Raw genomic sequence first — 55,976 nt, forward strand, 5'->3', positions numbered from 1 at the left:
AGGACACCGCCGAACTATTTTTGAGCCTCAGCCCTGAGAATGCGAATTCTCGGGGCTGAGGCATTTTTGCGTTCAGGGCCAGCTAGCGTGGGGTCATGCGCTACGACCTGGTCATATTCGACAACGACGGTGTCCTTGTGGACAGCGAGCCCATCTCGAACGCCATCCTGGCCGGCTACCTGACCGAGCTCGGGCACCCCACCACGTACGAGGAGTCCCTGCGGGACTATATGGGTGGGGCGATGCACCGGGTCCATGACACCGTGTTCGAGCGGACCGGGCAGCGGTTGCCGGGGGACTTCGACGAGACGTTTCATGCGCGCGTGTTCGCCGCCTTCGAGCGGGAGCTCACCGCTGTCGCCGGGGTGACCGAGGTACTGGGGAAGCTGGTGGCCGGCGGAGTGCCGTACTGTGTGGCGTCCTCCGGGAGCCATGAGCGGATTCGCGTCGGGCACCGGAAGACCGGGCTGGACCTGTGGTTCGCGCCGGACGCGGTGTTCAGCGCGCAGGACGTCGGCCGGGGGAAGCCGGCGCCGGATCTGTTCCTGCACGCCGCCGAGCGGATGGGCGTCGCGCCGGAGCGGTGTGCCGTGGTGGAGGACAGCCCCCTGGGCGTACAGGCCGCCCTGGCCGCCGGGATGGATGTGTACGGGTTCACCGGGATGGCCACCGCCGAACAACTGGCCGGTGCTCATGGGTATTTCGGAGATATGGGGCAGCTGCCGGGGCTCGTGCTGTGACAAGGCTGTCCTTGGACTGACCACGGACGTACTCTTTCCCGCCATGACCGATGCGCGACTGCGGCTCGGGCGGGGTGCGCTGGCCTTCTCCTTCCTCGCGCAAGGCATGGCGTTCGCGTTGCTCGTGACGCGCATTCCCGCCATCCAGAGCCGTTACGGCGTGTCCGACGCGCTGCTGCCCGCCTTCCTCGCCGGTGTGCCCGTGCTCGCCGGAGTCGGGAGTGTCGCCACCGGGGTGCTCGTCGCCCGCGTTCCGCCCGGGATCGTGCTGCGGTGGGTCCAGCCCGTGGTGCTGCTGGCGCTCGTGGGCGTCGGTGTCGGCGACCGGGCGTGGCACCTGGGCTTGGCCCTCGGGGTGTTCGGGCTGGCCGTCGGGGGGCTCGACGCGTCCATGAACATGCTCGGCGTGAGCCTCCAGCGCGCGTACGGGCGGAGCATCATGCTCGGGTTCCACGCGGCGTACAGCCTGGGCGGTATCGCCGGGGCGTCGCTCGCCTGGGGCGGGGCCCGGCTGGGCCTGCCGCTGGGGATCTTCTACGCGCCCGTGGTGCTGGTGCTGCTTCCCGCCGTGCTCGTTCTCGGTCGGTGGTGTACGGGTGGGGCGGCCGCACTCGAGGCGGGCGCCGCTCCGTGTGGTGAGCGGGGGCTCGCCTGGCGTGTACTTCTGCCGCTCTGTCTCGTCATGGCCTTCGCGTACATCGGCGACTCGACCGTCTCCAACTGGAGCGCGAAGTATCTCCAGGACGTCCTTGGCGGCTCCGAGGCGCTCGCGACCCTGCCGTACAACGCATACATGGTCACCACCCTCCTCGGACGTACCGTCGGCGACCTGGCCGTGCGGCGGTTCGGGGCCGTGGCCGTGGTGCGGGGTGGGGCCGTGCTCGCGGCGGCCGGGTTCGCGGTGGTGGCGGCGGCGCCGGGGCCGCGGACCGGGCTGGCCGGATTCACGGTGCTCGGGCTGGGGCTCAGCGTGCTCGTGCCGCAGACCTTCGCGGCCGCGGGAAGGCTGTTTCCTGGGGCCAGTGATGCTGCTGTGGCGCGGCTGAACGTCTTCAACTACGTGGGGTTTCTTGTCGGGTCGCCATTGGTCGGGGCCCTCGGGGAGGCGTGGAGCTATCGGGGTGCGATGGGCGTGCCGCTCGTGTTGGTGCTGGTGACGCTCGTGTACGCCAGATCGTTCGGGGGCGCCGCCGCCCGATACGGTGGCGGTCATGAGCGGCCGCGCACTGTTGATGTGGGATGACGCAGTAACCGGGTACGACTTCGGGCCGAGCCACCCGATGGACCCGGTGCGGCTCGGGCTGACCATGGGGTTGGTGCGGGCCTTCGAACTGGACCGGGCCCTCGATGTCGTCTCGGCCAAACCGGCCGGTGACTCGACGCTGCGACTCGTGCACCGCGAGGACTACGTGGCGGCCGTGCGGGCCGCGTCCGCGAACCCGGCCGCCGCCGACCAGACGTATGGGCTCGGCACGCTCGACGACCCGGCGTTCGCGGGCATGCACGAGGTGTCCGCGCTGATCGCCGGCCTGTCGGTGGGCGCCGCCGAAGCCGTGTGGCGGGGCGAGGCCACGCGTGCGGTGAACTTCTCGGGCGGGCTCCACCACGCCATGCCGGGCGGCGCCGCCGGATTCTGCATCTACAACGACGCGTCGCTCGCCGTCGCGCGGCTCCTGGAGCTCGGCGCCGAGCGCGTCGCGTACCTGGATGTGGACGTGCACCACGGGGACGGGGTGCAGACGGCGTTCTGGGACGACCCCAGGGTGCTGACCATCTCGCTGCACGAGCACCCGCGGACCCTGTTCCCGGGCACCGGGTGGCCGGAGGAGACCGGAGGCCCGGGCGAGGCCGAGGGCAGCGCGGTGAATCTGCCGCTGCCGGCCGGCCTCGGCGACGCGGGCTGGCTGCGCGCGTTCCACGCCGTCGTACCGGAGCTGCTCGCCGGCTTCCGGCCTCAGGTGCTGGTGACCCAGCACGGGGCCGACACGCACTTCGAGGACCCGCTGGCGCACCTGGCGGTCTCCCTGGACGCCCAGCGGGCCGTGCAGTTGGCCTGCCGGGGCCTGGTCGACGAGTACGTCGAGGGCGGCCGGTGGGTGGCGCTCGGCGGTGGCGGATACGCGGTCGTGGACGTCGTACCCCGGTCGTGGACGCACCTGGTGGCCATCGCGGCCGGGGCCGACGTAGCGCCCGAGACGGTCGTCCCGTCGTCCTGGCGGGATCAGGTGTACGCGCGGACGAGGCAGTCGGCGCCGCGGCGGATGACGGACGGGCGGTGGCCGGTGTCGTACCGCTCCTGGCAGGACGGGTACGACCCGGAGGACCGGCTCGACCAGGCCGTCCTGGCCACGCGTCGGGCCGTGTTCCCGCTGCGCGGACTGCTCGTGTAGCCGTCGGCCGCCGGCCTCCGGACGTCCGCCGTGGGGGCGCCGGTGTCGCCGGATACCGCAGCCATGTGGCGTTACGCCAACGGTGCGTTCCCCGGCGGGTTTTGGCGCGTGCGGCGGGCCGGTGCGGCAGCATCGGCGGGGTGCTGAGTACCGGGGCGCTGCGCGCGCATCTGCTTGCGGCCAGGCTGGCCGGACCCGTGGCCACCTCGCGGGAGAGGAGCCTGCGCAACTACCGGCTGTTCGCGGCCGGGGATCCGCGGGTCACGCTGGGGCTCGAACCGGACTGGCGGTGGAACGAACGGGACCTGCTGCGGCTGATGGCCGACAAGTGCGGGGTGTCCGAGGACCCCGAGCACCGGTCGGGGCCCGACGTCATCGACCCCGAGCGGACCCTGACCGCGCTGGACGCGTTCGCCGAACGGCTTGGGGAAGCTGCGGCGCGTGGGGCTCCTGTGCTGTTCGGGACCGGTCACCCACACCGGTTACTGGGGTTCTACGCCACGTTGGCAGACGCGATGTCGGCAGCAGGATGTCTCGTTCTCACCCCGGCGCAGGGGAGATGTATCGACATAACGACCCGGTTTGGCCTACGCACGTACAACCTCGACTACGTACGGGGAGTCGCGCTCGTGAGGGAACCGCAGGTCGAAGGCGCCGGTTGTGAGCCGGGCGCACATACCCACTCGCCACTGCCGGTCAGGGTGGCTCTCGACGCTGCGGCGGAGGGCGACGGGCCTCTTCCGGAGCTGGTGGTGGGAGACCACGGATGGGTCTGCGGGGCAGGTCAGCTGGGCATTGAGGCCATCGGTCTGGCCGACACGGACGACCCCGCACTGTTCGTGGGAGAGGCGGAGGGGCGTGTGGCCGTGGCCGTGCCCCTCGATGACGCCGTGCGGTCCGATTACTACCGGCCGCTTACTCGCTATGTACTCAATCGGGCGTGTCTGTCACAGTAGGCGGCGGATGGCTGCTCCTCTTCCCCACTCGTATCACCCGCCCCTAGTCTGGGCAGTGAGCGCACAGCGACGAAGAGTCACCGGAGGGGAAGCCGGTGGCGTCATGTGCGGAAGGTACAGGTGGGTCATGGTTGCTGCTGGCGAGACGCCTCTCAACGAGGTCAAGTTCCTGACCGTGGCGGAAGTTGCCTCGGTGATGCGCGTATCGAAGATGACCGTGTACCGGTTGGTGCACAGCGGTCATCTGCCGGCGATCCGGGTGGGGAGGTCCTTCCGGGTGCCGGAGAAGGCGGTTCACGAGTACCTCCGCGAGTCCTTCGTGGGGGTGGAGACCGCATAGTCCGGAGCCCTTCACCGCCCTCGGATTACAGGCTCCGCTCTCTGCCGGGTAGGCTAGGCCGACGTAGGTCGTGTGGGCCCAGACGCCCCGCACCGAGTGAGAAGAAGTGAGCGAGGGTAGTCGTGGGCTCTGTTATCAAGAAGCGGCGCAAGCGGATGGCCAAGAAGAAGCACCGCAAGCTTCTCAAGCGCACCCGTGTTCAGCGTCGCAACAAGAAGTAAGCGGCGGCTGTACGTGCGCCTGGCGGCCCTCCCACCGGTTCCGGTGGGAGGGCCGCTGCCTTTTCTCCACCGGTTCCGGTGATTCTGTTGGTTCCGGTGGCTCCGCTTCCGGTCGTTCTTCCCGCCGTGGTCGTCACAGCGCAACACCGAACCGCTACGGTGGCAGCCACACGCGCGGGACCGAACGGAAGGCGCTGATCTTGGGCAAGGTCGTGCTCGTCACCGGGGTGGCCCGGCAGCTCGCCGGCAGGTTCGTAAGGCGTGTCATGCGCGACCCCGGCGTCGACCGGGTCATCGGTGTGGACGCGGTCACCCCCGGGCATCCGCTGGGCGGCGCGGTGTTCGTACGGGCGGACATCCGGCAGCCCGCCATCGGGCGCGTACTGGCCGAGTACGGCGTCGACACCGTCGTCCATATGGACGTCTCGGCGACCCCGCTGGGCGGCGGCGGCCGGACCGCGGTCAAGGAGGCCAACGTCATCGGCACGATGCAGCTGCTCGGCGCGTGCCAGAAGTGCCCCACGGTCAGCCGGCTCGTCGTGCGGTCCAGTACCAGCGTGTACGGCTCCGCGCCGCGCGACCCGGCCGTCTTCACCGAGACGACACCGCCCAAGTCGCTGCCGAGCGGTGGCTTCGCGAAGGACGTCTCCGAGGTCGAGGGGTACGTACGGGGCTTCGCCCGGCGCCGTCCGGACGTCGCGGTGTGCGTGCTGCGATTCGCGAACATCCTCGGGCCGGACGCCGACTCGCCGCTCGCCGAGTACTTCTCGCTGCCGGTCCTGCCGACGGTCCTCGGATACGACCCGCGCCTGCAGTTCGTCCACGAGGACGACGTCCTCGACGTACTGCGGATCGCGTCGAACGAGCCACGGCGGGCCACGCTCAACAGCGGCACGTTCAATGTGGCCGGGGACGGGGTGCTGACGCTGTCGCAGTGTGCGCGGCGGCTCGGCAGGCCGACGGTCCCGGTGCTGCTGCCGGCGGTCACCTGGGTGGGTACGGCGCTGCGGACGGTCGGTGTGAGCGACTTCTCGCCGGAGCAGGTCCGGCTGCTGACACACGGCCGTGTGGTGAGCACGGCGGAGATGCGCCGGACCCTCGGGTTCGAGCCCAAGTACACGACGGCGGAGGCGTTCACCGACTTCGCCCGTCACCGGGGCCCCGGCCTGCTGCCACCGTCCACACTGACAGCGGCGGTCGACGGCCTGGCCGCCCGGCTGGGCGACGGGATCGCCGACCGGCTGGCCGAGCGGACGTCGGGTACGGCGGCGGGACGGCGCTCGTGAGGACGTCGCTCGTGAGGACGGCACCGTTCGGCGGTGGTGACGCCGGCCGTGACGCCGGCCGTGACGCCGGCCGTGACGGCGGCCGTGACGGCGGATGTGACGGCGGATGTGACGGCGGATGTGACGGCGGATGTGACGGCGGATGTGACGGCGGATGTGACGGTGGTTCGCGTCGCGATGCGCGGGCGACGGGTGTGGCAGACGCGGCGGGTGCGGCGGGCGCCGGCCGGGTGGGAATTCGGTGCGCGGGAGAGCGCGGGACAAGGAGCGCGGGCTAACGATGGCGGACGCCAAGGTCATCCCCTTCGACGAGGACCGGCCGCGCGGCAGCGCGCCGCGCGCGGGCCGCCGGCGGTCCGCACAGGGCGGCGGCAGCGGACGGGTGACCCCGCTGCCGGGTCAGCCCACGCCCGACGCGGAGGCCGACGCGCCGCGGCGACCCGCCCGGGAGGCCGGGGACGACAGCTGGGAGCGGCGCGTCGCGGGCGGCCTGGCGTTCCTGCGGCGCCGTATCACCGGTGAGTACGAGGTCGACGAGTTCGGGTACGACGAGGAGCTCACCGACCAGGTCCTGATGTCGCTGCTGCGGCCCCTGTACGACAAGTACTTTCGCGTGGAGGTGCGGGGCGTCGAGAACATCCCCGCCGAGGGCGGCGCCCTGGTCGTGGCGAACCACTCGGGCACGCTGCCGCTGGACGGCCTGATGATGCAGGTCGCCGTGCACGACCACCATCCGGCGGGCCGTCACCTGCGGCTGCTCGCCGCGGACCTGGTGTTCATGCTGCCGGTCGTCAGCGAGCTGGCCCGGAAGGCGGGACACACCCTGGCGTGCGCGGAGGACGCGGAGCGGCTGTTGCGGCGCGGCGAGGTGGTCGGGGTGATGCCGGAGGGCTTCAAGGGCATCGGGAAGCCGTTCAGCGAGCGGTACAAGCTGCAGCGGTTCGGGCGGGGTGGCTTTGTGTCGACGGCGCTGCGCGCGGGGGCGCCGATCGTGCCGTGCTCGATCGTGGGCGCGGAGGAGATCTACCCGATGGTCGGCAATGCCAGGACGCTGGCGCGGCTGCTGGGCTTCCCGTACTTCCCGCTCACGCCGACGTTCCCGTGGCTTGGCCCGCTCGGCGCGCTGCCGCTGCCGACGAAGTGGACGATCCAGTTCGGCGAGCCGATCCGGACGGACGGGTACGCGCCGGAGGCGGTGGAGGACCCGATGCTGATGTTCAATCTCACGGACCAGGTACGCGAGCAGATCCAGCACACGCTGTACAAGCTGCTGGTACGGAGGCGGTCGGTGTTCTTCTAGGGTTTCCGGCACCGGCGGGGCGGTCGGCCCGAAGATCCCCGGCGGGCACGGAGAGCACCGCGAGGGCCGTGGTGATCGCCACGGGCACAGGGCTGTCCGGCTCCGGGCCCGGCCACGCCGATGGGCGCCGCTCCGGGGAGGGCGCCCATCGTGGGGCTCTGCGTCGGGTCGCTAGGGTGCGTCCTCCTCCTGGATGCCGAGGCCCGGGAGGATGCCGGGCAGGACCGGCGGGAGGGTGATGTCGGTGTCTGGTGCGGGGCTTTCGGCGGTGCCCGTGGCCGTGGGTGACGTTGTCGGCCGGCTCGGGTCCAGGAGGCCGCCGGTGTTGCCGCCGAGCAGGCCCTCTTCGGTCCTCGCGCCGGAGCCGGACGGGTCGGGGCTGCCGGAGGTGCCTGACGGCTGGGACTCGGGGCTGGACGGGGTCTGCTGGGACGGGTCCGAGCGGGTCGGGTCGCTGGAGGTGCCGGGCTTGCTGGAGCCGGGTGCACCCTTGTCCATGGTGCTCGGCAGCTGCGACTGGAGCGGCGCGACCTGTTCGTCTATGGCGTCGAAGACCGAGGACACCTGGTCCCGGACGTCGGTCAGCTGGGGCGGGAGCTTCGCGCGCAGGCCGTTCCACGTGCCGCGGTGGTTGCGGGCGAACGAGTCGAGCGTGGCCATGGGGCCGATGCGCCCGTCCCGCTCGTATGCGAGGCGGAGCAGCCGGTGGCCTTCGGACACGTCGTGCCGCATACCGCTGAGGGCGCGGCGGATCTCGCTGAGCGATTCGTGGTCCAGCTCGCCGAGGCGTCCGCGTTCCATCAGCCTGCGGGCCTCGCTGAGCCGGGTGGAAGCGTGGTCGAGGTAGATCTCGCCGCGGTCGGCCTCGTCGTCGGCCAGACCGAGCTTGAAATCTTCCATGCCGCGTTTCAGCCCGTACAGCGAGTCACCGGGGAGGGCGTCGGAACTGGCAGCGGCGACTCCGCTGAACGCTCCCGCTGCCACGCCCACGGTGAGGCCGCCTGCGGCGAGCCCCTTCGACCAGCGTGTGCGGGGCCGCAATTTCCGGAGGGCGGTGGCGCGGTGGGCGCCCCTCGCGCCCGACCTCCGCTGCTCCGGCACCGTAGGGTCCGCGGACGCACCGCCCGCGGCCGTTCCCTCCTGAAGCATCGCTTCCATGGCGGCGACGAGCTGTGCTCGCTGTACCACCTTCACTTCGGGGTCCAACTCCGGCTTCGGCAGTTCGCCGATGCCGTTCGCCAGGGCCAACAGCCGACCCTGCTCGTTGGGTTCGGCCGACGCCTCGGGCTGCTGGGCCGCCTGATCTTCCAGGGCCTGGGCGAAGGCGTTCGCCCGCCGGTGCGCCGATACGTTCGCGATCACTGGCGGCACCTCCTCTCGTCATGACGGTCGACTCCCCAGGGGGTCCGGAAGGTTGCACACCTTGAGCACATCCACACGAAGGGGTGAGTGGCTGTGGACATGGCGTGACCACAGGGAGCCTGCATCTCGCACAACGAGCGTCGCGGCACTTGGGTTACGCACGAAGGATGATCGGACCAGTGCGTCATGAGGTCGTTGCCGAAGGTGAGTTGGGTGAGGGGCTGGGGGGTTCGGGGTTCTGGGCTCGGTCAGCGGGCGTCTTCGGGGAGCAGCCGTGCCAGCGTGCGCACGGCCCGGTACTGGAGTGTCTTGATGGCGCCCTCGTTCTTGCCCATCACGCGCGCGGTCTCGGCCACGGACAGGCCCTGCAGGAAGCGGAGCGTGACGCACTCCTGCTGCTGCGGGTTCAGCTTGCGCACGGCCTCGACGAGGGCGGCGTTGGAGAGGGACTCCAGGACGGAGTCCTCCGGGCTGCGCTCGACCTCGTTCGCGTCGAGCATTTCGCCGGTGGTCACTTCCAGCCTGAATCGGCTCGACTTGAAGTGGTCGGCGACCAGGTTCCGCGCGATCGTGACCAGCCAGGCGCCGAAGTCGCGCCCCTGCCAGGTGAAGGTGGAGATGCGGCGCAGGGCGCGCAGGAACGTCTCGCTGGTCAGGTCCTCGGCGGTGGCCTTGCCGCCGACGCGGTAGTAGATATAGCGGTAGACGGTGTCGCTGTACTGGTCGTACAGGCGGCCGAACGCCTCGGCCTCGCCGGCCTGGGCGCGCTCGACCAGCTCCATCATGCGGGCGCTGTCGCTGTCGGCGGTGGGTCGGCGAGCGGCGGTCGAGGTGCCCGCGCGGCCCCGCCCGCCCCGTCTTCCGACAGCGGCGGCACCGCCATCGGCCAAGGCGTAGCAGGGACCGGCGGGGGCCGGTGCGGCGAATGCGGGGACGGCGTACGCGGTGGGGACGAAGCCGCGCAAGTGGTCGAGGACCGTTGCGCGGAGCGTAGCCAGGCCCGAGGTGTCAACCCCGACGTGTGGGTACACGGGACTCCCAGAGGCAGAGCTTCCATCACGTGCAGTGCGGGACCTTTCACTCGTCGTGACGACGTGTGGGGGGTTCCGTATGCGTCTGAGGAGAATAACGCTTCGTGCAGGGAGCGCTACACCGAGTTGCTCAAATCATCGATTCAGTCGCTTCTGTTACAGCTAAGAGACGGATCAAGTCGCACTTGGTGACCGTCTATTGATCGGATTACTTCGGGATCTGTCTGCCCGCGCGATCTGTTGTGGTCGAGTGCGCCGGGGGTGACTGGCGGCGGCACCGGGCGGGTATGACGTGTGATTGGCCCCGTTCGCGCTCCGGTGCGCCCCTGGACGTCACCTGGACGGCCCTGGTCGGTGGCGTGGCGCGCCTTCTGTGACCCGTGGGGAGTGTGCGGGGGCGCGCGGGAGTACGAGGGCGTGCGGGGGAGTGTGCGGAAGCGTCTGATCGCCGCGAGAGCTCGAAAGAATTTACTGATCAGCGGCGGCGGCGGTGCAGGGCCACCGCGGCGGCCGTGCCGCCCGCCAGCGCGCCCACACCCGCGGCGGCCGGGATGCCGACCTTCGCCGCCTTGCGGCCCGTCCGGTAGTCGCGGAGCCGCCAGTCCCGCTCCTTGGCGTATCTGCGGAGCTTGGTGTCCGGGTTGATCGCGTACGGGTGGCCCACCAGCGACAGCATCGGGATGTCGTTGTGCGAGTCGCTGTAGGCGGCGCAGCGCTCCAGGTCCAGGCCCTCGGCGGCGGCCAGCGCCCGTACCGCCTCCGCCTTGGCCGGGCCGTGCAGCGGCTCGCCGACCAGCCTGCCCGTGTACACACCGCCCACCGACTCGGCGACCGTGCCGAGCGCGCCGGTCAGCCCGAGCCGCCGGGCGATGATCGTGGCGGTCTCCACGGGTGCGGCGGTGACGAGCCAGACCTTCTGGCCGGCGTCCAGGTGGGCCTCGGCCAGGGCGCGGGTGCCGGGCCAGATCCGGTCGGCCATGTACTCGTCGTAGATCTCCTCGCCGATGGTCATCAGCTCGGAGACGCGGTGGCCCTTCACGATCGACAGGGCGCTGTCGCGGGCGTCCTGCATGTGCTCCGGGTCCTCGACACCGGCCAGCCGGAACCACGTCTGCTGCCAGGCGAACCGGGCCAGCTCGCGCCGCTGGAAGAACTTCCGCTTGTACAGGCCACGGCCGAAGTGGAAGAGCGCCGCGCCCTGCATGACGGTGTTGTCCAGGTCGAAGAACGCGGCGGCGTGGACATCGCCGGCGACCGGGAACTCGGCCTCCGGCTCCACCTCCGCCGGTACCCGGGCCTTAGCCTCCGCCTCGGCGTCGGCGAGCAGCTCCAGCTGCCGGGACGTCTTGCGCGCCGCCTCCGCCGCGGCCTCGCCGGCCAGCACGCTGCGCGCCGTGGCGGAGCGCCTACGAGGGGTGAGCCATCCGAGAGCGGCCATGACGTGAGCATAGCCAGTGTGTTCGGTCCTGCCCGACTCATGGGGATGCCTTCGCGTGAACTCTCGGCGGCCGAGGTGTTAAAGCGCGGGCCGCGGGGGCCGACAATGGGCGCATGTTCGGACGTACGAAGAAGAAGGCGGCCGGTCCGCGGACGGTCACCCTCATCGGTAAGCCCGGGTGTCATCTGTGCGACGACGCGCGGGCGGTGATCGAGCGGGTCTGCGCCGAGACGGGCGCCGTCTGGGAGGAGAAGGACATCACCCGGGACGAGGCGCTCCACCGGGCCTACTGGGAGCAGATCCCCGTGGTGCTCGTCGACGGGGAGCAGCACACGTTCTGGAAGGTGGACGCGGCGCGCCTGCGCCGGGAGCTGCTCGACTGACGGTCCGCTGACCGGGAAAGGACGGTTACCATCGAGTGCGTTTTGTTCGGTTTCGGGGGCGTCATCGTAGGGAGTGTGTGCGGTTTTGCCCCATCCAAAGATCGAACGCGCCGAGGTCGTCGTTGGTTCCGCGATGGCGCGATGGACTCGCGTGACCCCGGTCACTTTGCTCGGACAAAGTGGACATCATCTTTGTGCACGCGTTCACAAAGACATAGCCTGCTGTCGACGGGGCGGTCTCGGGACAGGCCGCCCGCAGCCCCGCTCATCCCGCAGGAGCACCGTGGCAACTGGCCGAACTCACCGACCGGCGACCCGTAGCCGAGGCATCCCCGAGGCCACCGTCGCCCGGCTTCCGCTGTACCTGAGGGCGCTCACCGCACTGTCGGAGCGCTCCGTACCCACGGTCTCGTCCGAAGAGCTCGCCGCCGCGGCCGGGGTCAACTCCGCCAAGCTCCGCAAGGACTTCAGCTATCTCGGCTCGTACGGGACGCGGGGCGTCGGCTACGACGTCGAGTACCTCGTCTACCAGATCTCCCGCGAGCTCGGGCTCACCCAGGACTGGCCGATCGTCATGGTCGGTATCGGTAACCTCGGCGCCGCCCTCGCCAACTACGGAGGGTTCGCGTCCCGAGGCTTCCGGGTCGCCGCGCTGATCGACGCCGACCCCGCGATGGTCGGCAGGCCCGTCGCCGGCATCCCCGTCCAGCACATCGACGACCTCGAGAAGATCATCGAGGAGAACGGCGTCTCGATCGGCGTCATCGCCACGCCCGCCGGAGCCGCCCAGCAGGTCTGCGACCGGCTCGTCGCCGCCGGGATCAGCTCCATCCTCAACTTCGCGCCGACCGTGCTGTCCGTCCCCGAGGGCGTCGACGTGCGGAAGGTCGACCTCTCCATCGAGCTGCAGATCCTCGCCTTCCACGAGCAGCGCAAGGCCGGTGAGGAAGCGGGCGTCGCCGAGGCCGTCGTCCCGCCCGCCGCCGTACGCGGAGCCGGCACCGCCCCGGCCACGGGCCCGGGCCGGAAGGGACCCGACGGGGATCTCCCCGCCGTGATGCCGGCATGAGTCTCCTCGTCGTCGGCCTCAGCCACCGCAGCGCACCCGTCAGCGTGCTGGAGCGGGCCTCCCTCGCCCCCGACACGCAGGGCAAGCTGCTCCAGGACGCACTCGCCGCCGAACCGGCCGTCGAGGCCGCCGTTCTGGCCACCTGCAACCGCATCGAGCTCTACGCCGACGTGGACAAGTTCCACGCCGGTGTCGCCGAGCTGTCCACGCTGCTCGCCCAGCACAGCGGCGTCGGCCTGGAGGAGCTCACCCCCTACCTCTATGTCCACTACGAGGACCGGGCCGTCCACCACCTGTTCTCGGTGGCCTGCGGGCTCGACTCCATGGTGGTCGGCGAGGGCCAGATCCTCGGCCAGATCAAGGACTCCCTCGCCCGCGCCCAGGAGCTGCACACCGCGGGACGACTGCTGAACGACCTGTTCCAGCAGGCCCTGCGGGTCGGCAAGCGCGCTCACAGCGAGACCGGCATCGACCGCGCCGGACAGTCCCTCGTGACCTTCGGCCTGGAGCAGCTGGCGGTGGGCAGCGCGGACGTGGACAGCTGGGCCAAGGGCAAGCGCGCCCTCGTCATCGGCGCCGGCTCCATGTCGTCGCTCGCCGCGGCGACCCTCGCCCGCGTCGGCGTCGACGAGATCGTCATCGCCAACCGGACCGCGGAGCGCGCCGAGCGCCTCGTCCAGATCCTCACCGAGCCCGGCGGTACGGGCGTCGCCGCCCGCGCCGTGCGCATGTCCGCCGTCGGCGCCGAGCTCGCCCGCGCCGACGTCGCCGTGTCCTGCACCGGCGCCACCGGCATCGTCCTCACCGGGCAGGCCGTCGAGACCGCCATGACGGGCCGCACCGGGCCGCTCGCGCTGCTCGACCTGGCCATGCCGCGGGACATCGACGCCGTCGTGCACCGCATGCTGGACGTACGGCTCGTCGACATCGAGTCGCTCGCCGAGGCATCCGCCGACGCGCCCATGGCCGCCGACGTCGACCAGGTCCGGGGCATCGTCTCCGACGAGGTCGCCGCCTTCGGCGCCGCCCAGCGCGCCGCGCACATCACGCCGACCGTCGTCGCGCTGCGCACCATGGCCGCCGACGTCGTGACGAGCGAGATGGCCCGCCTCCAAGGGCGGCTCCCCGACCTCGACGACAAGCAGCGCGCCGAGATCACCCAGACCGTGCGCCGCGTGGTCGACAAGCTGCTGCACGCACCCACCGTGCGTGTGAAGCAGCTCGCCGGCGAGCCCGGCGGCGCCGGGTACGCCGACGCGCTGCGCACACTCTTCGACCTCGACCCGGAGACGGTCGCCGCCGTCTCACGGGCGGACCTGAATGACGCCGACGTGAAGAACCGAGGGCGAGTATGACCGAGAGGGCCCAGAGCACCCAGAGGGCACTGAGGCTGGGAACCAGGCGCAGCAAGCTCGCCATGGCCCAGTCCGGGCACGTCGCGGACGCCGTGAGGCAGCTGACGGGACGCCCTGTGGAGCTCGTCGAGATCACCACGTACGGGGACACCTCCCGCGAGCATCTCGCGCAGATCGGCGGCACCGGCGTCTTCGTCACCGCCCTGCGTGACGCACTGCTCGCCGGTGAGGTGGACTTCGCCGTGCACTCGCTCAAGGACCTGCCCACCGCGCAGCCCGACGAGCTCGTGCTCGCCGCGATCCCGTTCCGCGAGGACCCGCGCGACGTACTCGTCGCCCGCGACGGGCTGACGTTCGAGCAGCTCGCCGCGTCCTCCCCGAAGAGGGCTGTACGCGTCGGCACCGGCTCGCCGCGCCGTATGGCGCAGCTCAACGCGTTCGCGCGCAACCACGGCATGCGGATCGAGACCGTCCCCATCCGGGGAAACATCGACACCCGCATCGGATACGTCCGCGCCGGTGAGCTCGACGCGGTCGTCCTGGCCGCCGCCGGGCTGAACCGTATCGGCCGGATCGACGAGGTCACCGACTTCCTGGCGGTCGACACCGTCCTGCCCGCTCCGGGTCAGGGCGCCCTGGCGATCGAGTGCCCGGCCGGCGACGCCGACCTCGTCGCCGTACTCGCCCGGCTCGACCACGAGCACACGCGGGCCGCAGTGACCGCCGAGCGGTCCCTGCTCGCCGCCCTGGAGGCCGGCTGTTCCGCGCCCGTGGGCGCACTGGCCGACCTGCTGGCCGGCGACAAGCAGGATGTTCATGAGATGCGCCTGCGCGGCGTCGTCGGCACGACCGACGGCTCCACGCTGGTGCAGTTGTCCACCACCGGTCCCGTACCCACGTCGCACGCCGACGCGGTGGCACTCGGTCGCGAACTCGCGTCCGAGATGCTCGCCAAGGGCGCGGCCGGTCTTATGGGGGAGCGAGCACTTTGAGCCCCACCACTGCATCCAAGGCTTTCTCGGCGTTCTCCGCGTGCGGGCACGTCACCTTCCTCGGCGCCGGACCCGGTGATCCGGGGCTGCTGACACTGCGCGCCGTCGAGGCGCTGGCAGGCGCGGACGTACTGATCGCCGAGCCTGATGTGCTCGACGTCGTACGCGGCCATGCGCGGGCGGGGGTGAGCACGCCCGAGCTGACGGTTGTTGACGATGCGTCAATAACCGCCGGAGTCCCCGTGTTGAGGGATGCCGCCAATCTTGTCATGGAGGCCGCGCGGAGCGGCAAGCGGGTGGTGCGTGCGCTGAGCGGCGACCCGGGGCTCGACGGCAACGCGGGCGCCGAGATGCTCGCCTGCGCCGCCGAGGGCATCCCCTTCGAGGTCGTCCCCGGCGTCGCCGCCGCCGTCGGCGTGCCCGCGTACGCCGGTGTTCCGCTGCGCGACGCCCAAGGCGCCGACGTACGGTTCGTGGACGCCCGTACCGCCGGCGACCGCTGCTGGACGGAGGTCGGCGCGTCGGACGGCACGGTCGTCGTGTCCACGTCCCTGGACTCCGTCGCCGCGGCCGCCGGTGAGCTGGTGGCCTCCGGCCGCAAGCCGGACACCCCGATGACGGTGACCGTCGCCGGTACGACGACGCGCCAGCGCACCTGGACGGCGACGCTCGGCTCGATCGCGCAGACCCTCAAGCAGGCGAAGGTGCTGCCGTCCCCGGAGGGCCACCAGCCCGTCATAGCCGTGGTCGGTGAGCGCAGCGCCGCGGCCCAGCGCGACCAGCTCGCGTGGTTCGAGTCCAAGCCGCTCTTCGGCTGGAAGGTCCTCGTGCCGCGCACCAAGGAGCAGGCGGCGTCGCTCTCCGACCAGCTCAGGTCGTACGGCGCCGTGCCCAGCGAGGTCCCCACCATCGCCGTGGAGCCGCCGCGCACCCCGCAGCAGATGGAGCGCGCGGTCAAGGGCCTGGTCACGGGCCGCTACGAGTGGATCGCCTTCACCTCGGTCAACGCCGTGAAGGCGGTCCGGGAGAAGTTCGAGGAGTACGGGCTCGACGCCCGCGCCTTCGCCGGGATCAAGGTCGCGGCGGTGGGCGAGCAGACCGCGAAGGCCCTCGTCGACTTCGGCGTCAAGCCGGACCTGGTGCCGAGCGGCGAGCAGTCCGCGGCGGGCCTGCTGGAGGACTGGCCGCCCTACGACCCGGTCTTCGACCCGATCGACCGCGTCTTCCTGCCGCGCGCCGACATCGCCACGGAGACGCTGGTCGCCGGGCTGATCGAGCTCGGCTGGGAGGTCGACGACGTCACGGCCTACCGGACCGTGCGCGCCTCGCCGCCGCCGGCCGAGACCCGCGAGGCCATCAAGGGCGGTGGCTTCGACGCGGTGCTGTTCACGTCGTCGTCGACGGTCCGGAACCTGGTGGGTATCGCGGGCAAGCCGCACAACGTGACGGTCATCGCCTGCATCGGCCCCGCCACCGCCAAGACGGCGGAGGAGCACGGCCTGCGGGTGGATGTCCTGTCGCCCGAGCCGTCGGTGACGAAGCTGGCGGAGGCACTCGCGGAGTTCGGCGCGAAGCGGCGGGCCGCGGCGGTGGAGGCCGGCGACCCGGTCACACGCCCGAGCGAGCGGCGCCCGGGCGCGCGGCGGCGTCGTACGACGACGTGACCCAGGACGTGACGGAGTGCTGACGGAGTAACGGTTCGCCCCGCCGGTGGCGGACACGGCCCAGGGGGCTGTGTCCGCCACCGGTCGTGTCGGGACGGGCTCCGGATCCCCTCGTCCCGGGCCGACAGGGTGTCGGCATTCGCCCGTGCCGGGCGGGCGTAGCGTGGGTTCATGACTGTGTACGGATCCTTTCCCGGGGCGCGGCCGCGGCGGCTGCGTACGACGCCCACCATGCGGCGGATGGTCGCGGAGACGCGGCTGCATCCGGCCGACCTGATCCTCCCGGCGTTCGTGCGCGAGGGGGTCGCCGCGCCGGTGCCGATCCAGGCCATGCCCGGGGTCGTGCAGCACACCCGCGACACGCTGCGGAAGGCCGCCGTGGAGGCGGTCGAGGCAGGGGTCTCCGGAATCATGCTGTTCGGCGTGCCGGAGGAGGCCAAGAAGGACGCGGCGGGGACGGCGGGCACCGACCCGGACGGGATTCTTCAGGTCGCCGTCCGTGATGTGCGGGCCGAGGTCGGCGACGAGCTGGTGATCATGTCCGATCTCTGTCTCGACGAGTACACCGATCACGGACACTGCGGGGTGCTCGACACCGACGGCCGGGTCGACAACGACGCCACGCTGGAGCGGTACGCCGAGATGGCTCAGGTCCAGGCCGATGCCGGGGTCCATGCGGTGGGGCCCAGCGGCATGATGGACGGCCAGGTCGGGGTGATCCGGGACGCGCTGGACACCATCGGCAAGGAGGACGTGTCGATCCTCGCGTACACCGCCAAGTACGCGTCCGCCTTCTACGGTCCGTTCCGCGAGGCCGTCGGCTCCTCCCTGAGCGGCGACCGGAAGACGTACCAGCAGGACCCGGCCAACGTCCGCGAGTCGCTGCGGGAGCTGGCGCTGGACCTGGAGGAGGGCGCCGACATGGTCATGGTCAAGCCGGCGGGCCCGTACCTGGACATCCTGGCGAAGGTCGCCGACACGGTGGACGTGCCCGTGGCCGCGTACCAGATCAGCGGCGAGTACGCGATGATCGAGGCCGCCGCCGAGAAGGGCTGGATCGACCGCGACAAGGCCATCCTGGAGTCGCTGACCGGCATCAAGCGCGCCGGTGCCCAGATGATCCTCACCTACTGGGCGACGGAGGTCGCGCGGGGGCTCGCCCGCCGCTGACGCCGAGCCGCCCGGCGGATACGCGGCTTGGGGGTCCGGCTCGAAGCTGTGGGGCGGGATCGTCCAGCGTGGTAGTCCGCACACACGATCACCTGGTACCGATCACGGCCGCGATCAGGCCGAGCCTCGCTCCACCACCCAGCGCCAAGCCCCTGACCTGCGAATTCATGGGCCTGCCTGATCGGTGAAGCGAGGCTCGGCTTAGTATCGGGCGGTCTTGAGATGACGGGGGATCAAGCGTGGAAGCACAGGATGCGCCACAGGGCGCGGATGACGGCATAGACGGTGGCGTACGAGGCTCATGGCTGCGGCGCCGTCGCAGGACGGTCGTCGCGGTGACCGTGGTGGCACTCGCGATCGCCGGGGGCGGTGCCTGGGCGGCCGGAATCGGACCGTTCGCCAAGGATCAGTACTGCTGGGGTGCTTGGGAGCAGGACAGTGGCCCCCGGCTGCTCGGCGACGACGAGCTGGGCAAGTCCGGGAGTGAACGCACCGCCGAGGAGTCCGCCGCGCTGTCGGCCGACAGCCCGGAGGGCGTCTGCACGCTGCGGGTGACGTCCAGCGTGCCGGACGACCACGGGTCCTCGGGCGCGGGCACCCACGGCTCCGAGGACGACGCCGACGACCCCGACGATGCCGAGACGACGAACACCATCGAGTTCAAGAAGACGGTCAAGGTCGGCTATGGGCCCGTACCGGCCTCGGAGAAGGAACGTCTGAGCTGGCTTGAGAAGTTCCTCGACGGCTCTGTGGGGCCGCTGCCCGACGGAGTCCCCGGACTGGTCAGCCGGGCCAAGGGCATGGTCGTACTGCCCGAGGAGTGCGATGTCGACGGGCGACCGACCGTGGTGACCATCACCGGGGAGGAGACCGGGGACGGCCATCTGGGGCTGGTGAACCTGCCGGTGTCGATCGGCAGCCAGGGGGACGTGGCCCAACTGCTGGTCGCCGTGGCCAACGAGGGGATGCGGCGGACGGGTTGCGCCGCCAAGGGCGCTGCTCCACTGCGGGTCACCTCTCCGGTCAAGCCCGCCCGCGAACGGGAGACCGGCGGCGTCGGCTCGACAGCCACCTGCGGCATCCGTGGTTTCGGCTTCGCGACTGTCAAGGGCGATCACTATGACGCGCAGGCCGGTGCCGTGGAGGACGGTGTCCAGCTGTGCACGATGACCAACACGGACAGTGTCAGGAACCCTGTCGCCGTGGGGCAGTTCATGATGGTGGCGCAGCCGCGTCTGGCGGCGCTGTTCCAGGGTCTTGCCGGTGACCGGCCACCGGGTCCCGGCTGGCGTGGCAAGGGGCGGCTGGCCGGCTCGTACAACATCGTCCAGGCCGACTGCGAGAGCGGTCCCACCGTCTTCGCGCTCAGGCTCGACAGCGCCTATCTGCAGCAGATCGCCATCCCGGACGCGGGCGGCGCGTTCGCCCGGGCCGTGAACGCTGTGGGAGACCGTATCGGCTGCTCAGACGTGGCGCCGCGGCGATGAGCGGCGCACCGGAGTCGACGAGCGACACAGCGGAGACGGAGAGCGGGAGCGGCGCGATGCCCGAGGACACCCACGAGCAGGACCTCACGTCGGCGACGCCGGCCACGACCGCCCCTTCCTCGCCACCGCCACCCCCGACGCCCTCCCCTGGCGGCCGACGGCGGCTGCTGCGCGGCAAGCGGGGGGCGGCGCTCGCGGGTGTGCTCGCCGGTGCACTGCTCGGCGCGGGCACGGTGGCCTGGCAGACGGACACCCTGCCGTTCGTACCGAGGGACCTGTGCTGGGGGTCGCTGTCGGAGGACGTCGCATTCGGCATGTTCAAGCGGGAGGGGCGCCTGGAGGCACGGGAACTCCCCCTCGAACATGCCCGGGGAAACGACGCGCGGGTCCGGGGCGAGTGCAGGATCACGCGCATCGAGGACGGCGAGCGGCGCTGGGAGGTGACCGCCAGGGTCCGCGACCTTGACGAGCTGTACGGGCTCGACATGAGGGAGTGGCCCGACGAGTTCCTCTCCCCTCGGATGGTTCCGCTGGGCGGCGAGATCACCGGAATGGCCTCGCCCAACCGCGCCTGGGCCGCGCTGCCCAAAAGCTGCACGAGCTCGTCGGGCCGGGCCCACGCGCCGATGGTGGTGGACCTGTCCGCGGGCGTCGACTGGATCGAGCGCGACGACGACCAGGCCCGCCGGGCCGCAATGGCGCGCACCGTCGTCCACATGACCAACGGGCTGATGGAGAAGTGGGGTTGCTCGGGGACGTACGCCGATCCCGGGGAACTGGCGCCGCCCGCCGAGACGCGCGAGGCAGGACCGGGTGATCTGTGCGGGGTGAAGGGTCTGCGTCTGCCCGAGGCGGCCCCCGGGGCGAAGGGGGACAAGGTCTCGTACCTCGAACGCGTCACTCCGGGGCCGGGTGAAGGCGTGCGCGGCTGCGAGATAGGCACACGCATGGAGCACCCTGACATCCGGTTCATGACCGTCGAGGACCCGGATCTGGCACAGATCTTCATGCCTCGCACGCTCCAAGGCGGCGGCGAGCGCCTTGGGGGCAACGGCTACGGTGTGCTGGGCGGCGACCTCTCGATGTTCAGGACCAGCTGCCAGACCGGCGAAGTCGCTTTCGTAATGCGTGAGTTCGACTCTTCTCACAGCGACTGGGCGCGTCGGCTCTTCCCCGCCTACGTGAAGTCCGAGGCCAAGCGGATCGGCTGCGGGGAGGTGTCGGTGGAGATGCCTCGCCGAGCCGGATCGAGCTAGCCGGGGGGTGCGCCCCGCAGCTCGGCGATGAGGGCGCCGGTGGTGTCGTGGAGAGTGACGCCGGGGCTCTCGTCTGACGCTGTGGGCGGGGTGTTCACGTACCAGGCGCCCCAGCCCGGTTTGCCCGGGAGCTCGATCAGGATGGCGGGGGTCTTCCTTCCGTCGGAGTACGTGAGTTCCACGCGGGCTGCGTTCTTCGTGCCGTAGTAGACGCCGGAGTGGAACGATCCGCTGCGGTCGGACTCCGTCTGGTGGCTGACGCCGGGCCGCGAGAGGTCGATGTTGCCGTCGACGACGCTGCGGAAGTTCTCGTAGCCGTCGGGGCCCGACCAGTGCTTGCCCTCTTCCGTGAGCCAGACCTTCCAGCCGCGGCCGGCGTCCACCTGCTCGTTCGGCTCGACGATGCGGATCGGGGCCGTCGTCGGGGACGGCTTCGCGGCGGGTGCGGCCTTGGCGGGTGCGGCCGCCGCCGGGGTGCTCGGCGGGGCGACCGCGTATGCCACGGTCGGCACCGCCACCAGCGCGGCGGCCACGGACGCGGCCAGCACGTACTTCTTCATCCGGTTGCTCCTTCGTCGTGCGGTGCTTGACGGGTGGAGTGGCGCCTCTCCACTCCTTCTAACGCCGCCTGCCCCGGAGCCGGATGACATGAAGTGGCGGTGACTTTCAGTCCCACCAGAAGCTCCACTCCGTCTGATTGAGCACCCACTCCGTGGCGTACTCCTCCAAGGAGTCGGCGCCCTGCCAGACGTTGTCCGGGCAGAACGCGTGGTGTTCCGCCGCCACCGCCAGCGCGTGTTCCCACGTGCGGGGCGGTGCCGCGACCGACAGCGACATGATGTCCGAGCCCAGACCCACGAGCCGTATGCCGAACCGGTCCTCCCACGAGCGCAGCACCGTCGCCAGCGCCGCCGCGTCCGCGTGGTTGAAGGCCCCGCCCCAACCCAGGGCCGTCACGATGTCCGCGCTGCGGCGCGCCGGTACGAGGGCGGCGTGTGTGCCCTTGAAGTACCTGTCGTCCGTCGCCAGTTCGGCGGCCAGGAGGACCGCCTGGGCATCCGGCTCGCGGGCCGGTGTGCCCGGCGGGGCGAGGCCGGGCCACGGCTGTGCGTCCTGGCCCTCCTCGTCGATCGGCTGCACGAAGTCCCACAGCTTCGTGAGCGTCTCCAGGAGGTCGCGGTCGTCGGCGTCCTCGCCCGACTGACTTGCGCTCAGGTGCTGCCGCTCGGTGAGCAGCACCGGCTGCAACCCGGCTGCCTCACGCGCGGGCAGGAGGCGGGACCAGGTGTCGTGCGTGGCGGGCTCGTCCGCGAACCAGTAGGACGGGTGTACGCGGACGGTGCCGGGCGGAAGGTCCAGGCCGAGTGCGTTCGGGTTGATCACCATGCGACCCACGCTAAGGGCCGCCACTGACAATCAGCCCGGCGTGCGGGTGAGCGCCGCCCAGGTCGCCGGCGCGACGCTGAGCATCGGGCCGTTGGGCGTCTTGGAGTCGCGGATGTGGATTGCGGAGGCCGGGCCATGTGGTGTGGTGAGAGTTCGCCGAGGGCGACACCGGGCCCGTGCGGCCTACGCGGGCCCTTCGACCAGGGACTTGATGCCCTGAAGGGTGGCCCCCATGTTCGTGCGGAGCTGTTCGAGGCGCCCGGCCACGATCTCCTCCTCGTGGTCCGGGGCCCGGTCGATCATGAGGCTCACGCCCGAGCGGGCCGGGCCTATGCGCGCGGAGTGGCGTAGAAGGGTGCCGCCGCCGGGCTCCGGTGACAGGTCGAAGCGCCAGGTCGCCAGAGGGCGGTCGGGGTCGGGCCGCTCGTCGCCGAACCGGGCGTCCGGGGCGGTGACCGCCCAGGCGAACGCGCGCTCCTCGACCAGTTCCACGACGTACGAGTGGGTGCGCCACTCGCCGAGCAGCGGGTGTGTGTTGAGTCCCTCGAAGCGGGCGCCAAGGGCTGGGGCGGTCGCCCCGTCGAGCCAGGTGGCGCGCTGGAGTTCGGGGCTGAGGCGGGCCGGGAGGCCGATGTCCGTCACCAGCTCCCAGACGCGGGCGGGCGGTGCGGCGACGGATGTCTCGGTGCTCGTGGTCGGGCCGTCTGCGTAGCGCATGAGGGGAGCGTAGGGCGGCGCGCCGGGCCCGGAAGCCGCTTTCGCTGCGAATGTGCTGGGGGTCACCGCCGACCGGAGGCGCCGCCTGCCGGTACGGGCTCCGGGGCCGTCGAATCTCGGGGGCGGGTGCGAGGTCGCGGTCTCCGGCACCAACTGGCGCGTTCTGGTGGTCAAATTTGAGTACCCGGGTGGAGGAGCGAACTCAGGCCGTTCGGAGCACCCTGGAAGGGAACCACCGGAGGTGAATCGCCATGCACACACTCGTCGGATGGCATGTCGACATGGAGTTCAAGGAGGAGGACAACCGCACCAAGGCCGCCGCACTGGTACGGCTCACTGACGGCACCGAGGTGCGCGGGCACGGCCAAGCCCAGCGCCACCCCTCCGACCACGAGCAGCTGCGGGTCGGCGAGGAGATCGCGGGTGCCCGCGCGCTGATGGACATCGCCACGCAACTGCTGCAGAAGGCCCATGTCGAGATCGACGAGGAGAAGGGGAAGCCCTCGCACCCGTTGATCTGAGGGAGCGCCCAGGAAGGGGCGGCGCGACGCGCGCCGCCCCCCGGTACCCCTGTGCTCAGAGTCGCTCGGGCGTACGGATGCCCAGCAGCGCCATGCCCTGGCTCAGCGTCCGCGCGGTCAGGTCGCACAGGAACAGCCGGTTCTCGACCTGCTCCGGGGTGGGCGCCTTCAGCACCGGGCACTCCGCGTAGAACGTCGTGTACAGCGACGCCAGCTGGTACAGGTACGCGGCCAGCTTGTGCGGCTCGTACGACTCGGCCACCTCGGCCAGCGCCTCGCCGAACCGGTCCAGGTGCAGGCCCAGCGCGCGCTCGGCCGACGCCAGTTCCAGCTCCGGATGCGCGACCGGCTTCGCGTCGCCCGACTTGCGGATGATCGACCGGATACGCGCGTACGCGTACTGGAGGTACACCGACGTGTCGCCGTTCAGCGACACCATCTGGTCCAGGTCGAACTTGTAGTCCCGGGACGCGGACGTCGACAGGTCGGCGTACTTGATCGCGCCGATGCCCACCTGGGCGCCGCGCTCGGCGATCTCCTCCTCGGACAGCCGCTCGTCCTCGGGGAGGCCTTCGGCCTTCTCCCGGACCACCGCCGACGCCCGGTCGATCGCCTCGTCCAGCAGGTCCACCAGCCGCACCGTCTCGCCCTCACGGGTCTTGAACGGCTTGCCGTCCTTGCCGAGCACCGTGCCGAACGCCAGCTGGACCGCCTTGACGTCGCCGTCCAGCCAGCCGGCCCGGCGCGCGGTCTCGAAGACCATCTTGAAGTGCAGGGCCTGCCGCGCGTCCACCACGTACAGGAGGGTGTCCGCGCCCAGGTTCCGCACGCGGTCGCGGATCGCGGACAGGTCGGTCGCCGCGTACCCGTACCCGCCGTTCGACTTCCGTACGATCAGCGGCACCGGGTTGCCGTCCGGGCCCTTCACGTCGTCGAAGAAGACGCAGAGCGCCCCCTCGGAGCGGACGGCGACGCCCGACTCCTCCAGGAGGCGGCACGTCTCGTCGAGCATGTCGTTGTAGCCCGACTCGCCGACCACGTCCGGGTCGTCGATCTCCATGTCCAGCTTGTTGAAGACCGAGTAGAAGTAGATCTTCGACTCGTCGACGAACCGCTGCCAGAGCTTCATCGTCTCCAGGTCGCCGGACTGGAGGAGGACCACCCGGTCCCTGGAGCGCGCCTTGAACTCCTCGTCGGAGTCGAACAGCGCGCGGGACGCCTTGTAGAGGCGGTTCAGGTTCGACATGGCCTCCTCGCCGGAAGCATGCGTGTCGCTCGTGTCCGCCTTGTGGTCCAGCTCGTGGGGGTGCTCGATCAGGTACTGGATGAGCATGCCGAACTGGGTGCCCCAGTCGCCGATGTGGTGGCGCCGGACGACCTTCTCGCCCGCGAACTCCAGGATCTGCACCATCGCGTCGCCGATGACGGCGGACCGCAGGTGGCCGACGTGCATCTCCTTCGCCACGTTCGGCTGGGCGTAGTCGATGACCGTGGTGCCGGGCTTCTGCGCGTACGGGACGCCGAGGCGGTCGTCGGCGGCGCGGGCCGCCAGCGTCTCGACGATCGCCCGGTCGCTGATCGTGATGTTGAGGAAGCCGGGGCCCGAGACCTCGACGTCCTTCAGCACGTCGTTCGCCGGGAGAGCGTCCACGACCTTCGTCGCCAGCTCGCGCGGATTGCCCTTCAGCTGCTTCGCGAGGGCCAGGATGCCGTTGGCCTGGAAGTCGGCCCGGTCGCTTCGTCGCAGCAGCGGGTCGGCGGAACCGGCCTCCGGCAGGGCTGCCGAGAGGGCGTCCGCGAGGCGCTGCTGCACGGTCGAAGCGAGGGAAGGGACCGAGGCCATGAGCTTCCGTTCCTGAGTCGGGGTCTGTGTCGTGTCGGAGTGATGCTTTTCCGGTTGTCAAGTGTCCCATGGCCGAGCAACCTCTTTATCGCGACCGCCCCGAGCCTCTCCCCGGTGCGTTCGCCGGTCTCCCGCACGGTCTGTTCCACGGCCTGTGGACAACCTCGGGTCCGGTTGTTCCGTCTGGGAGAATGGCGTGGGGCAACACCCCGCACCAACCCTTCGAAACCCGCATAGACACATCAAGGACGTGCCGATCGTGGCTCAGAGCAGCACCGAGACCGACTGGGTCTCCCGTTTCGCGGACGAGGTCATCGCCGAGTCGGAGCGACGTGCGCCTGGCAAACCGGTCGTCGTCGCCTCCGGCCTGTCCCCGTCCGGCCCCATCCACCTCGGCAACCTCCGCGAGGTCATGACGCCGCACCTCGTCGCCGACGAGATCCGCCGCCGGGGGCACGAGGTCCGGCACCTGATCTCCTGGGACGACTACGACCGCTATCGCAAGGTCCCGGCCGGCGTCCCCGGCGTCGACGAGTCCTGGGCCCAGCACATCGGCAAGCCGCTGACGTCCGTCCCGGCCCCGGCCGGCTCCCCGCACGCGAACTGGGCGGAGCACTTCAAGGCCGCCATGGTCGCCTCGCTCGCGGAGCTGGGCGTCGAGTTCGACGGCATCAGCCAGACCGAGCAGTACACGGCCGGTGCCTACCGCGCGCAGATCCTGCACGCCATGAAGCACCGCGGCGAGATCGACGCGATCCTCGACCGGTACCGGACGAAGGACAAGACCACCGGCCGGCCCAAGGCCAAGGTCCAGCAGAAGCAGAAGCAGCAGAAGCCGGTCGACGAGGCCGAGCTGGAGGCCGCCGAGGGCTCCGGCGCGGCCAGCGAGGACGACGGCTCCGGCGGCGCCGGGGGCTACTACCCGTACAAGCCGTACTGCGGGCGGTGCGAGCGCGACCTCACCACGGTCACGGCGTACGACGACGAGACGACCGAGCTGACGTACACCTGCGTGTGCGGCTTCTCCGAGACCGTGGCGCTCAGCGAGTTCAACCGCGGCAAGCTGGTCTGGAAGGTCGACTGGCCGATGCGCTGGGCCTACGAGGGCGTGATCTTCGAGCCCAGCGGCGTCGACCACTCCTCGCCCGGCTCATCCTTCGTCGTCGGCGGCCAGATCGTCCGCGAGATCTTCGACGGAGTCCAGCCCATCGGCCCCATGTACGCCTTCGTCGGCATCTCCGGCATGGCCAAGATGTCGTCCTCCAAGGGCGGCGTCCCCACCCCGGCCGACGCGCTGAAGATCATGGAGGCGCCGCTGCTGCGCTGGCTCTACGCCCGCCGCAGGCCCAACCAGTCCTTCAAGATCGCGTTCGACCAGGAGATCCAGCGCCTCTACGACGAGTGGGACAAGCTGGAGGCCAAGGTCGCCGACGGCAGTGCCCTGCCCGCCGACGTCGCCGCCCACTCCCGGGCCGTCCGCACCGCCGCCGGCGACCTGCCGCGCACACCGCGCCCGCTGCCGTACCGGACGCTGGCCTCGGTCGTCGACATCACCGCGGGCCACGACGAGCAGACCCTGCGCATCCTCGGCGAGCTCGACCCGGCCAATCCGCTCAGCACGCTCGACGAGGTACGGCCCCGGCTGGACCGCGCCGAGAACTGGATCACCACGCAGGTCCCGGCCGACGCCCGCACCATCGTGCGCGACGAGCCCGACACGGAGCTGCTCGGGTCGCTCGACGACGAGGGCCGCGAGTCGCTGCGGCTGCTCCTGGAGGGCCTCGACAGCCACTGGTCGCTGGACGGGCTCACCACGCTCGTCTACGGCGTGCCGAAGGTCATGGCCGGGCTCGACCCGGAGGCCAAGCCGACGCCGGAGCTGAAGGTCGCCCAGCGCACGTTCTTCGCGCTGCTGTACCGGCTCCTCGTCAGCCGCGAGACCGGGCCGCGCCTGCCCACGCTGCTCCTCGCGGTCGGCGCGGAGCGGGTGCGCAAGCTGCTCGGCGCGTAAGACGCACGCCCGCGCCTGTGCGGCGCCTGTGCTGTGCCGGTGACCGAGGGCCTCACCCTGTGGGTGGGGCCCTCGGCCGTTCCTGCATCGTTCGGATGAGCCGGGGTTCGGCCCCGCGCACGACGCGACGGGGGGACCCGGCACGAGACCGTGGAGCCATGAAGGAACTCGTGGCAGTGGTCGGCTGGGTCGTGGGCATCCAGGGTGCCCTCGGAATCGCCGGAAAGGTCTTCAGCGAAGAGCCGTGGGGCCTCCTCCACAAGTGGTGGGAGATCCCCACGGCCGGATACGCCGTCATCGCACTCGTCGGCGCGGCCATCGCCGTGTACGGGGAGACGAGCAAGCGGCGCGCCTAGATCGTCTCCGGCGGGTCCTTCCCCTGTCCCGCGCCTTCCCGAGACTGGGGCTCTGCCCCCAGCACCCTCTTTCGCGCCTGGACGGCGCTCGACACTGCCCGGCGTCGCGGGTGCCGGAACGCCGGCCCGGCGTCAGGCGATGTGCTCGGCCTCCAGCTCCGCCTGGTACCGGCTCTTGAAGTCGGGCAGCAGCCGGCGCAGCAGCGCCGCACTGCGCGGATGCTGGAGGCCGTACGTGTCGGCGAGGTGTATGTCGAGGACGTCGGCGCTCGGCCAGTCGCCGTTCTGCCCGACGTACGTCCGGAAGATCTCGTACGCGGCACGGCCGAACTCGTCCTCCTCCGCGTCCGGGACCGTGGCCTCGGCCTGCGTCTGGGGCCGCGCCTCGGGGTGGGCCTGGGCGGGCAGGGAGGGCGGGGCGGGCTCTTCGGCGTACGTGGTGGGGTCGTACGTGCCGGCGTAGCCGCTCTCCTGCGGCGGCTTGGGCGCGGAGAACCAGGGGCTCACGTGGCCGGAGGGCACGTACTGCTCCGGCTCCGGCCCCGGCGCATGCCCGGTCGGCTGCTCGGGCTGGTCCGGCTCCGGGTGGACCCGGGGCTGCTCGACCGGGGAGCCGTGCTCGGGCCGCGGCGCCCGCCCGTCCCGCGGTATGGGGGCGGTCCGCGCAGCCTCCGCGGTCTGCGCAGCCTCCGTGGGCTGTGCCGTCTGCCCGGGCTCCTGCGCCTGCGGCTGCCGCCGGGGCTGCTCCGGCGTGGCCGACTGGGGCAACTCCGCCGCGGCCGGAGCCGGGGCCACCGCCACGGCGGCCGCCGTGGCCACCTCCTGCACCTGCACAGGCACCGCCACCGTCGGGTCCGGCGGGAGCAGTACCGGCTCGATGCCCGCCGCCGCCAGCCCCGCCGGGGCCGTCTCGGCCAGCGGCACGCCGTACTTCGCCAGGCGCAGCGGCATCAGCGCCTCGACCGGCGCCTTGCGCCGCCACGCGCGCCCGAACCGGGCCTGCAGGCGCGCCTGGTAGATCATCCGGTCCTGCTCCAGCTTGATCACCTGCTCGTACGAGCGCAGCTCCCACAGCTTCATCCGCCGCCACAGCCGGAACGTCGGCACCGGCGAGAGCAGCCAGCGCGTGAGCCGCACGCCCTCCATGTGCTTGTCGGCCGTGATGTCGGCGATCCGGCCGACCGCGTGCCGCGCCGCCTCGACCGCGACGACGAACAGCACGGGGATCACCGCGTGCATGCCCACACCGAGCGGATCCGGCCATGCCGCGGCGCCGTTGAAGGCGATCGTCGCGGCGGTCAGCAGCCACGCCGTCTGCCGCAGCAGCGGGAACGGGATCCGCATCCACGTCAGCAGCAGGTCCAGGGCCAGCAGTACGCAGATGCCCGCGTCGATACCGATCGGGAACACCAGGGAGAAGTCGCCGAATCCTTTCTTCTCGGCGAGTTCACGCACCGCGGCATAGGACCCCGCGAAGCCGATACCGGCGATGATCAAGGCGCCGGCGACGACGACACCGATCAATACGCGGTGCGTCCGTGTCAGCTGCATCGCGGCCACCCGCGGTCCCCTCCCCTGTCCGAAAGCTCGACCTCGAGGGCACAGCCTGGCACACGCGTGCGAGAACCGGCCCCCGGGGAGGCCGGATCGTATCGTTCTCCTGCTGCCCGCGGGTTACTTGTTGGCGGCGGCGACCGCGGCGACGGCCTCCTTGACGGCCTTCACCGTGCCCTCCATCAGAGTGCCGGCCGCCGGGGTCTTGGCACCCGCGTAGCCCGTGCCGTTGTACGAGACGGTGATGACCACGTTCTCCGTACGGGTCACGATCACGCCGTACCGGAAGGTCTCGCCGGTCTTCTTCAGGGAGTAGCTGATGGCCCGCGCCTCGTTGCCGACGCCCTGGGCGGAGGATGTACGGACGTCGATGGCGCCCTCGGTGGCCTTCACCTCGGCGACCTTGTCCGCGTATTTGTCCTGGGCCCGCTTCTCACCGCTGCCCAGCGTCTGGTCGGACTCGAAGCGGAGCAGCGAGATGTCGATCCAGCGGTAGTCGGAGCCCTTGACGCCCTTGTCCTCGAGGCCGTTCCAGGAGCAGCTGCCCCGGCTGGACAGGTCCGAGGACTTGCCCGGCGTACCGGCCTTCGCCTTCACCTCCGGGACGAGCTCGTCGATCGTCTTCGCGGTGATGGCCTTGCACGCGTCGGGCAGCTTGGGGAACTTCGCGGGCGCCACGCTCGGCGTGGGCGTGGGCGACGCGGAGGGCGCCGCCGAGCCGGCCGCGGTGGACGCGGAGGCCGACGTGCCGGAGCCGGAGCCGGAGTCGTCCGACGAGCAGCCGGTGGCGACGAGCATCGCCGGGACGGCGGCACAGGCGAGTATGCGGGTGAGACGCGGGGCTGATCGGTGCATGGTTCCTTCAGTCGCTCTGTCGCTTTTCATGCGGTCCGGTTTCGTACGGTCCGGTTTCGTACGGTCCGGTTTCGCACGGTCCAGTCGTATGGTCCGGTCGTACGGCCGGGCGATCCGGCCCGGCCACGGTAGCCCGACTCGGCACCGGTCCGGCGCCCGGTCACACATCACGGTGCCCGGCCGGGCACCGGGCGACGGTGCCCCGGGCACCTGTCACTCGTCGAACCGATCGGCCAGACGCCGGGCCAGCTGCCGCGCCCTCTCCTGCAGTTCCTCACTGTCCGGAACCTCGCCGACACGCATGGGCTGGGCGCCGTACCGCACGGTCACGATCACGTTCGATGTGCGGAACACCACGCTCACGGTCCGCTGCTGGGCGGCCGAGCCGGCCGGTGCGAGGACGTCGTCGAGGAACGCCGCGTCGCCCAGGTCGGTCAGCAGGCGGGGCTCCAGGCCCTGGGGCGGGGCGGAGGGGGCGGGCGGCGCGGAGGAGGGCGGCGCGGAGGGCGGCGGGACGGGGGCGGAGGCGGGTGCGCCCGGAGTCGCGGGTGCGGGGGAGACGGTCTGCGCCTCCTGCCCTGCGGCCGGGGTGGTCGTCCCGGGTGCGGCGGGCGTGCCGGGCGTGCCGGGTGCGGTGGTGCCCGTGCCGGTGCTCGCGGTGGCGGTGGGCGTGGCCGGGGTCAGGCCGGCGCCGGCCTCCTTGCCCGCGTACACCTCCTGCGCGCGGGTCTCGTCGCTGACGGTCGGGTCGTACGAGACGACGCGCTCGAAGTCGAGGGTGAGGTGGTGGATGGCGTCCAGGCCGTCCGCCTTCCAGCTGCACCCGGCGCGCCGGTCGGTGTCGTATGTGACGGCCGCGGTGCCGCGCAGGACGCGGTCGCGCTGCTCGGGCGAAAGCCGGGTGACGCCGGGCAGCATCTCCTGGAGGGTGGCGCGGGCGACGGAGCCGCAAGGCTCGTAGAGGGTGCGGTACCGGCCGGGGGCCGCGACGGAGCCGGCGGCGGTGCCGGACTTGGCGTCGGCGCCGGAACCGCCGGTCCCCGAACCGGAGGTGCATCCGGCGAGGGTGGTAGCGGTGAGTGCCGCGAGGAGCGCGGACAGGCCGGATGCGTACGCCCTTCGCTGCACGGTCCCGGGCTCCCTTCCCTGCGGTCACGGTGAAAACAGCTTGCCGGTGGTCTGCGGCCGGTGGACACAATGTGTATCGCACGCGCAGCCGTCGCTGCCGGTCCTCTGTCAGTTATGCGGACTATGGCACCGGTTTTGCGCTATGAGACTTTTTGTGGGGGACAGGGAAGCATGTCGTACGTCGAAGTGCCCGGGGCGAAGGTCCCGATCAGGATGTGGGCGGATCCCGGGTCCGTGGAGGAATCCGCGATGCAGCAGCTGCGGAACGTCGCCACGCTGCCGTGGGTCGAGGGCCTGGCGGTGATGCCGGACGTCCATTACGGCAAGGGCGCCACGGTCGGCTCGGTGATCGCCATGCGCGGCGCTGTCTGCCCGGCGGCGGTCGGCGTGGACATCGGCTGCGGTATGTCCGCCGTCAGGACGTCCCTCACGGCGAACGACCTGCCCGGGGACCTGTCCCGGCTGCGTACGAGGATCGAGCAGGCGATCCCGGTGGGCCGGGGGATGCATGACGAGATGGTGGACCCCGGCCGGTTCCACGGCTTCGCGCTGACGGGCTTCGAGGACCTGTGGGCACGGTTCGACGGGGTCGCGGAGGCCGTGAAGTTCCGCCAGGAGCGGGCCGCGAGGCAGATGGGTACGCTCGGCGGCGGAAATCACCACTTGGAACTTCTGACGGATTCCGTCGGTTCGGTGTGGCTCGTTCTGCATTCAGGGTCGCGGGGTGTCGGCAAAGAACTGGCCGACCACCACATCGGTGTGGCGCAGACCCTGTCGCACAACCAGGGCCTGGTCGACCATGACCTCGCGGTCTTCGTGTCGGACACTCCTGAGATGGCGGCCTACCGCAACGACCTCTTCTGGGCGCAGGAGTACGCGAAGTACAACCGCGCGATCATGATGGCGCTCCTGAAGAGCGTGATTCGCAAGGAGTTCAAGAAGGCGAAGGTGACCTTTGAGCCGGAGATCTCCTGCCACCACAACTACGTGGCGGAGGAGCGCTACGAAGGCATGGATCTGCTGGTCACCCGTAAGGGAGCGATCCGAGCCGGCGGCGGCGAGTACGGGATCATCCCGGGGTCGATGGGCACCGGCACCTACATCGTGAAGGGCTTGGGAAACGAGAAGGCTTTCAACTCGGCCTCGCACGGTGCGGGCAGGCGCATGAGCCGAAACGCCGCCAAGCGGCGTTTCACAGCACTCGACCTGGCGGAGCAGACGCGAGGCATCGAGTGCCGCAAGGACTCCGGCGTGGTGGACGAGATCCCGGCCGCATACAAGCCGATCGAGCAGGTGATGGAGCAGCAGCGAGACCTGGTCGAAGTCGTTGCGAAGCTTGAGCAGGTCATCTGCGTGAAGGGCTGAGACTGCGCCAGGCCCCGGAGTCTTCCTCAGGGGCCAGGCGGCGGGTCTCAGCACGTGGCGTCTTGCCGGGGAGGCATGGGCACCCGCCCGGTCTTCAGACGCCAGAGCCGAAGGCTGCGGCTCTGCTCCGTGCGGCCGAGTTCCACAGCGGCGTCGGTGGGCCTGTCGTGCTTGAGGAGGACTCGGTCCTCCCACGCCTGCCAGCGGCGCCGGGGCGGTGCGATCTTCATGTCCGCAGGGCGCACCCAGCCGGAGAGAGCTGCGGCCGCTGCGCGCTTACGCTCCAGGCTCAGGCAGCCCGGATAGTACAGATGCGCGCCCAGTTCCTGGGCCGCTTCCTTCGTGTAGAGGACGTTGTAGATGCTGTCGCGGGCGTTGCGCCTGATAGTGCGCTCCGCACCCGTCACCTTCTTCGCGTAGTGGCAGAGATAGGCCCCGATGGCCGTGCTCGCGGTGGCGAGGGAGATGAAGGGCAAGCCCTGGCTGGTGTAGCCGACGGAACCATCGGCGTCCACAACGCCACGCAGGTAGTCCGGTCGGGAGAAGGGCACCCGAGGGGGTGTGATCTTTGTCGACTTCTTGCCGTAGGGCAGCCCCAGAGCGTTGAGACGCGTCCTGGCTTCCAGTGAGCAGAGGTTCCATGTGGCCGAGTGGTGAGTATCGGCGAAGTTGGTCGAGCGGGTGCGCTGCGTGATGGACGTGTTGTACGGCGTAAGCCGTTGGAACTCCCGCAGGAGGTGGAGGTCCCGCGCGTTGATCTCAACGGTCAAGCGCCCCTTCTGGCCCGCCCCCAGGCTCAGGTGTCCGTCGGCTTGCAGGAAGCCGAACATGTACGCGTAGTCGGGGTCTTCGAGGTCCATGAAGGGCGCGCTAGGCTCGCGTTCAGCCAGGGGAAGGTCTCTTCTTCCTGTGGTGAGGCCCATGGTTGGGAATGCCGTCCCGGCCATGGGCCGTTTGTGTGTGGTTGTCCGCGAGCCTAGGGCGGGGGTTCGGGTGTCGTACGGGTGACGGGGTGGATTCACCCGGTTGGATCAGTGTTCGCGGTGCACCTTGGTGTTGGACGCCTGGGCGCGGGGGCGGACCACCAGGAGGTCGATGTTGACGTGCGGGGGGCGGGTGACGGCCCAGGTGACGGTGTCGGCGACGTCGTCGGCGGTGAGCGGGTCCGGCACGCCCTGGTAGACCTTCGCGGCCTTCTCGATGTCGCCGCGGAAGCGGGTGGCGGCGAACTCCTCCGTCTTCACCATGCCGGGGGCGATCTCGATGACGCGGACCGGGGTGCCGACGATCTCCAGGCGGAGGGTCTCGGCGAGGACGCGGGCGCCGTTCTTGGCGGCGACGTAGCCCGCGCCGCCCTCGTAGGTGGCGTGGCCCGCGGTGGAGGACAGTACGACGACCGTGCCCGCGCCGCTCGCGGTGAGGGCGGGCAGCAGGGTCTGGGTCATGTTCAGCGCGCCGATGACGTTGACCTCGTACATACGGCGCCAGTCGTCGGGGTCGCCGGTGGCGACCGGGTCGGCGCCGAGTGCGCCGCCGGCGTTGTTGACGAGGACGTCGCAGCGGTCGAGGGCGGCGGCGAAGGCGTCGACGGCCGGCCGGTCGGTGACGTCGAGGGCGTGCGCGGTGGCCTGGTGGCCGGCCTCGGTGAGCTCGGCCGCCAGGGCCTCGACGCGGTCCTTGCGGCGGGCGGTGAGTACGACGTGATGACCGGCCGCGGCGAGCCCGCGGGCGGTGGCGGCGCCGATGCCGCTGCTGGCTCCGGTGACGACGGCGACGGGCAGGGCGGCGGCGGTCATGGTGGTGCGAGCTCCTCAGGCCGGTGAGCGGTACGTCGTCAGCATAGGCGGGCTCAGTGGCCGCGTGGGGTGTACATGATCACTGCCATTCCGGCGAGGCAGATCAGGGCGCCCGTGACGTCCCAGCGGTCCGGGCGGAAGCCGTCGGCGACCATGGCCCAGGCCAGGGAGCCGGCGACGAAGACACCGCCGTACGCGGCGAGGACGCGCCCGAAGTCGTGCTGCGGCTGGAGCGTGGCGACGAACCCGTAGGCGCCCAGGGCCAGGACGCCGGCACCGATCCAGAGCAGGCCGCGGTGTTCGCGAACGCCCTGCCAGACGAGCCAGGCGCCGCCGATCTCGCAGAGCGCGGCGAGGAGGAACAGTGCGGCGGAACGGGCGACAAGCATGCGGTCAGCGTCGCACGGCCCGCGTGGCTCACCGAATGCGAGAGTACGAAATCGGAATCCCCGCTACGCCGGCGCGCCGCCGAAGTCGCGGAGGGCGTCGCGGACGATGGCGTCCAGGCGGGCGTGATGGGCGCCGCGCCAGTAGACGCGGTCGCAGTCCGTGCACCGGGCGAACACGTCGTACGTGCGCCGCGTGCCGTGTTCCAGGCGCTCGCGGACGGAGTCCTTGTCCGCCTCGGTCAGCCGGCCGTTGCAGGCGGTGCAGCGGGTCCACGGGGCGAGCGCCGGTGCGAAGCGCTCCAGTACGTCGCGCAGTTGGTCGTCCGGGCGGTGGCTGTAGACGTACGCGCCCGCCCACAGCTCCCGGCGGCGCAGCAGCCCGCGGTCCCGGGAGAGCATCACGCGCCGCTCCTTCGCCGACCGGGTGGCCAGCGCCGCGTCGCCGATGTCCTCGCTCTCGTACGCCGCGTCGACGCCGAGCAACCGCAGCCGCCGGGCCAGCGTGCCCAGGTGCACGTCGAGCAGGAACCGGAGCGGAGCGCCCGGGACCTCCTGCGGGCGCTCGACACCCCGTACCTCCACGTCCTCGCCCGCCGACGGGACGTGCGAGGCGGGAACCGGCTCGCCGTCGGCCAGCAGGGCACCGACCTCGGTGAGCGGCACGCCGAGCGACTCGACGACATGGCCCAGCGTCGAAACGCCGTCGGTCACCAGGGCGGTCCGGCCGGCGCGGCGCGGTGCCGCCACGAACAGGTCCAGCTCGGGCGGGAAGCTGATGTGGATCTCCGGTCCGTTCACGCCGCCAGGATGCCACCGCGCGCCCGCGACGAGCGAGATCATTTCCCGGTCGGCCCGTCGGGCAGCAGGTCCAGCCGCCAGACGTTGCTGCGCAGCAGACGCCCCACCGGGTACTCGAAGAGCCGCTCGCCCAACAGCTCGAACCCCGCCTTGCGGCACACCGCGTTCGACGCGCCGTTCGCGATGGACGGATAGGCGTGCAGGTACCGGCGCGCGCCCACCGCGCGGGCCCGCTCCGCGACGGCGACCGCCGCCCCGGTCGCCGCGCCCCTGCCCTGGAAAGCCGGCAGGACGCTCCACCCGGTCTCGTACACCGGCTCGTCGTCCCACATCGCCTCCCAGAAGCCGATCGTCCCGACCGGCACCTCCTCGGGGAGCAGCACGATCCGGAACATCCGCCCCGCCTCCGGGGGGCCGTCGGCCATCGCCACGTACCGCTTGTGCCGGCGGAGCAACTGCTCCTCGGTCTCGGGTCCGCCGAGGTGCGTCATCATCTCCGGCGCGTTGACCGCGGCGAGGAGGTCGAAGTCCTCGGGTGACCAGACGTCGATCCGTACGCGGGGGCCGGAGCGCGTCACGGCCAGACGAGGCAGTACGGCTGGTGCCCCGCCTCGTGGAGCCGCACGGAGAAGTCCTGCCACTCGTGGAGCAGCTGGTAGACGTTGAACGCGTCGCGCGGACCGCCGCGGTCCGGGACCGTGGACCATATGAACGCGGCGGCGCCCACGGATTCCTCCCCCACGCCGCGCAGCGGGTCGACGACAGTCATCGGCAGCTTCACCACCGCGTAGTCGGGGTGCAGCACCACCAGTTCGAGCGGTGGCACCTTGTGCAGCGGCATGCCCTGGAGGCCGGTGAGCACCATGGCGGCTATGGTCTCCGGCTTGATCTTGCTGAACATGCCGCCCATGCCCAGCTCGTCGCCGCCCAGCTCCTCCGGCCGCATCGAGATCGGCACGCGCGCGGCGGTGGCACCGTTGGGCGCGCCGAAGTACTTGTATGTCACCCCCATGCGGCCACCCCTGCTCCCCGGCGGATCAATCCCCATGGGACGGCCTCCCACAGGGTCCTCCCGCTGCACGGCATTGTCCCGCTGCAAGGCGCTGTCGCGCTGTACGGGTTTGTCCCTCGGGGCGGGATTGTCCCGCTGTCGTCGGTGCCTCCCCCGCCGGGCACGCTCGGGACCCAGATCGCCGGTCCCCTCGCCCAGTCCGCCACCGCGATGCATATCTCCACCCGACTGCTTGCTGGGTGACGCGGCCCCCGCCGCGCAACCCGATCATCGTGTCAGTGACCTCCCCCGCGAGCGGATGGTGAAACACCTGTCCGCAAGAACGTCCGGGCCTCTGACACCATGGTTTCCGTGAGCTCTCCCTATGACGCCCCAGTTTCGCAGACGCGGACGACTGGCGCCTTGCCCAAATGAAGATCCTGAAGTGTCTTCCGAAACAAGATCGTGAAGCAAGGCGTCATGACGAGGCAAGGCCGTCGCCCCGTTGTCGTGAAACCGTTGCCGTGAAATGGAGCACGGCTCACCCGACCTCCGCCGGACCGCTCCGCCGCACCCCGGCGGCAGCGCCCGCACCAAGCCGTCCGTCCACTCGTACTCGCAGGTCAGGACCCAAGTGTCGTACTCATACGAAGCCCCAGTCTCACAGTCGCTCTTCGACCGCGCGTCCCAGGTGACGCCCGGCGGCGTGAACTCGCCCGTCCGGGCCTTCCGCGCCGTGGGCGGCACGCCCCGCTTCATGGTGTCCGGTACGGGTCCGTACCTCACCGACGCGGACGGGCGCGAGTATGTCGACCTCGTGTGCTCGTGGGGGCCGATGATCCTCGGCCACGCCCACCCCGAGGTGATCGCCGCCGTGCAGGACGCCGTGGCGCGCGGCACCTCTTTCGGTACGCCGGGCGAGGGCGAGGTCGCGCTCGCGGAGGAGATCGTGGCGCGGGTGGCCCCGGTCGAGCAGGTGCGGCTGGTGTCCAGCGGCACCGAGGCGACCATGTCCGCGATCCGTCTGGCGCGCGGCTTCACCGGCCGGAGCAAGGTGATCAAGTTCGCGGGCTGCTACCACGGCCATGTCGACGCGCTGCTCGCCGCCGCCGGCTCCGGCGTCGCGACCTTCGGCCTGCCCGACACGCCCGGCGTCACGGGCGCGCAGGCGGGCGACACGATCGTGCTGCCGTACAACGACCTGGAGGCCGTCCGGGAGGCGTTCCACCGCCACCCCGGCGAGATCGCCTGCGTGATCACCGAGGCGTCCCCCGGCAACATGGGCGTCGTCCCGCCGCGCCCCGGCTTCAACCAGGGCCTGAGGGACGTCTGCGCGAAGAACGGCGCCCTGTACATCTCCGACGAGGTCATGACCGGCTTCCGTACGTCGAAGGCCGGCTGGTTCGGCGTCGACGGCGTCACGCCCGACCTGATGACGTTCGGAAAGGTCATGGGCGGCGGCTTCCCGGCCGCGGCGTTCGGCGGCCGCGCCGATGTGATGGCGCACCTCGCCCCGGCCGGCCCCGTCTACCAGGCGGGCACGCTCTCCGGTAACCCGATCGCCACCGCCGCGGGTCTGGCGCAGCTGCGGCTGCTGGACGACGCCGCGTACGCCAAGGTCGACGCGGTCTCGGCGGAGATCCAGGGGCTGGTGACGGACGCGCTGGCCAAGGAGGGCGTGGCGCACCGTCTGCAGACCGCGTCCAACATGTTCTCCGTCTTCTTCCTCGACCGCGAGGTCATGGACTACGAGGACGCCAAGCGGCAGGAGTCCTTCCGCTTCACCGCGTTCTTCCACTCGATGCTGGAGCAGGGCGTCTATCTGCCGCCGTCCGCGTTCGAGTCGTGGTTCGTGTCGACCGCCCACGACGAGCGGGCCGTCGAGCGGATCGCCGCCGCCCTGCCGGCCGCCGCGCGCGCCGCCGCGGAGGCCGCGGAGGCGACGGCATGAGCGAGGCGCACGACGTGAAGCCCGAGGACGTCACCGTCGTCCACCTCATGCGCCACGGCGAGGTGCACAACCCGGACGGCATCCTCTACGGCCGCCGCGCCGGCTACCACCTGTCCGAGCTGGGCCGGCGGATGGCCGACCGGGTCGCCGAGCACCTGGCGGGCCGGGACGTCACGTATGTCGTGTCGTCGCCGCTGGAGCGGGCGCAGGAGACGGCCGCGCCGGTCGCCAAGGCGCACGGTCTGGACCTGGCGACCGACGAGCGGCTGATCGAGGCGGCCAATGTCTTCGAGGGCAAGACCTTCGGGGTCGGCGACGGAGCGCTGCGCAAGCCGGCCAACTGGCGCCATCTGACCAATCCGTTCCGGCCGTCCTGGGGCGAGCCGTACATCGACCAGGTCGTACGGATGATGGGCGCCCTCGACGCGGCGCGTGACGCGGCCCGTGGCCACGAGGCGGTCTGCGTCAGCCACCAGCTGCCGATCTGGATCGTGCGGAGCTTCGTCGAGCGGCGCAGGCTGTGGCACGACCCGCGGCGTCGGCAGTGCACGCTGGCGTCGCTGACGAGCTTCACGTACCACGGCGACACGATCGTCTCGGTCGGTTACAGCGAACCGGCGCGCGATCTGGTCCCGGTGCATCTGCTGGCCGGTGCGAAGCCGGTGAAGGGAAAATCGAAGGCATTCGGCGCCTAATCGATCAGTAATGATCATCGGTTACCGAGTAACCGTTTCATCACGACGGTAATCGTGTGATTATCACGGGAACCCGCGACTTCTTCCCCGCATCTCCCTGTATGCCGGTCCGGACTTTCTGTCCGGCGAACGCGAGCGCGGATGGGGAACGATATGCGCGGGATCAGTCGAAGGGGTTTGCTGGGAGCGGGAGTTGGGACCGCGGCCGCTCTCGGGGCGAGCGGCTGCGGCGCCTTCGGCGGTGACCGGAGGGGCGGCGACGGGCCCGGCGCGGGCGGATCGGGCGGCGGCGGGAACGGCGGCCAGGGCGGGGGGAAACCGCAGGGGCGGCCCATAGGCGACGGCTCCACCGCCGACACCGGCAAGCAGCCGCACCAGCCCGCCCGGCCCACACCCCTCGAACCGGGACAGACGCCGCCGCAGTTCGTGGTCTTCTCCTGGGACGGCGCGGGAGAGGTCGGAAACGGCCTCTTCCCGCGTTTCCTCGACCTCGCCAGGAACCACGGCGCGGCGATGACCTTCTTCCTCTCCGGGATCTATCTCCTCCCCGAATCGAAGAAGACTCTCTACCGGCCGCCGAACAACCGCGTCGGAGCCTCCGACATCGGATATCTCACCGATGACCACATCAAGGACACCCTGAAATACGTCCGTCAGGCGTGGCTCGACGGACACGAGATCGGCACCCACTTCAACGGCCACTTCTGCGGCGGTTCCGGTTCCGTGGAGAAATGGACGCCCGAGGAGTGGCGCAGCGAGATCGACCAGGCGGTGAGGTTCGTCACCGAATGGAAGACCAACAGCGGCTGGACCGACCTCGACCCGCTGCCCTTCGACTACCGCAAGGAACTCGTCGGCGGCCGCACCCCGTGCCTTCTCGGCCAGGACAACCTGCTGCCCACCGCCAAGAAGCTCGGCTGGCGCTACGACGCCTCATCGCCCGGCGGCCGCCAGATCTGGCCGGCCGAGCGCCAGGGCGTATGGGACCTGCCCCTCCAGGCCATGCCGTTCCCCGGCCACTCCTTCGAGGTCCTCTCGATGGACTACAACATCCTCGCCAACCAGTCCAAGAACACCACGAAGGGCATGCCCTCGCGCTATCCCGGCTGGAAGAAGCAGGCCACCGAGGCGTATCTCGCCGGATTCCAGCGCGCGTACGACTCGAATCGCGCACCCTTCTTCATCGGCAACCACTTCGAGCAGTGGAACGGCGGTATCTACATGGACGCCGTCGAAGAGGCACTCAAAGGCATGGCCGAAAAGAAGGACGTACGGATCGTGTCGTTCAGGCAGTTCGTCGACTGGCTCGACGTGCAGGACCCCAAGATCCTGCGGAAGCTCCGCGGCCTCGGGGTCGGGGAATCACCGGCCGGCGGCTGGAACACCTTCCTGGGTCAAGGGGCCTAAGCGGCCTTAACCAGGCTTCACAAGGGGCTTTACGGGCACCCAGGGGGGTGCCCAAGATCCGCGAAACCGCCATGCGAAACTTTTCACATGAGCCTCAGCCGCGCCCCCAGAGGGTTCCTGCTCACCGCCGGCGCCATGGCGGCCGCTCTCGCGCTGACCGCGTGCGGCGGCGAGACCAAGGGCACGTCCGGCGGTGGCGGTAACACCAACTTCGTCACCAACACCGGCGGCATCACCACCATCGCGAAGGGTGAGCGCCCGGCCCCCGACACGCTCGCCGGGGACACGCTGGACGGCGGGAAGCTCGACGTCGCCGACCTCAAGGGCAAGGTCGTCGTCCTCAACGTCTGGGGCTCCTGGTGCACGCCCTGCCGCGCCGAGGCGCCGCACTTCGCGAAGGTCGCCGAGGACCTGAAGCCGAAGGGCGTCGAGTTCGTCGGGATCAACACCCGGGACCCACAGAAGACCAAGGCCATCCGGTTCGAAGAGGAATTCGGGATCCCCTACCCGAGCCTCTACGACTCGTACGGCAAGCTCATCCTGAACGGCTTCCCCAAGGGCATCGTCCACCCGCAGGCCATCCCCTCCACCATCGTCCTCGACCGTGACGGCAACATCGCCGCACGGTCGCTGAAGGCGGTGTCCGAGAAGGAGCTGCGCTCGATGATCGACCCGGTCCTCGCCGAGAAGGCCGGCGGGCAGTAGTCCATGAACGAGACGGTCTTCAGCGGGGCCCTCCTGCTGGCCCTGCCCGTCGCCGTGCTCGGCGGCCTGGTCTCCTTCTTCTCCCCCTGCGTACTGCCGCTCGTCCCCGGCTACCTCTCGTACGTGACGGGGGTCACCGGCACCGACCTGGCCGAAGCACGGCGCGGCCGCCTCGCGCTCGGCGCGACCCTCTTCGTCCTCGGCTTCTCCGCCGTGTTCATCTCCGGCGGCGCCCTCTTCGGCTACTCCGGCCAGTGGCTCCTCGACCACCGCGAGACCCTCAGCAGGATCCTCGGCGTACTGATGATCGTCATGGGCGTCCTCTTCATGGGCCTCATGCCGTGGCTGACGCAGCGGGAGTTCCGCTTCCACAAGCGCCCGGCCGCCGGCCTCGTGGGCGCGCCCCTCATCGGCGTGCTGTTCGGGGTCGGCTGGACCCCGTGCGTCGGCCCGACCCTCACCGCCGTCAACGCGCTCGCGCTCAGCGAGGCCAGCGCCGGGCGCGGCGCGGTGCTCACCCTCGCGTACTGCCTGGGCCTCGGCGTGCCGTTCATCGTCGCCGCCGTCGCCTTCCGCAAGGCGCTCGGCGCGTTCGGGTGGGTCAAGCGGCACTATGCGTGGGTGATGCGGATCGGCGGCGGCATGATGATCCTGACCGGCCTGCTGCTGCTCACCGGCGTGTGGGACGTACTCGTGCAGGACATGCAGAGCTGGTCCAACGGCTTCCAGGTGGGGATCTGAGTTCACCATGAGCAACACCGAACAGACGGGGCGGGCCGAGCAGGCCGGGCAGGCCGAGCGGGCCGGGCAGGCCGAGCGGGCTGAGCAGGCCGAGCTGGCCGAGCAGGCGGGGGAGTCCCAGGCGGACGGCCTCGGTGCCGCCGGGGAGCAGCTCTCCACCGCCCCCTCCCAGGAGCCGGAACCCGGGTCCGACTCCACCGGCCCCACCGGCACGCCCGGCCTGCCCGCGCTCGGCCTCGTCGGCTGGGTCCGCTGGTTCTGGCGGCAGCTGACCTCCATGCGGGTCGCGCTGATCCTCCTCTTCCTGCTCTCCCTCGGCGCGATCCCCGGCTCTCTCGTCCCGCAGAACGGCGTGGACGAGACCAAGGTGCGCGCCTTCAAGGAGGCCCACGAAACCCTCGGGCCGGTCTACGAGAAGCTCCAGCTCTTCGACGTCTACAGCTCGGTGTGGTTCTCCGCGATCTACATCCTGCTGTTCGTCTCCCTCATCGGCTGCATCCTGCCCCGCACCTCGCAGTTCGTGGGCCAGCTCCGCAGCCGCCCCCCGGGCGCGCCCAAGCGCCTCACCCGGCTCCCCGTCTACACCACGTGGCGCACCGGGGCCACGCCGGACCAGGCCCGTGAGGCCGCGCTGCGCCTGCTGCGGAAGAACCGGTTCCGTGCCCATGTGGCCGGGGACGCGGTGGCCGCCGAGAAGGGCTACCTCCGCGAGGCCGGCAACCTCCTCTTCCACGTCGCGCTGATCGTGATGCTCGTGGCGTTCGCCTGCGGGCAGCTGTTCAAGTCCGAGGGCGGCAAGCTGATCGTCGAGGGCGACGGCTTCGCCAACACGCTCAGCCAGTACGACGACTTCCGGTCCGGGTCGCTGTTCAGCCTGGACGACCTCGGCCACTTCAGCTTCGAACTGAAACAGTTCACCGGTACGTACGAGGCGAGCGGCCCCCAGCGCGGCACGCCCCGCACCTTCGAGGCCGACGTCACGTACTCCGAGGGCGGCGGCCCCGACAAGAAGGCCGTCATCCGGGTCAACGAGCCGCTGAAGGTCGACGGCGCCAAGGTCTATCTGATCTCGCACGGGTACGCGCCCGTCGTCACCGTCCGGGACGGCCGCGGCAAGATCGTCAGCCAGGGCCCCGTACCGCTCCTGCCGATCGACGCCAACGTCACCTCGCAGGGCGTCATCAAGGTGATGGACGGCTACCGCGACAAGAACGGCGAGAAGGAGCAGCTGGGCCTCCCGGCGTTCTTCGTGCCGACGTACGCGGGCAAGGGCAAGGGCGAGATGTTCTCGCAGTTCCCGGGGCTCGTGTACCCGGCGCTGAACCTGTCCGCGTACCACGGCGACCTGCGGGTGAACTCCGGCGTGCCGCAGAACGTGTACCAGCTGGACACCAGCAAGATGACCCCGTTCAAGGACGAGAACGGCGACATCTTCAAGAAGACCCTGCTGCCCGGCGAGACCATGACACTGCCGGACGGGGCCGGGTCGGTCACCTTCGAGAACGAGATCAAGGAGTGGGCCGGCTTCCAGATCTCCCAGCAGCCCGGCAACGGCTGGGCGCTCGCCGGTGCCGTCGCCGCGATCATGGGCCTGATCGGGTCGCTGTTCATCCAGCGGCGCCGGATCTGGGTCCGGGCCGTCGAGGGTGAGGACGGCGTGACCGTCCTCGAGATGGCGGGGCTGGGCCGGAGCGAGTCCGCGAAGCTCCCCGAGGAGCTGGCCGAGCTGGCGGCCGCGCTCCACTCCGTGACGCCGACGGCGCCGCCTGCGCCGGAGCGCGACACCGAGAACCACGACGCCGAACCCGCCGACAAGGCTGTTCCTGCCGAAGGGGCAACGCAGTGATCATCGCCGCCTCCACCAACGAGAACCTGGCGCACATCAGCAACGTCCTCGTCTACTCGGCCATGGCCGTGTACACCCTGGCGTTCCTCGCGCACATCGCCGAGTGGGTGCTCGGCAGCCGCAGCAAGGTTGGCCGTACCGCCGCCGCGCTGACCACCGCCGCCGCGGCCCCCGCGTCCGGCGCGCCCGTCGTCCAGGTGCGCGGCGAGCAGCAGGGCGGCGCGACCGCCGTGCTGGACAAGCCCGAGATCGTCACGCGCGGCGCCGCCGGGGCGCGGAACGTCCCGGACGGCCCGGGTGCCGCGGGCGGTGACGAGAAGGGCGACCTGTACGGGCGGATCGCCGTGTCGCTGACCACGCTGGCGTTCCTGCTGGAGGCCGCCGGTGTCGTGGCCCGCGCCATGTCGGTGCAGCGGGCGCCCTGGGGCAACATGTACGAGTTCTCGCTGACCTTCTCGACGGTCGCCGTCGGCGCGTACCTCGCCTTCCTCGTCGCCGGGAAGAACGTCCGCTGGCTCGGGCTGCCCCTGGTCACCACCGTCCTCCTCGACCTCGGCCTGGCCACGACCTGGCTGTACACCGAGAGCGACCAGCTCGTCCCCGCCCTCGACTCGTACTGGCTGTGGATCCACGTCTCCACCGCGATCTTCTGTGGCGCGGTCTTCTACATCGGCGCCGTCGCCACGCTGCTGTACCTCTTCCGCGACGCCTACGAGAGCAAGGTCGCGCGGGGTGAGACGCCCGGCGCGTTCGCGCGGTCCGTCATGGAGCGGCTCCCGGCGGCGGCGACCTTCGACAAGCTCGCCTACCGCGTCAACGCCGCCGTCTTCCCGCTGTGGACGTTCACGATCATCGCCGGTGCGATCTGGGCGGGCGACGCGTGGGGCCGCTACTGGGGCTGGGACCCGAAGGAGGTCTGGTCCTTCATCACCTGGGTCGCGTACGCCTGCTACCTGCACGCCCGCGCGACGGTCGGCTGGAAGGGCCGCAAGGCGGCGTACCTGGCGCTGGTCGCCTTCGGCTGCTGGCTGTTCAACTACTACGGCGTGAACATCTGGGTCGACGGACTGCACTCGTACGCGGGCGTGGAGTGAGGTAGGTAGCGCCTCGGGGCGGGCCGCGCGACGCTGGACGTATGGACACGGACGCCGTCATGCATGCCGCGGCCGGCGAGACGCACGGTGACACGCACGTCCTGCGTTTCGTGGTGCCGCTCCCGCGCCCGGAGGGCGAGGTGTGGCCGGCCGTCGCCACCCGCGAGGGGCTCGGCGCGTGGCTGGCCGCCGTCGATGTGCTGGAGCCACGGCTCGGCGGCGCGGTGGTGGTGCGGTGGCTCGACGAGCCCGAGGCCGGGTCGGTCTCCGGGACGGTCACGGCGTGGGATGTGGACCGGGTCGCCGAGTACTCGCTGGTGGGGGCGGCGGGGCGGATGCGGTTCCACTTGGAGCCGGGGGAGCGGGGGGACCCGGGGGCGACGGTGCTGCGCTTCACCCACACCTTCCAGGGGCCTGAGCACCTGCGGCGCGCGCGGCTCGCGATCTGGCCGACGCGGTTCCACCACCTGGTGACGTCGCTGTAGGCACCTGGTGACGTCGCTGTAGGCGTGGGTGGGTGGATAGGCGGGTGGCGCCTGCGGCCCGCTTGTCCCCCACCCCGCCCCTTCCCGGAACCGGGCTCCGCCTCGGGGGCCACTTCGGCGAAGCCGTGCGGGGTGAGGCCGGTCAGGCGGGTGACGAGACCGGTGGGGTCGAGGACCGACTCACGGCCGTACGGCTCTCTGTCCATCCGCCGCCCCCGCGCAGCGTCAGCGCCGCAGGACACGTCCTGTCACACCTTCAGGTGCAGGACAGCCAAGAGTGGTTGACATGTCGCGGAGAGTTCTCGAACCGGTGCCGTGACCGTCATCCCGCCGTGGGAGCGGTGACGGCGTCCGTCACTTCCCCGACGGGGGCTGCGCGTCGCCGTCGCCCTGCTCGCGGCGCTTCAGCTCCTCCTCGCGGCGGCGCAGGTCCGCCTCCCAGTCCTTGAGGAGGGACTCGTCCTTCTTGTTCTCCTCGCGCAGGGACTTCAGGAAGTCGGGGTTGTCGTCGGGTGCGACCCACTGCGTGCGGTGGTTGCGGTGCCACTCGCTGGGCGTGCGGCCGCCCGCCGGGGTGTGGCGCATCTTGCCGGCGGCGAACCAGACGATCGGGCCGACGATCCAGAACAGCAGGATGATGAAGACCCACGCCACCTTGGGCAGGTGCTTGGCCTCGTCCTCGGGGGTGTTAAGGCAGTCGATGAACGCATAGATCGTCAGTGCGATCGGCAGGATGTACATCAGTGCCCTGAGCATGTGGGACAGCCCCCTGGATGCGACGGCGGGCCGCGCTTCGACAGCCCCGGTGACCACCTCAGAGTATCCGGTACCCCTCCGGCGCCTCCGGGCCAGTACGGCGACGGCCGCGCTGTCCCGGGCGGGGCGACCCCCGGGACCCGGCGGCAAACGCCCGGGGCGCGCGCGGCGACGAGAGCACCCTCCGCGATACTGGGGCGCATGGCTTACGACGATCTCCGCTCGTTGCTCCGGGCGCTGGAGCGAGAAGGCGACCTCAAGCGCATCAAGGCCGAGGTCGACCCCCATCTGGAGGTCGGGGAGATCGTCGACCGGGTGCAGAAGGCCGGCGGCCCCGCCCTTCTCTTCGAGAACGTCAAGGGCTCGTCGATGCCCCTGGCGATGAACGTCTACGGCACCGACCGGCGCCTGCTGAAGGCGCTGGACCTGAAGTCGTACGACGAGATCAGCGACAAGATCGGCGGGCTGCTCAAGCCCGAGCTGCCGAGCGGCTTCGTCGGTGTCCGTGAGGCGTTCGGGAAGCTCGGCGCGATGACGCACGTGCCGCCGAAGAAGGTGAAGGACGCGCCCGTCCAGGAAGTCGTCCTGCGCGGCGACGACGTGGACCTCGACCGGCTGCCCGCCCTCTTCACCTGGCCCGAGGACGGCGGGTCCTTCTTCAACCTGGGCCTCACACACACCAAGCACCCCGAGACCGGCATCCGCAACCTCGGCCTCTACCGCCTCCAGCGCCACGACAAGCGCACCATCGGCATGCACTGGCAGATCCACAAGGACAGCCGCAACCACTACCAGGTGGCCGCGCGGCGCGGTGAGCGGCTGCCGGTCGCCATCGCCTTCGGGACGCCGCCCTCCGTGACGTACGCGTCGACCGCCCCGCTCCCGGAGGACATCGACGAGTACCTGTTCGCGGGCTTCCTGCAGGGCCGGCGGATCGAGATGGTCGACTGCAAGACCGTGCCGCTCCAGGTCCCGGCGCACGCCGAGGTGGTGCTGGAGGGCTGGCTGGAGCCCGGCAGGACACTGCCGGAGGGCCCGTTCGGCGATCACACGGGCTTCTACACGCCGCAGGAGGACTTCCCGGCGCTGACGATCGACTGCGTGACGATGCGCCGGAAGCCGCTCCTCCAGTCCATCGTGGTGGGCCGGCCGCCCACGGAGGACGGCCCGCTGGGGAGGGCCACGGAGCGGTTCTTCCTCCCCCTCCTCAAGATCATCGTCCCGGACATCGTGGACTACCACCTGCCGGAGCCGGGCGGCTTCCACAACTGCGTGATCGTCTCCATCGAGAAGAAGTACCCGAAGCACGCCCAGAAGGTCATGCACGCGATCTGGGGCGCGCACATGCTGTCGCTGGAGAAGCTGATCGTGGTCGTCGACGCGGACTGCGACGTGCACAACTACCACGAGGTGGCCTGGCGGGCCCTCGGCAACGTCGACTACTCCCGCGACCTCACCGTCGTCGAGGGCCCGGTCGACCACCTGGACCACGCCTCGTACCAGAAGTTCTGGGGCGGCAAGGCGGGCATCGACGCGACCCGGAAGTGGCCCGAGGAGGGGTACGTACGGGACGGCGGCTGGCCGGAGATGATCGAGTCCGATCCGTCGACGGCCGCGAAGGTCACGCGCCGCTGGAAGGAGTACGGGCTGTGAGCGCCTCGGCGGCCGCGGCCGTACCGGAACGCGGCCGGACCCGTACCTTCCTCCGCCTCGTGATGATCGAACACTCGGTCTTCGCGCTGCCCTTCGCGTACATCGCCGCACTGACGGCGATGTACGAGCAGGACCGGACCGTCCACTGGTGGACGCTGCTCCTCGTCACCGTCGCGATGGTCGGGCTGCGCACCTTCGCGATGGCCTGCAACCGGATCATCGACCGGGAGATCGACGCCCGGAACCCCCGCACCGCCGGCCGCGAGCTGGTCACCGGCGCCATGTCCGTACGGTCCGCGTGGACCGGCGCGCTGGTCGCGCTCGTGGTCTTCCTGGGCGCCGCGGCGCTGCTGAACCCGCTCTGCCTGGCGCTCGCGCCCCTCGCGGTCGTGCCGATGGTCGTCTATCCGTACGGGAAGCGGTTCACGAACTTCCCGCACGCCATCCTGGGCCTGGCCCAGGCCATCGGCCCGATCGGCGCGTGGCTCGCGGTCACCGGGGCGTGGTCGTGGGAGGCCGTGATCCTCGGCTTCGCCGTCGGCGTGTGGATCGGCGGCTTCGACCTGATCTTCGCGTGCCAGGACGTCGACGCGGACCGCGCGCACGGCGTCATGTCCGTCCCGGCCCGCTTCGGCATCCCGGCCGCGCTGTACGGGGCGCGCGGCGCCCATGCCGTCACGATGGGCCTCTTCGTCTGGTACGCCCTCGTGACCGGCGCGGGTCTCTGGTTCTGGGCCGGTCTGGTGGTCGTCGCCGGGGCGTTCCTCTATGAGCACTCCATCGTGAAGCCGGGTGACCTCTCCCGGCTGAACAGGGCGTTCTTCACGACGAACGGGTTCATCGGGATCGCGCTCTTCGTGTGCGCGCTGCTGGACCTGGCGGTGCGCGGCCTCACGGTGTGAGCGTGGCGGCGCCGGAGCGTGCCGGCCGGCGCCGGAACACGAAGGCCGCCGCGACGCCCGCGACCAGTCCGAAGAGGTGGCCCTGCCAGCTGACCTCCGTCTGCGTGGGGGATATGCCCAGCAGGACCGTCGACCCCCAGATCGCCCCGATCGCCAGGCCGACGCCGATGTCCAGCGGCTTGCGGTCCACGAAGCCCCGCACCACCAGATAGCCGAAGAGGCCGAAGACCAGGCCCGACGCACCGGCCGTGTTGCTGTACGACGGGGAGACCAGCCACACGCCGATGCCGTCCAGGACCACGATCAGCGCGGACACGGCCAGGAACCGGCGTATGCCGCCGAGCGCGGCGAGGAAGCCGAAGACGAACAGCGGGACGGAGTTGGCCGCGACATGACCGAAGCCGAAGTGCAGGAACGCGGCCGGGACGACGTCACGCAGTTCGGTGAACTCGCGCGGTGTGATCCCGTACGGATCGAGGGCGTGTCCGCTCAGCAGGTCGACGGCCTCCAGGACCCACAGCAGGGCGATCCAGCCCAGCATCAGCCCGGCGGCGGCCTTCACCTGCTCGGCCCCGCTCCGTTCGGTCGCCGCTCTGCCGTCCATCGCACCCCCCGCGTGTCGCGCGTGTCCACCCGGAAACGTCCGGGGCACCCCGCCGAGTTCCGCACCCCGGGGCCGGGCGGGCTGCCGCACGGGGGCGGGCGGATAGGCTCAGCGGCGTGGAGCCGGTAGAAGAGCAGCGTCGTCGTCCGTGGGTGGTCGGGGTGTCCGGGGCGTCCGGGACACCGTACGCGGCAGCCGTGCTGCGCGCGCTGCTCGCCGCCGGGGAGAGCGTCGATCTGGTGGTGTCCCGGGCGTCGCGGCTGACGCTGCTGGACGAGACCGGCATCGCCTTCCGCGACGCGCACTGGCGCGAGGACCTGGAGGAGTGGCTGTCCCGGGGCGCGGACGGCAAGCCGCGGAGCTTCGACGTGGACGTGGCCGGGGCGGACATACGGCACTGGGCGGCGGGTGACCTGGCCGCGGGGCCGTCGTCGGGGTCGTACCCGGCGAAGGGGATGCTGATCGTGCCCGCGTCCACGGCGTGTGTGGCCGGAGTGGCGCTGGGCCTGTCGAAGGACCTGCTCCAGCGGGCGGCGAGCGTGGTGCTGAAGGAGCGCCGGCCGCTGGTGGTCGCGGTGCGCGAGACGCCGCTGAACGGGCAGACGCTCAAGCACCTGGTGGCGCTGGACGAGGCGGGCGCCGTGGTGCTGCCCGCCTCTCCGGCGTTCTACGCGGGGGCGACGCACATCCAGGACCTGGTGGACTTCGTCGCCGGGCGGGTGCTGGACGCGGCGGGGGTGCCGCACCAGCTCTACCGCCGCTGGAAGGGAGAGCTCGGTGGCTCCCGGAAGGACTGACGACCGGTGGTCTTCGCGGCCGCCGAAGACGCTCGGCGTCGGCTCAGCGCTTCTTGGAACGGAACGGCGTCGCGCGCCGGGTCGTGCCGGCCGCATCGTGCCGGGCGGCGACGGCCGCCTTGCGGACACGCGAGCGATGGGCCTGCTCCTCCATGGAACGCATGTGGGCGTAGGCCATCTCGATCGTGTACACGGTGAGTGTCATCTCCTGAGGGATCGTCGTTGATCAACTGAATTAATCACAGGGCTTCACCCCTGTGTGCCTTAGATTCTACAACCGAACTTGCTAGATCGCTGAATAATGGAAGGCTTCAGGTATATGGACGCCGTGGATAGGCAGCTCATCCAGGCTCTGCGGGAGAACGGCAGGGCCTCATACGCCGAGCTCGGCCGCCTCGTGGGGCTCTCCGGGCCCTCCGTCACCGACCGCATCAACCGCCTCGAAGCGGCCGGCGTCATCACCGGCTACCGCGCCACCGTCGACGCCGCGTCCCTCGGCCTCGGCGTGACGGCCCTGATCGGAATCTCCCTCTCCGACGCCGCCGACCACGAGGACGTGGCGCGCAGGCTGAAGGACCTGACGGAGATCGAGGACTGCTGGTTCATCGCGGGCGACGACTCGTACATGCTCAAGGTGCGGGCGAACGACGTGGACGGCCTGGAGAAGATCATCCGGAGGCTCTCCGGTACGAAGGGCGTGTCCCGGACCCGTACCACGATCGTGCTGTCGACGAAGTGGGAGAACCGGGTCGGCGAACTGCCGGACCAGATGTGACGCGTAGCGGTAGTGCGGGTCCCCTCGCCCGGAGGGTGGGGGAGTACGGTGGTGCAGTCCGTTTTCAGTCGTAGTGGGAGGCAGAGCCGTATGGACGCGGGGCTCAAGCGCGAGCTGGAGGAGAAGGTCCGGTCCGGAGAGCGGCTGACCCGCGAGGACGGCATCGCGCTGTACGAGTCGGACGACCTCGCCTGGCTCGGCGGCCTGGCCCACGAGGTGCGCACCCGTAAGAACGGTGACGTCGTGCACTTCAACGTCAACCGGCACCTCAACATGACCAACGTGTGCACGGCGTCGTGCGCGTACTGCTCGTTCCAGCGGAAGCCGGGCGAGAAGGACGCGTACACGATGCGCATCGAGGAGGCCGTGCGTCTCGCCAAGGCGATGGAGTCGGAGAACCTCACGGAGCTCCACATCGTCAACGGTCTGCACCCCAACCTGCCGTGGCGCTACTACCCGCGTTCGCTGAGCGAACTGAAGAAGGCGCTGCCGAACGTCTCCCTGAAGGCGTTCACGGCGACGGAGATCCACCACTTCGAGAAGATCTCCGGTCTGCCGGCCTCGGAGATCCTCGACGAGCTGATCGAGGCGGGGCTGGAGTCCCTGACCGGCGGCGGCGCGGAGATCTTCGACTGGGAGGTCCGCCAGCACATCGTCGACCACGCCACCCACTGGGAGGACTGGTCGCGAATCCACCGCCTGGCGCACGAGAAGGGCCTCAAGACGCCGTGCACCATGCTGTACGGCCACATCGAGGAGCCCCGGCACCGCGTCGACCACGTGCTGCGCCTGCGTGAACTGCAGGACGAGACGGGCGGCTTCCAGGTCTTCATCCCGCTGCGCTACCAGCACGACTTCGTGGACATGAAGGACGGCAAGATCCGCAACCGCCTTCAGGCGCGGACGACGATGGCCACGGGCGCGGAGGCGCTGAAGACCTTCGCGGTCTCCCGGCTGCTCTTCGACAACGTCCAGCACGTCAAGGTCTTCTGGGTCATGCACGGCGTCCAGACCGCCCAGCTGGCGCTCCAGCACGGCGCGGACGACATGGACGGCTCGGTCGTCGAGTACAAGATCACCCACGACGCGGACAACTACGGCACGCCGAACAAGCTGACCCGCGACGACCTCCTGGACCTGATCCGCGACGCGGGCTTCCGCCCCGTCGAGCGGAACACCCGCTACGAGGTCATCCGCGAGTACCCGGGCCCGGACGCGGCCCTCCGCGAGTCTCCCCAGCCGATGCGCCTCTGACGCACCGGGGGCTGGCCCCTGGCCCATGGCCCCTGGCCTCTGGCTCCTGACCCCGGTTCCGGCCCGTGGCCCCGGCCCGTGGCCCCGGCCCGTGGCCCCGGCCCGTGGCCCCGGCCCGTGGCCCCGGCCCGTGGCCCCGGCCCGGGCCCCGGCCCGGGGCCCACGTCCGAGGGCGGTCGCGCGCCCAGAGCTGTGGGCAGTCGTTCCGCTGTGGCGGAACGGGTGGGCACAGCGGAACGGCGCCCCGCCCGGGGGCGCGCACGCGGGCACAAGCCAGGCGCACGGTGCCTGCCTTGGGGTTGCCCACAGGGGCGGCAGGCACGACCGTACGGCGCCCCGCCACGGGGCACGAAGGACCCGCAGGCCTGGCGTGGAGCCAGTCGGGTACCCGCCCGGCATGGCCACCAAGAGCAGGGTCGCGCCCGAGGAGGCGTACACCGCCACACCGTTCCTGCCGGAGCGCGGCGGCCTGAAGGCGGTCCGGGAGGCCGCGGCCGGCTGCAGGGGCTGCCCCCTGCACGAGGCCGCCACGCAGACCGTCTTCGGCGCCGGAAACCCCCACGCCCGAGTCGTCCTCATCGGCGAGCAGCCGGGCGACCAGGAGGACCGCCAGGGCAAGCCCTTCGTCGGTCCCGCGGGCCGCGTCCTGACCCGGGCCCTCGATGAGGCGGGCATCGACCCGGACGACACGTACATCACCAACGCCGTCAAGCACTTCAAGTTCGCCTACGTCCCCGAACGCGGCAAACGCCGTATCCACAAGGCCCCCAGCCTCCGCGAGATGACCGCCTGCAGACCGTGGCTCGACGCCGAGGTCCGGCTCGTCGACCCCGACGTCCTCATCGCCCTCGGCGCCACCGCCGGGAAGGCGCTGCTCGGCTCCTCGTTCCGGGTGACGAAGCAGCGCGGCGTCCTCCTCCCGTACGAGGAGCGCGGCGAGTGCCTGGTCGCGACCATCCACCCGTCCGCCGTCCTCCGAGTCGGCGACGAGGACCGCGAGGCGGCCTACGCGGGACTCGTCTCGGACCTCCGGGTTGCCGCCCGGGCGCTGGCCTGAGCCCCCTATCGTCGAGGGCATGGCGCTGAACTTCATACTCGACCCGCCCGTCGGCCGGTCACTCCGCGACGGTGTCCTCACTCTGTGGGCGGATGTCAGCAACGCCGGCGGCGCCGTCGGCTTCGTTCCGCCCGTGACCCCCGAGGACATCCACCCGCAGTGGGTCCAGCACCTCACGGCGATGAGCGAGGGCCGTATGCGCCTGCTCGTCGGCCACGACGAGGACGACGGCTCCGTCGCCGCCACCTCCTTCATCACCCTCAACAGCCACCGCATGATGAACCACTGGGTCTGGCTGTACACCGTCATGGTCCACCCCCGCCACCACGGCAAGGGCTACGGCCGCGCCCTCCTCGAAGCCACCGAGTCCGCCGTGCGCGGCATGGACGGTATCGAGGCGATCCGGCTCACCTGCCGCGGCGGCATGGGTCTGGAGCGGTTCTACGAGTCGTGCGGCTACAAGGAGGTCGGCCGGATTCCGGACGGCATCCGCCTCGCCGACGGCGTGTACCGCGACGACATCTTCATGCTCCTCCCCCTGAAGTGATCCATTCCGCCCGTGCTTCACTGGTCGGGCAGAACCGTGGAACCGCAGTACGCAGTACGCAGTACGGAGAAGGAAGAAGGCCCACCGTGACCGCCACCACCAGGTCGAGCGCCACCCTCAAGTACACGCTCATGCGCATCGGCGTCTTCGCCGGCTGCTTCGCCGTCCTGTACGGCCTGGTGTACTACGGCCTGATCCCCCGCGGCCTCGGCGACTCCAACGTGCTGTGGGTGCTGCTGCTCTCCATCGTCGTGTCGGCGCCGCTCAGCTTCGTCCTGCTGCGCCGACAGCGGGACGCGATGTCGCAGCAGATCGTCGAGAAGGTCGGCAGCGCCAAGGCACGGCTGGAGGCCAACCGCTCGCAGGAGGACGGCGTATAACGTTCGTCACACGCTGCGCGACACCACTCACCACCCCAGGCTCGGAACGGTCGTTCCATCCTGGGGTGTTGTCATTCCCAGGTGTGACCGGCTTTCCGCCTGTCAAAGTATGGCTTTGGGTTCCTCAAAGCTCAGGTGTTAACGTTCTTGGCATGAAGACCGCAGTGCGCCACCGCCACACGACCGCGAGCGTCCCGCTCGTGGCGCGCCTGCACGTCGACCTCTGTCGCGCGATTTCCGCGGCCTGTCGCCGCGAGGTCTGAGCCTCTCCGCTCCTGCCCGGCATCACGCGGCGGCGCCGCCCACGCGCGCGGGCGCCGCACCTCGCACCCCGTAGCCCCAAGTCCGTACCCCCTCACGCCCTTCTGGAGTGTGTCCGTGTCCGCGCAAACGTCCGCGCCCACGCCCTCGCCCGCGCGCCGCATGCCCAAGGTGCCCTTCTGGGCCCAGATCGTCGCCGGTCTCGTCCTCGGTGTGATCCTCGGCTGGATCGCCCGCAGCTACGACGTCCAGTGGCTGTACACCACCCTCGACAAGGTGGGCCACATCTTCGTCCAGCTGCTGAAGCTGGCCGTCGCCCCGCTCGTCTTCTTCGCGATCCTGGTGTCCATCACCAACCTGCGGAAGGTCAACAACGCCGCTCGGCTGGCCTCCCGCACCCTCCTCTGGTTCATGATCACGTCGCTGATCGCGGTCGTCATCGGCCTCACCATCGGCCTGCTCACCAACCCGGGCGCCGGCACCGGCCTCACCCCGAGGGACGGCAAGAAGCCCGAGAACGCGGGTTCCTGGCTCGACTTCCTCACGGGCATCATCCCGACGGACGTCATCACGCCCTTCACCGAGCTGAACGTCCTCCAGATCGTCTTCATGGCCGCCGTCGCCGGTCTCGCCGCCCTCCAGCTCGGCGAGAAGGCCCAGCCGATCCTCACCCTCGCCGAGTCGGTCCTCGAACTGCTCCAGAAGGCCCTGTGGTGGGTCATCCGCCTCGCCCCGCTCGGCACCGTCGGCCTCATCGGCTACGCCATCGCCGAGTACGGCTGGCACCTCATCGGCAAGTACGCCACCTTCACCGCCGACGTCTACATCGGCTGCGCGCTCGTGATCTTCGGCGTGTACCCGCTGCTCCTGGCGACGGTCGCCAAGGTCAACCCGGTCCAGTTCTTCAAGGGCGCCTGGCCCGCCATCCAGCTGGCCTTCGTCTCCCGCTCCTCCGTCGGCACCATGCCGGTCACGGTCAAGGTCACCGAGCGCCTCGGCGTACCGAAGGAGTACACGTCGTTCGCGGTCCCCTTCGGCGCCACGACCAAGATGGACGGCTGCGCCGCGATCTACCCGGCCCTCGCCGCGATCTTCATCGCGCAGATCTTCGACGTCCAGCTGGGCATCAAGGAGTACGTGCTCATCGCGCTCGTCTCCGTCATCGGCTCGGCGGCCACCGCCGGTCTGACCGGCGCGACGGTCATGCTGACGCTGACCCTCTCCACGCTCGGCCTGCCCCTGGAGGGCGTCGGCCTGCTGATGGCGATCGACCCGGTCCTCGACATGATGCGTACGGCCACGAACGTCGCCGGCCAGGCGCTCGTCCCGGTCGTCGTCGCCGCACGTGAGAAGATCCTCGACCTCGACGCGTACAACACGGCGTCGGCCTCCCCGGTCGACGGGTACGAGGTGCGGGAGGCGGAGCAGAAGGTGACGGCACCGCCGGTCGCGGTCTGACGCCCTTCGCCCCGCCCACCCGGCCTGTGCCCCCTGTCGAACTCCGTCAGGGGGCACGGATGTTCGGTGGTGAATCGTAGGCTCGTAGGCTTACGGGCTCCCGAGTACGAGGAGGCTGGCGCCGTTGAAGAGCATGGGTGGCACGGGCACTGCGGGCACCGACGGCCCTACGGGGGCCACAGGCATCACGGGTGCCGCGGGTGCCACGGGTTCCGCAGGTGCCACGGGTTCCGCGGGTGCCACGGGTTCCGCCGGTGCGCGGGCGAAGCGCCTGCCGCGCGCGGAGCGCGAGCAGCAGATGCTGGACGCGGCCGTGCGGACCTTCGGACGGCGTGGGTACCGGGCGGCGTCGATGGACGAGATAGCCGAACTGGCGGGCGCGTCCAAACCCTTGGTCTATCTCTATCTGAACTCCAAGGAGGACCTGTTCACGGCGTGCATCCGGCGTGAGGCGGCGG

57 protein-coding genes and 1 pseudogene (1 of these 58 running past the window's edge) are annotated in these 55,976 nt (G+C 70.7%); 38 read left to right on the plus strand and 20 right to left on the minus strand.

Annotated elements, in window-relative coordinates; genetic code table 11:
• Positions 1–95: 95 nt before the first annotated feature.
• The 8 genes from FVS66_RS18760 to FVS66_RS18800 all read left to right on the plus strand — a co-directional run bounded on the left by FVS66_RS18760 (position 96) and on the right by FVS66_RS18800 (position 7,233).
• On the plus strand, positions 96–740 hold the full coding sequence (locus FVS66_RS18760) for an HAD family hydrolase (protein WP_149182335.1): 645 nt from the start codon (positions 96–98) through the stop codon (positions 738–740).
• Between the two features lie 43 nt (positions 741–783).
• Positions 784–1,983 (plus strand): MFS transporter, encoded by a 1,200-nt coding sequence (locus tag FVS66_RS18765; protein ID WP_149182336.1) that lies wholly within the window; start codon positions 784–786, stop codon positions 1,981–1,983.
• Positions 1,952–3,130, plus strand: a complete 1,179-nt coding sequence (locus tag FVS66_RS18770) for an acetoin utilization protein AcuC (protein ID WP_149182337.1) — start codon at positions 1,952–1,954, stop codon at positions 3,128–3,130. Before FVS66_RS18765 ends, FVS66_RS18770 begins: the two co-directional genes overlap by 32 nt.
• A gap of 140 nt (positions 3,131–3,270) precedes the next feature.
• Entirely contained in the window at positions 3,271–4,086 is an 816-nt protein-coding gene (locus FVS66_RS18775; protein ID WP_149182338.1) for a phosphatase, read from the plus strand.
• A 127-nt stretch (positions 4,087–4,213) separates the two neighbouring features.
• Positions 4,214–4,426, plus strand: coding sequence for a helix-turn-helix domain-containing protein (locus tag FVS66_RS18780; protein WP_187645587.1), 213 nt, complete (start codon positions 4,214–4,216; stop codon positions 4,424–4,426).
• Positions 4,427–4,548: 122 nt separating this feature from the next.
• Positions 4,549–4,647: a 30S ribosomal protein bS22 gene (locus FVS66_RS18785; RefSeq protein ID WP_003948845.1), complete on the plus strand. Its 99-nt coding sequence runs from the start codon at positions 4,549–4,551 to the stop codon at positions 4,645–4,647.
• Between the two features lie 200 nt (positions 4,648–4,847).
• On the plus strand, positions 4,848–5,933 hold the full coding sequence (locus tag FVS66_RS18790; protein WP_149182339.1) for an NAD-dependent epimerase/dehydratase family protein: 1,086 nt from the start codon (positions 4,848–4,850) through the stop codon (positions 5,931–5,933).
• 280 nt (positions 5,934–6,213) lie between these two features.
• Entirely contained in the window at positions 6,214–7,233 is a 1,020-nt protein-coding gene (locus FVS66_RS18800) for a lysophospholipid acyltransferase family protein (protein ID WP_149182340.1), read from the plus strand.
• Between the two features lie 171 nt (positions 7,234–7,404).
• On the opposite strand, the gene FVS66_RS18805 is transcribed toward FVS66_RS18800, so the two are convergent.
• The 3 genes from FVS66_RS18805 to FVS66_RS18815 form a co-directional block, all read right to left on the minus strand.
• On the minus strand, positions 7,405–8,595 hold the full coding sequence (locus tag FVS66_RS18805; protein ID WP_149182341.1) for a DUF5667 domain-containing protein: 1,191 nt from the start codon (positions 8,593–8,595) through the stop codon (positions 7,405–7,407).
• A gap of 248 nt (positions 8,596–8,843) precedes the next feature.
• Complete coding sequence (locus tag FVS66_RS18810; RefSeq protein WP_149182342.1) at positions 8,844–9,626, minus strand: ECF subfamily RNA polymerase sigma factor, BldN family; 783 nt, start codon at positions 9,624–9,626, stop codon at positions 8,844–8,846.
• A gap of 475 nt (positions 9,627–10,101) precedes the next feature.
• Entirely contained in the window at positions 10,102–11,064 is a 963-nt protein-coding gene (locus tag FVS66_RS18815) for an HAD-IB family hydrolase (protein ID WP_149182343.1), read from the minus strand.
• Positions 11,065–11,177: 113 nt separating this feature from the next.
• Here FVS66_RS18815 and FVS66_RS18820 point away from each other — a divergent pair, with 113 nt between their 5' ends.
• The 8 genes from FVS66_RS18820 (at position 11,178) to FVS66_RS18855 (ending at position 20,440) form a co-directional block, all read left to right on the plus strand.
• Positions 11,178–11,447, plus strand: a complete 270-nt coding sequence (locus tag FVS66_RS18820; protein WP_149182344.1) for a glutaredoxin family protein — start codon at positions 11,178–11,180, stop codon at positions 11,445–11,447.
• 283 nt (positions 11,448–11,730) lie between these two features.
• Complete coding sequence (locus tag FVS66_RS18825) at positions 11,731–12,516, plus strand: redox-sensing transcriptional repressor Rex (protein WP_149182345.1); 786 nt, start codon at positions 11,731–11,733, stop codon at positions 12,514–12,516.
• Complete coding sequence (locus FVS66_RS18830) at positions 12,513–13,871, plus strand: glutamyl-tRNA reductase (protein WP_149182346.1); 1,359 nt, start codon at positions 12,513–12,515, stop codon at positions 13,869–13,871. Before FVS66_RS18825 ends, FVS66_RS18830 begins: the two co-directional genes overlap by 4 nt.
• The gene (gene hemC, locus FVS66_RS18835; protein WP_149182347.1) at positions 13,868–14,863 is read left to right on the plus strand and encodes a hydroxymethylbilane synthase; all 996 of its coding nucleotides are present in this window, start codon (positions 13,868–13,870) and stop codon (positions 14,861–14,863) included. Before FVS66_RS18830 ends, hemC begins: the two co-directional genes overlap by 4 nt.
• Positions 14,860–16,527 (plus strand): bifunctional uroporphyrinogen-III C-methyltransferase/uroporphyrinogen-III synthase, encoded by a 1,668-nt coding sequence (locus tag FVS66_RS18840; protein ID WP_149182348.1) that lies wholly within the window; start codon positions 14,860–14,862, stop codon positions 16,525–16,527. Before hemC ends, FVS66_RS18840 begins: the two co-directional genes overlap by 4 nt.
• 171 nt (positions 16,528–16,698) lie before the next feature.
• Complete coding sequence (gene hemB, locus FVS66_RS18845) at positions 16,699–17,697, plus strand: porphobilinogen synthase (RefSeq protein WP_149182349.1); 999 nt, start codon at positions 16,699–16,701, stop codon at positions 17,695–17,697.
• A 239-nt stretch (positions 17,698–17,936) separates the two neighbouring features.
• Positions 17,937–19,184, plus strand: a complete 1,248-nt coding sequence (locus FVS66_RS18850; RefSeq protein ID WP_149182350.1) for a hypothetical protein — start codon at positions 17,937–17,939, stop codon at positions 19,182–19,184.
• Entirely contained in the window at positions 19,181–20,440 is a 1,260-nt protein-coding gene (locus FVS66_RS18855) for a hypothetical protein (RefSeq protein WP_149182351.1), read from the plus strand. The genes FVS66_RS18850 and FVS66_RS18855 overlap by 4 nt, the downstream gene beginning before the upstream one ends.
• On the opposite strand, the gene FVS66_RS18860 is transcribed toward FVS66_RS18855, so the two are convergent.
• From FVS66_RS18860 to FVS66_RS18875, 4 genes and pseudogenes are all read right to left on the minus strand, one after another.
• Positions 20,437–21,000 carry a hypothetical protein gene (locus tag FVS66_RS18860; RefSeq protein ID WP_149182352.1) on the minus strand — a complete coding sequence of 188 codons (564 nt, stop codon included), beginning with the start codon at positions 20,998–21,000 and terminating at the stop codon, positions 20,437–20,439. The two genes, FVS66_RS18855 and FVS66_RS18860, sit on opposite strands and share 4 nt — an antisense overlap.
• A 106-nt stretch (positions 21,001–21,106) precedes the next feature.
• Positions 21,107–21,826, minus strand: a complete 720-nt coding sequence (locus tag FVS66_RS18865; protein ID WP_149182353.1) for a DUF4253 domain-containing protein — start codon at positions 21,824–21,826, stop codon at positions 21,107–21,109.
• Positions 21,827–21,856: 30 nt separating this feature from the next.
• A pseudogene (locus tag FVS66_RS18870) lies at positions 21,857–21,952 on the minus strand (DUF397 domain-containing protein); the annotation flags it as partial.
• A 57-nt stretch (positions 21,953–22,009) separates the two neighbouring features.
• Positions 22,010–22,543, minus strand: a complete 534-nt coding sequence (locus FVS66_RS18875; protein WP_149182354.1) for an SRPBCC family protein — start codon at positions 22,541–22,543, stop codon at positions 22,010–22,012.
• A gap of 251 nt (positions 22,544–22,794) precedes the next feature.
• On the opposite strand from FVS66_RS18875, the gene FVS66_RS18880 reads away from it, so the two are divergent.
• Entirely contained in the window at positions 22,795–23,064 is a 270-nt protein-coding gene (locus tag FVS66_RS18880; RefSeq protein ID WP_149182355.1) for a DUF1876 domain-containing protein, read from the plus strand.
• Positions 23,065–23,119: 55 nt separating this feature from the next.
• On the opposite strand, the gene argS is transcribed toward FVS66_RS18880, so the two are convergent.
• Positions 23,120–24,907: an arginine--tRNA ligase gene (argS, locus tag FVS66_RS18885; protein WP_149182356.1), complete on the minus strand. Its 1,788-nt coding sequence runs from the start codon at positions 24,905–24,907 to the stop codon at positions 23,120–23,122.
• Positions 24,908–25,157: 250 nt separating this feature from the next.
• On the opposite strand from argS, the gene lysS reads away from it, so the two are divergent.
• Together lysS and FVS66_RS18895 are read left to right on the plus strand one after the other, a co-directional pair.
• Positions 25,158–26,918, plus strand: a complete 1,761-nt coding sequence (gene lysS, locus FVS66_RS18890) for a lysine--tRNA ligase (RefSeq protein ID WP_149182357.1) — start codon at positions 25,158–25,160, stop codon at positions 26,916–26,918.
• A gap of 158 nt (positions 26,919–27,076) precedes the next feature.
• On the plus strand, positions 27,077–27,274 hold the full coding sequence (locus tag FVS66_RS18895; protein WP_149182358.1) for a hypothetical protein: 198 nt from the start codon (positions 27,077–27,079) through the stop codon (positions 27,272–27,274).
• A gap of 132 nt (positions 27,275–27,406) precedes the next feature.
• Here FVS66_RS18895 and FVS66_RS18900 read toward each other — a convergent pair whose 3' ends face one another.
• The 3 genes from FVS66_RS18900 to FVS66_RS18910 form a co-directional block, all read right to left on the minus strand.
• The gene (locus FVS66_RS18900) at positions 27,407–28,834 is read right to left on the minus strand and encodes a DUF2637 domain-containing protein (protein ID WP_187645588.1); all 1,428 of its coding nucleotides are present in this window, start codon (positions 28,832–28,834) and stop codon (positions 27,407–27,409) included.
• A 114-nt stretch (positions 28,835–28,948) separates the two neighbouring features.
• Positions 28,949–29,683 carry a DUF3558 family protein gene (locus tag FVS66_RS18905; protein WP_149182360.1) on the minus strand — a complete coding sequence of 245 codons (735 nt, stop codon included), beginning with the start codon at positions 29,681–29,683 and terminating at the stop codon, positions 28,949–28,951.
• Positions 29,684–29,896: 213 nt separating this feature from the next.
• Positions 29,897–30,811, minus strand: coding sequence for a DUF3558 domain-containing protein (locus FVS66_RS18910; RefSeq protein WP_149182361.1), 915 nt, complete (start codon positions 30,809–30,811; stop codon positions 29,897–29,899).
• A gap of 171 nt (positions 30,812–30,982) precedes the next feature.
• Between FVS66_RS18910 and FVS66_RS18915 the strand changes: the two genes are divergently transcribed.
• Positions 30,983–32,176, plus strand: coding sequence for an RtcB family protein (locus FVS66_RS18915; RefSeq protein ID WP_149182386.1), 1,194 nt, complete (start codon positions 30,983–30,985; stop codon positions 32,174–32,176).
• A gap of 47 nt (positions 32,177–32,223) precedes the next feature.
• On the opposite strand, the gene FVS66_RS18920 is transcribed toward FVS66_RS18915, so the two are convergent.
• The 6 genes from FVS66_RS18920 to FVS66_RS18945 all read right to left on the minus strand — a co-directional run bounded on the left by FVS66_RS18920 (position 32,224) and on the right by FVS66_RS18945 (position 36,387).
• Positions 32,224–33,099 (minus strand): hypothetical protein, encoded by an 876-nt coding sequence (locus FVS66_RS18920; protein WP_262387080.1) that lies wholly within the window; start codon positions 33,097–33,099, stop codon positions 32,224–32,226.
• A gap of 108 nt (positions 33,100–33,207) precedes the next feature.
• A complete protein-coding gene (locus FVS66_RS18925; protein WP_149182362.1) occupies positions 33,208–33,972 on the minus strand; it encodes an SDR family NAD(P)-dependent oxidoreductase in 765 nt (254 codons plus the stop codon).
• Positions 33,973–34,025: 53 nt separating this feature from the next.
• Positions 34,026–34,361: a YnfA family protein gene (locus tag FVS66_RS18930; RefSeq protein WP_149182363.1), complete on the minus strand. Its 336-nt coding sequence runs from the start codon at positions 34,359–34,361 to the stop codon at positions 34,026–34,028.
• Positions 34,362–34,424: 63 nt separating this feature from the next.
• Positions 34,425–35,159: a Mut7-C RNAse domain-containing protein gene (locus tag FVS66_RS18935; protein WP_149182364.1), complete on the minus strand. Its 735-nt coding sequence runs from the start codon at positions 35,157–35,159 to the stop codon at positions 34,425–34,427.
• Positions 35,160–35,197: 38 nt separating this feature from the next.
• A complete protein-coding gene (locus FVS66_RS18940; protein WP_149182365.1) occupies positions 35,198–35,737 on the minus strand; it encodes a GNAT family N-acetyltransferase in 540 nt (179 codons plus the stop codon).
• A complete protein-coding gene (locus FVS66_RS18945) occupies positions 35,734–36,387 on the minus strand; it encodes a hypothetical protein (protein WP_187645590.1) in 654 nt (217 codons plus the stop codon). Before FVS66_RS18945 ends, FVS66_RS18940 begins: the two co-directional genes overlap by 4 nt.
• A 397-nt stretch (positions 36,388–36,784) precedes the next feature.
• Between FVS66_RS18945 and hemL the strand changes: the two genes are divergently transcribed.
• The 8 genes from hemL to FVS66_RS18990 all read left to right on the plus strand — a co-directional run bounded on the left by hemL (position 36,785) and on the right by FVS66_RS18990 (position 45,074).
• A complete protein-coding gene (gene hemL / locus FVS66_RS18955; RefSeq protein ID WP_149182388.1) occupies positions 36,785–38,101 on the plus strand; it encodes a glutamate-1-semialdehyde 2,1-aminomutase in 1,317 nt (438 codons plus the stop codon).
• A complete protein-coding gene (locus tag FVS66_RS18960; protein WP_149182368.1) occupies positions 38,098–38,796 on the plus strand; it encodes a histidine phosphatase family protein in 699 nt (232 codons plus the stop codon). Before hemL ends, FVS66_RS18960 begins: the two co-directional genes overlap by 4 nt.
• 153 nt (positions 38,797–38,949) lie before the next feature.
• Complete coding sequence (locus FVS66_RS18965; RefSeq protein WP_149182369.1) at positions 38,950–40,203, plus strand: hypothetical protein; 1,254 nt, start codon at positions 38,950–38,952, stop codon at positions 40,201–40,203.
• An 87-nt stretch (positions 40,204–40,290) separates the two neighbouring features.
• Positions 40,291–40,908 carry a TlpA disulfide reductase family protein gene (locus FVS66_RS18970; protein ID WP_149182370.1) on the plus strand — a complete coding sequence of 206 codons (618 nt, stop codon included), beginning with the start codon at positions 40,291–40,293 and terminating at the stop codon, positions 40,906–40,908.
• A gap of 3 nt (positions 40,909–40,911) precedes the next feature.
• Complete coding sequence (locus tag FVS66_RS18975; protein ID WP_149182371.1) at positions 40,912–41,649, plus strand: cytochrome c biogenesis protein CcdA; 738 nt, start codon at positions 40,912–40,914, stop codon at positions 41,647–41,649.
• 7 nt (positions 41,650–41,656) lie between these two features.
• The gene (locus tag FVS66_RS18980) at positions 41,657–43,495 is read left to right on the plus strand and encodes a cytochrome c biogenesis protein ResB (protein ID WP_149182372.1); all 1,839 of its coding nucleotides are present in this window, start codon (positions 41,657–41,659) and stop codon (positions 43,493–43,495) included.
• Complete coding sequence (gene ccsB, locus FVS66_RS18985; RefSeq protein ID WP_149182373.1) at positions 43,492–44,589, plus strand: c-type cytochrome biogenesis protein CcsB; 1,098 nt, start codon at positions 43,492–43,494, stop codon at positions 44,587–44,589. Before FVS66_RS18980 ends, ccsB begins: the two co-directional genes overlap by 4 nt.
• A gap of 41 nt (positions 44,590–44,630) precedes the next feature.
• Positions 44,631–45,074, plus strand: a complete 444-nt coding sequence (locus FVS66_RS18990; protein WP_262387076.1) for a hypothetical protein — start codon at positions 44,631–44,633, stop codon at positions 45,072–45,074.
• A 354-nt stretch (positions 45,075–45,428) separates the two neighbouring features.
• On the opposite strand, the gene FVS66_RS18995 is transcribed toward FVS66_RS18990, so the two are convergent.
• Positions 45,429–45,830 carry a PLD nuclease N-terminal domain-containing protein gene (locus tag FVS66_RS18995; RefSeq protein ID WP_149182374.1) on the minus strand — a complete coding sequence of 134 codons (402 nt, stop codon included), beginning with the start codon at positions 45,828–45,830 and terminating at the stop codon, positions 45,429–45,431.
• Positions 45,831–46,031: 201 nt separating this feature from the next.
• Between FVS66_RS18995 and FVS66_RS19000 the strand changes: the two genes are divergently transcribed.
• Together FVS66_RS19000 and mqnP are read left to right on the plus strand one after the other, a co-directional pair.
• Positions 46,032–47,483, plus strand: coding sequence for a menaquinone biosynthesis decarboxylase (locus tag FVS66_RS19000; protein ID WP_149182375.1), 1,452 nt, complete (start codon positions 46,032–46,034; stop codon positions 47,481–47,483).
• Positions 47,480–48,385, plus strand: a complete 906-nt coding sequence (mqnP, locus tag FVS66_RS19005) for a menaquinone biosynthesis prenyltransferase MqnP (protein WP_149182376.1) — start codon at positions 47,480–47,482, stop codon at positions 48,383–48,385. Before FVS66_RS19000 ends, mqnP begins: the two co-directional genes overlap by 4 nt.
• Here the strand turns inward: mqnP and FVS66_RS19010 are convergent.
• Complete coding sequence (locus FVS66_RS19010) at positions 48,375–48,989, minus strand: rhomboid family intramembrane serine protease (protein ID WP_149182377.1); 615 nt, start codon at positions 48,987–48,989, stop codon at positions 48,375–48,377. The genes mqnP and FVS66_RS19010 overlap by 11 nt on opposite strands.
• A gap of 116 nt (positions 48,990–49,105) precedes the next feature.
• Here FVS66_RS19010 and FVS66_RS19015 point away from each other — a divergent pair, with 116 nt between their 5' ends.
• Entirely contained in the window at positions 49,106–49,786 is a 681-nt protein-coding gene (locus tag FVS66_RS19015; RefSeq protein WP_149182378.1) for a UbiX family flavin prenyltransferase, read from the plus strand.
• Between the two features lie 43 nt (positions 49,787–49,829).
• Here FVS66_RS19015 and FVS66_RS35110 read toward each other — a convergent pair whose 3' ends face one another.
• Entirely contained in the window at positions 49,830–49,991 is a 162-nt protein-coding gene (locus tag FVS66_RS35110; RefSeq protein WP_187645591.1) for a hypothetical protein, read from the minus strand.
• Positions 49,992–50,105: 114 nt separating this feature from the next.
• On the opposite strand from FVS66_RS35110, the gene FVS66_RS19020 reads away from it, so the two are divergent.
• The 7 genes from FVS66_RS19020 to FVS66_RS19050 form a co-directional block, all read left to right on the plus strand.
• Positions 50,106–50,561 carry an Lrp/AsnC family transcriptional regulator gene (locus FVS66_RS19020; protein ID WP_149182379.1) on the plus strand — a complete coding sequence of 152 codons (456 nt, stop codon included), beginning with the start codon at positions 50,106–50,108 and terminating at the stop codon, positions 50,559–50,561.
• Between the two features lie 90 nt (positions 50,562–50,651).
• Positions 50,652–51,815, plus strand: coding sequence for an aminofutalosine synthase MqnE (gene mqnE, locus FVS66_RS19025; protein WP_149182380.1), 1,164 nt, complete (start codon positions 50,652–50,654; stop codon positions 51,813–51,815).
• 397 nt (positions 51,816–52,212) lie between these two features.
• Positions 52,213–52,872 (plus strand): UdgX family uracil-DNA binding protein, encoded by a 660-nt coding sequence (locus FVS66_RS19030; RefSeq protein WP_149182381.1) that lies wholly within the window; start codon positions 52,213–52,215, stop codon positions 52,870–52,872.
• Positions 52,873–52,891: 19 nt separating this feature from the next.
• Positions 52,892–53,419, plus strand: coding sequence for a GNAT family N-acetyltransferase (locus tag FVS66_RS19035; protein ID WP_149182382.1), 528 nt, complete (start codon positions 52,892–52,894; stop codon positions 53,417–53,419).
• Between the two features lie 131 nt (positions 53,420–53,550).
• Entirely contained in the window at positions 53,551–53,799 is a 249-nt protein-coding gene (locus tag FVS66_RS19040; RefSeq protein WP_149182390.1) for a DUF4229 domain-containing protein, read from the plus strand.
• A gap of 423 nt (positions 53,800–54,222) precedes the next feature.
• Positions 54,223–55,518, plus strand: coding sequence for a dicarboxylate/amino acid:cation symporter (locus FVS66_RS19045; protein WP_149182391.1), 1,296 nt, complete (start codon positions 54,223–54,225; stop codon positions 55,516–55,518).
• A gap of 298 nt (positions 55,519–55,816) precedes the next feature.
• Positions 55,817–55,976 carry the beginning of a TetR/AcrR family transcriptional regulator gene (locus FVS66_RS19050; protein WP_262387081.1) on the plus strand. It continues 455 nt past the right edge of the window, so only the first 160 of its 615 coding nucleotides appear in the window; it begins with the start codon at positions 55,817–55,819; the stop codon falls past the right edge of the window.

It is taken from the genome of Streptomyces sp. TRM49041 (assembly GCF_008271805.1).
Classification (GTDB): Bacteria; Actinomycetota; Actinomycetes; order Streptomycetales; family Streptomycetaceae; genus Streptomyces.

Bases quoted from the DNA above. Each gene is read 5' to 3' on its own strand.
- FVS66_RS18760 (WP_149182335.1), top strand. From the start codon at position 96: ATGCGCTACGACCTGGTCATATTCGACAACGACGGTGTCCTTGTGGAC.
- FVS66_RS18765 (WP_149182336.1), top strand. From the start codon at position 784: ATGACCGATGCGCGACTGCGGCTCGGGCGGGGTGCGCTGGCCTTCTCC.
- FVS66_RS18770 (WP_149182337.1), top strand. From the start codon at position 1,952: ATGAGCGGCCGCGCACTGTTGATGTGGGATGACGCAGTAACCGGGTAC.
- FVS66_RS18780 (WP_187645587.1), top strand. From the start codon at position 4,214: ATGGTTGCTGCTGGCGAGACGCCTCTCAACGAGGTCAAGTTCCTGACC.
- FVS66_RS18800 (WP_149182340.1), top strand. From the start codon at position 6,214: ATGGCGGACGCCAAGGTCATCCCCTTCGACGAGGACCGGCCGCGCGGC.
- FVS66_RS18815 (WP_149182343.1), bottom strand. From the start codon at position 11,064: ATGGCCGCTCTCGGATGGCTCACCCCTCGTAGGCGCTCCGCCACGGCG.
- FVS66_RS18820 (WP_149182344.1), top strand. From the start codon at position 11,178: ATGTTCGGACGTACGAAGAAGAAGGCGGCCGGTCCGCGGACGGTCACC.
- FVS66_RS18830 (WP_149182346.1), top strand. From the start codon at position 12,513: ATGAGTCTCCTCGTCGTCGGCCTCAGCCACCGCAGCGCACCCGTCAGC.
- hemC (WP_149182347.1), top strand. From the start codon at position 13,868: ATGACCGAGAGGGCCCAGAGCACCCAGAGGGCACTGAGGCTGGGAACC.
- hemB (WP_149182349.1), top strand. From the start codon at position 16,699: ATGACTGTGTACGGATCCTTTCCCGGGGCGCGGCCGCGGCGGCTGCGT.
- FVS66_RS18855 (WP_149182351.1), top strand. From the start codon at position 19,181: ATGAGCGGCGCACCGGAGTCGACGAGCGACACAGCGGAGACGGAGAGC.
- FVS66_RS18860 (WP_149182352.1), bottom strand. From the start codon at position 21,000: ATGAAGAAGTACGTGCTGGCCGCGTCCGTGGCCGCCGCGCTGGTGGCG.
- FVS66_RS18865 (WP_149182353.1), bottom strand. From the start codon at position 21,826: ATGGTGATCAACCCGAACGCACTCGGCCTGGACCTTCCGCCCGGCACC.
- FVS66_RS18875 (WP_149182354.1), bottom strand. From the start codon at position 22,543: ATGCGCTACGCAGACGGCCCGACCACGAGCACCGAGACATCCGTCGCC.
- FVS66_RS18880 (WP_149182355.1), top strand. From the start codon at position 22,795: ATGCACACACTCGTCGGATGGCATGTCGACATGGAGTTCAAGGAGGAG.
- argS (WP_149182356.1), bottom strand. From the start codon at position 24,907: ATGGCCTCGGTCCCTTCCCTCGCTTCGACCGTGCAGCAGCGCCTCGCG.
- FVS66_RS18895 (WP_149182358.1), top strand. From the start codon at position 27,077: ATGAAGGAACTCGTGGCAGTGGTCGGCTGGGTCGTGGGCATCCAGGGT.
- FVS66_RS18905 (WP_149182360.1), bottom strand. From the start codon at position 29,683: ATGCACCGATCAGCCCCGCGTCTCACCCGCATACTCGCCTGTGCCGCC.
- FVS66_RS18915 (WP_149182386.1), top strand. From the start codon at position 30,983: ATGTCGTACGTCGAAGTGCCCGGGGCGAAGGTCCCGATCAGGATGTGG.
- FVS66_RS18920 (WP_262387080.1), bottom strand. From the start codon at position 33,099: ATGGGCCTCACCACAGGAAGAAGAGACCTTCCCCTGGCTGAACGCGAG.
- FVS66_RS18925 (WP_149182362.1), bottom strand. From the start codon at position 33,972: ATGACCGCCGCCGCCCTGCCCGTCGCCGTCGTCACCGGAGCCAGCAGC.
- FVS66_RS18930 (WP_149182363.1), bottom strand. From the start codon at position 34,361: ATGCTTGTCGCCCGTTCCGCCGCACTGTTCCTCCTCGCCGCGCTCTGC.
- FVS66_RS18945 (WP_187645590.1), bottom strand. From the start codon at position 36,387: ATGCATCGCGGTGGCGGACTGGGCGAGGGGACCGGCGATCTGGGTCCC.
- FVS66_RS18960 (WP_149182368.1), top strand. From the start codon at position 38,098: ATGAGCGAGGCGCACGACGTGAAGCCCGAGGACGTCACCGTCGTCCAC.
- FVS66_RS18965 (WP_149182369.1), top strand. From the start codon at position 38,950: ATGCGCGGGATCAGTCGAAGGGGTTTGCTGGGAGCGGGAGTTGGGACC.
- FVS66_RS18970 (WP_149182370.1), top strand. From the start codon at position 40,291: ATGAGCCTCAGCCGCGCCCCCAGAGGGTTCCTGCTCACCGCCGGCGCC.
- FVS66_RS18975 (WP_149182371.1), top strand. From the start codon at position 40,912: ATGAACGAGACGGTCTTCAGCGGGGCCCTCCTGCTGGCCCTGCCCGTC.
- FVS66_RS18980 (WP_149182372.1), top strand. From the start codon at position 41,657: ATGAGCAACACCGAACAGACGGGGCGGGCCGAGCAGGCCGGGCAGGCC.
- FVS66_RS18990 (WP_262387076.1), top strand. From the start codon at position 44,631: ATGGACACGGACGCCGTCATGCATGCCGCGGCCGGCGAGACGCACGGT.
- FVS66_RS18995 (WP_149182374.1), bottom strand. From the start codon at position 45,830: ATGCTCAGGGCACTGATGTACATCCTGCCGATCGCACTGACGATCTAT.
- FVS66_RS19000 (WP_149182375.1), top strand. From the start codon at position 46,032: ATGGCTTACGACGATCTCCGCTCGTTGCTCCGGGCGCTGGAGCGAGAA.
- FVS66_RS19010 (WP_149182377.1), bottom strand. From the start codon at position 48,989: ATGGACGGCAGAGCGGCGACCGAACGGAGCGGGGCCGAGCAGGTGAAG.
- FVS66_RS35110 (WP_187645591.1), bottom strand. From the start codon at position 49,991: ATGACACTCACCGTGTACACGATCGAGATGGCCTACGCCCACATGCGT.
- FVS66_RS19020 (WP_149182379.1), top strand. From the start codon at position 50,106: ATGGACGCCGTGGATAGGCAGCTCATCCAGGCTCTGCGGGAGAACGGC.
- mqnE (WP_149182380.1), top strand. From the start codon at position 50,652: ATGGACGCGGGGCTCAAGCGCGAGCTGGAGGAGAAGGTCCGGTCCGGA.
- FVS66_RS19030 (WP_149182381.1), top strand. From the start codon at position 52,213: ATGGCCACCAAGAGCAGGGTCGCGCCCGAGGAGGCGTACACCGCCACA.
- FVS66_RS19035 (WP_149182382.1), top strand. From the start codon at position 52,892: ATGGCGCTGAACTTCATACTCGACCCGCCCGTCGGCCGGTCACTCCGC.
- FVS66_RS19040 (WP_149182390.1), top strand. From the start codon at position 53,551: ATGCGCATCGGCGTCTTCGCCGGCTGCTTCGCCGTCCTGTACGGCCTG.
- FVS66_RS19045 (WP_149182391.1), top strand. From the start codon at position 54,223: ATGCCCAAGGTGCCCTTCTGGGCCCAGATCGTCGCCGGTCTCGTCCTC.